The 57,671-nt window shown below is 32.8% G+C and carries 66 protein-coding genes (2 of these 66 cut by a window edge); 64 read left to right on the forward strand and 2 right to left on the reverse strand.

Annotated features, from left to right (window positions below; genetic code table 11):
- Positions 1 to 266, forward strand: partial view of a tryptophan--tRNA ligase gene (trpS, locus tag BUB32_RS03510; protein WP_072967526.1) — the end only. 718 nt of this gene lie to the left of the window's left edge; 266 of the gene's 984 nt are visible here — the last part of the coding sequence; its start codon lies beyond the left edge, outside the window; the stop codon is at positions 264 to 266.
- Here the strand turns inward: trpS and BUB32_RS03515 are convergent.
- Entirely contained in the window at positions 255 to 626 is a 372-nt protein-coding gene (locus BUB32_RS03515) for a YraN family protein (protein ID WP_004396179.1), read from the reverse strand. The two genes, trpS and BUB32_RS03515, sit on opposite strands and share 12 nt — an antisense overlap.
- Positions 627 to 632: 6 nt before the next feature.
- Positions 633 to 1,361, reverse strand: a complete 729-nt coding sequence (locus tag BUB32_RS03520; protein ID WP_072967528.1) for a ribonuclease HII — start codon at positions 1,359 to 1,361, stop codon at positions 633 to 635.
- Between the two features lie 89 nt (positions 1,362 to 1,450).
- Here BUB32_RS03520 and dprA point away from each other — a divergent pair, with 89 nt between their 5' ends.
- The 63 genes from dprA to BUB32_RS03840 all read left to right on the forward strand — a co-directional run.
- The gene (gene dprA, locus BUB32_RS03525) at positions 1,451 to 2,539 is read left to right on the forward strand and encodes a DNA-processing protein DprA (RefSeq protein ID WP_072967530.1); all 1,089 of its coding nucleotides are present in this window, start codon (positions 1,451 to 1,453) and stop codon (positions 2,537 to 2,539) included.
- Between the two features lie 50 nt (positions 2,540 to 2,589).
- Entirely contained in the window at positions 2,590 to 4,671 is a 2,082-nt protein-coding gene (topA, locus tag BUB32_RS03530) for a type I DNA topoisomerase (protein ID WP_072967532.1), read from the forward strand.
- A gap of 79 nt (positions 4,672 to 4,750) precedes the next feature.
- A complete protein-coding gene (gene hslV, locus BUB32_RS03535; RefSeq protein WP_072967533.1) occupies positions 4,751 to 5,281 on the forward strand; it encodes an ATP-dependent protease subunit HslV in 531 nt (176 codons plus the stop codon).
- 12 nt (positions 5,282 to 5,293) lie between these two features.
- Entirely contained in the window at positions 5,294 to 6,673 is a 1,380-nt protein-coding gene (gene hslU / locus BUB32_RS03540) for an ATP-dependent protease ATPase subunit HslU (RefSeq protein WP_072967535.1), read from the forward strand.
- A 34-nt stretch (positions 6,674 to 6,707) separates the two neighbouring features.
- The gene (gene codY, locus BUB32_RS03545) at positions 6,708 to 7,460 is read left to right on the forward strand and encodes a GTP-sensing pleiotropic transcriptional regulator CodY (RefSeq protein WP_072967537.1); all 753 of its coding nucleotides are present in this window, start codon (positions 6,708 to 6,710) and stop codon (positions 7,458 to 7,460) included.
- A gap of 586 nt (positions 7,461 to 8,046) precedes the next feature.
- Positions 8,047 to 8,454 carry a flagellar basal body rod protein FlgB gene (gene flgB / locus BUB32_RS03555; RefSeq protein WP_072967540.1) on the forward strand — a complete coding sequence of 136 codons (408 nt, stop codon included), beginning with the start codon at positions 8,047 to 8,049 and terminating at the stop codon, positions 8,452 to 8,454.
- 5 nt (positions 8,455 to 8,459) lie between these two features.
- Positions 8,460 to 8,903 (forward strand): flagellar basal body rod protein FlgC, encoded by a 444-nt coding sequence (flgC, locus tag BUB32_RS03560; RefSeq protein ID WP_072967542.1) that lies wholly within the window; start codon positions 8,460 to 8,462, stop codon positions 8,901 to 8,903.
- 6 nt (positions 8,904 to 8,909) lie between these two features.
- A complete protein-coding gene (gene fliE / locus BUB32_RS03565; RefSeq protein ID WP_042833097.1) occupies positions 8,910 to 9,206 on the forward strand; it encodes a flagellar hook-basal body complex protein FliE in 297 nt (98 codons plus the stop codon).
- 27 nt (positions 9,207 to 9,233) lie between these two features.
- A complete protein-coding gene (gene fliF, locus BUB32_RS03570) occupies positions 9,234 to 10,745 on the forward strand; it encodes a flagellar basal-body MS-ring/collar protein FliF (RefSeq protein WP_072967543.1) in 1,512 nt (503 codons plus the stop codon).
- Between the two features lie 11 nt (positions 10,746 to 10,756).
- On the forward strand, positions 10,757 to 11,764 hold the full coding sequence (gene fliG / locus BUB32_RS03575; RefSeq protein ID WP_072967545.1) for a flagellar motor switch protein FliG: 1,008 nt from the start codon (positions 10,757 to 10,759) through the stop codon (positions 11,762 to 11,764).
- The gene (locus BUB32_RS03580; RefSeq protein ID WP_072967547.1) at positions 11,757 to 12,527 is read left to right on the forward strand and encodes a FliH/SctL family protein; all 771 of its coding nucleotides are present in this window, start codon (positions 11,757 to 11,759) and stop codon (positions 12,525 to 12,527) included. The genes fliG and BUB32_RS03580 overlap by 8 nt, the downstream gene beginning before the upstream one ends.
- The gene (fliI, locus tag BUB32_RS03585; protein WP_072967549.1) at positions 12,520 to 13,833 is read left to right on the forward strand and encodes a flagellar protein export ATPase FliI; all 1,314 of its coding nucleotides are present in this window, start codon (positions 12,520 to 12,522) and stop codon (positions 13,831 to 13,833) included. The genes BUB32_RS03580 and fliI overlap by 8 nt, the downstream gene beginning before the upstream one ends.
- Before the next feature lie 6 nt (positions 13,834 to 13,839).
- Positions 13,840 to 14,283, forward strand: a complete 444-nt coding sequence (fliJ, locus tag BUB32_RS03590; RefSeq protein WP_072967551.1) for a flagellar export protein FliJ — start codon at positions 13,840 to 13,842, stop codon at positions 14,281 to 14,283.
- Positions 14,284 to 14,295: 12 nt separating this feature from the next.
- A complete protein-coding gene (locus BUB32_RS03595; protein ID WP_072967553.1) occupies positions 14,296 to 14,874 on the forward strand; it encodes a MotE family protein in 579 nt (192 codons plus the stop codon).
- A 16-nt stretch (positions 14,875 to 14,890) separates the two neighbouring features.
- Entirely contained in the window at positions 14,891 to 16,249 is a 1,359-nt protein-coding gene (locus BUB32_RS03600) for a flagellar hook-length control protein FliK (protein ID WP_072967555.1), read from the forward strand.
- 15 nt (positions 16,250 to 16,264) lie between these two features.
- Complete coding sequence (locus tag BUB32_RS03605; RefSeq protein ID WP_072967556.1) at positions 16,265 to 16,657, forward strand: flagellar hook capping FlgD N-terminal domain-containing protein; 393 nt, start codon at positions 16,265 to 16,267, stop codon at positions 16,655 to 16,657.
- A 9-nt stretch (positions 16,658 to 16,666) separates the two neighbouring features.
- Positions 16,667 to 17,035 carry a TIGR02530 family flagellar biosynthesis protein gene (locus BUB32_RS03610; RefSeq protein ID WP_072967558.1) on the forward strand — a complete coding sequence of 123 codons (369 nt, stop codon included), beginning with the start codon at positions 16,667 to 16,669 and terminating at the stop codon, positions 17,033 to 17,035.
- 79 nt (positions 17,036 to 17,114) lie between these two features.
- The gene (locus BUB32_RS03615; protein ID WP_072967560.1) at positions 17,115 to 18,356 is read left to right on the forward strand and encodes a flagellar hook protein FlgE; all 1,242 of its coding nucleotides are present in this window, start codon (positions 17,115 to 17,117) and stop codon (positions 18,354 to 18,356) included.
- A gap of 47 nt (positions 18,357 to 18,403) precedes the next feature.
- On the forward strand, positions 18,404 to 18,613 hold the full coding sequence (locus tag BUB32_RS03620) for a flagellar FlbD family protein (RefSeq protein WP_029689040.1): 210 nt from the start codon (positions 18,404 to 18,406) through the stop codon (positions 18,611 to 18,613).
- The gene (locus tag BUB32_RS03625) at positions 18,610 to 19,017 is read left to right on the forward strand and encodes a flagellar basal body-associated FliL family protein (protein WP_072967561.1); all 408 of its coding nucleotides are present in this window, start codon (positions 18,610 to 18,612) and stop codon (positions 19,015 to 19,017) included. Before BUB32_RS03620 ends, BUB32_RS03625 begins: the two co-directional genes overlap by 4 nt.
- A gap of 15 nt (positions 19,018 to 19,032) precedes the next feature.
- Positions 19,033 to 20,031 carry a flagellar motor switch protein FliM gene (fliM, locus tag BUB32_RS03630; protein ID WP_072967563.1) on the forward strand — a complete coding sequence of 333 codons (999 nt, stop codon included), beginning with the start codon at positions 19,033 to 19,035 and terminating at the stop codon, positions 20,029 to 20,031.
- Positions 20,024 to 21,148: a flagellar motor switch phosphatase FliY gene (gene fliY / locus BUB32_RS03635; protein WP_072967564.1), complete on the forward strand. Its 1,125-nt coding sequence runs from the start codon at positions 20,024 to 20,026 to the stop codon at positions 21,146 to 21,148. Before fliM ends, fliY begins: the two co-directional genes overlap by 8 nt.
- 22 nt (positions 21,149 to 21,170) lie before the next feature.
- Entirely contained in the window at positions 21,171 to 21,530 is a 360-nt protein-coding gene (locus BUB32_RS03640; protein WP_003866715.1) for a response regulator, read from the forward strand.
- Positions 21,531 to 21,540: 10 nt separating this feature from the next.
- Entirely contained in the window at positions 21,541 to 21,918 is a 378-nt protein-coding gene (fliO, locus tag BUB32_RS03645) for a flagellar biosynthetic protein FliO (RefSeq protein WP_072967566.1), read from the forward strand.
- Positions 21,915 to 22,580 carry a flagellar type III secretion system pore protein FliP gene (gene fliP, locus BUB32_RS03650; RefSeq protein ID WP_072967568.1) on the forward strand — a complete coding sequence of 222 codons (666 nt, stop codon included), beginning with the start codon at positions 21,915 to 21,917 and terminating at the stop codon, positions 22,578 to 22,580. Before fliO ends, fliP begins: the two co-directional genes overlap by 4 nt.
- Positions 22,581 to 22,593: 13 nt before the next feature.
- Positions 22,594 to 22,863: a flagellar biosynthesis protein FliQ gene (gene fliQ, locus BUB32_RS03655; protein ID WP_072967570.1), complete on the forward strand. Its 270-nt coding sequence runs from the start codon at positions 22,594 to 22,596 to the stop codon at positions 22,861 to 22,863.
- A 6-nt stretch (positions 22,864 to 22,869) separates the two neighbouring features.
- Complete coding sequence (gene fliR / locus BUB32_RS03660) at positions 22,870 to 23,652, forward strand: flagellar biosynthetic protein FliR (protein ID WP_072967572.1); 783 nt, start codon at positions 22,870 to 22,872, stop codon at positions 23,650 to 23,652.
- Positions 23,649 to 24,740 carry a flagellar biosynthesis protein FlhB gene (gene flhB / locus BUB32_RS03665; RefSeq protein WP_072967574.1) on the forward strand — a complete coding sequence of 364 codons (1,092 nt, stop codon included), beginning with the start codon at positions 23,649 to 23,651 and terminating at the stop codon, positions 24,738 to 24,740. Before fliR ends, flhB begins: the two co-directional genes overlap by 4 nt.
- Positions 24,741 to 24,750: 10 nt before the next feature.
- Positions 24,751 to 26,772 carry a flagellar biosynthesis protein FlhA gene (gene flhA, locus BUB32_RS03670; protein ID WP_072967576.1) on the forward strand — a complete coding sequence of 674 codons (2,022 nt, stop codon included), beginning with the start codon at positions 24,751 to 24,753 and terminating at the stop codon, positions 26,770 to 26,772.
- A complete protein-coding gene (locus tag BUB32_RS03675) occupies positions 26,762 to 27,787 on the forward strand; it encodes a flagellar biosynthesis protein FlhF (protein WP_072967577.1) in 1,026 nt (341 codons plus the stop codon). The genes flhA and BUB32_RS03675 overlap by 11 nt, the downstream gene beginning before the upstream one ends.
- A gap of 3 nt (positions 27,788 to 27,790) precedes the next feature.
- Positions 27,791 to 28,645: a MinD/ParA family ATP-binding protein gene (locus tag BUB32_RS03680; protein WP_072967579.1), complete on the forward strand. Its 855-nt coding sequence runs from the start codon at positions 27,791 to 27,793 to the stop codon at positions 28,643 to 28,645.
- Positions 28,642 to 29,268, forward strand: coding sequence for a flagellar brake protein (locus BUB32_RS03685; RefSeq protein ID WP_072967581.1), 627 nt, complete (start codon positions 28,642 to 28,644; stop codon positions 29,266 to 29,268). Before BUB32_RS03680 ends, BUB32_RS03685 begins: the two co-directional genes overlap by 4 nt.
- A gap of 3 nt (positions 29,269 to 29,271) precedes the next feature.
- Positions 29,272 to 29,856 (forward strand): CheB methylesterase domain-containing protein, encoded by a 585-nt coding sequence (locus BUB32_RS03690; RefSeq protein ID WP_072967583.1) that lies wholly within the window; start codon positions 29,272 to 29,274, stop codon positions 29,854 to 29,856.
- Positions 29,846 to 31,828: a chemotaxis protein CheA gene (locus tag BUB32_RS03695; protein WP_072967585.1), complete on the forward strand. Its 1,983-nt coding sequence runs from the start codon at positions 29,846 to 29,848 to the stop codon at positions 31,826 to 31,828. The genes BUB32_RS03690 and BUB32_RS03695 overlap by 11 nt, the downstream gene beginning before the upstream one ends.
- Before the next feature lie 15 nt (positions 31,829 to 31,843).
- Positions 31,844 to 32,269, forward strand: a complete 426-nt coding sequence (locus BUB32_RS03700) for a chemotaxis protein CheW (protein WP_072967588.1) — start codon at positions 31,844 to 31,846, stop codon at positions 32,267 to 32,269.
- 5 nt (positions 32,270 to 32,274) lie between these two features.
- Positions 32,275 to 32,892 (forward strand): chemotaxis protein CheC, encoded by a 618-nt coding sequence (locus BUB32_RS03705; protein ID WP_042805366.1) that lies wholly within the window; start codon positions 32,275 to 32,277, stop codon positions 32,890 to 32,892.
- A complete protein-coding gene (locus BUB32_RS03710) occupies positions 32,882 to 33,370 on the forward strand; it encodes a chemotaxis protein CheD (RefSeq protein ID WP_003869149.1) in 489 nt (162 codons plus the stop codon). Before BUB32_RS03705 ends, BUB32_RS03710 begins: the two co-directional genes overlap by 11 nt.
- Before the next feature lie 18 nt (positions 33,371 to 33,388).
- Positions 33,389 to 34,129, forward strand: a complete 741-nt coding sequence (locus BUB32_RS03715; RefSeq protein ID WP_042833074.1) for a FliA/WhiG family RNA polymerase sigma factor — start codon at positions 33,389 to 33,391, stop codon at positions 34,127 to 34,129.
- Positions 34,130 to 34,144: 15 nt separating this feature from the next.
- On the forward strand, positions 34,145 to 35,509 hold the full coding sequence (locus BUB32_RS03720; protein WP_072967590.1) for a DUF342 domain-containing protein: 1,365 nt from the start codon (positions 34,145 to 34,147) through the stop codon (positions 35,507 to 35,509).
- A 13-nt stretch (positions 35,510 to 35,522) separates the two neighbouring features.
- Positions 35,523 to 35,807 (forward strand): hypothetical protein, encoded by a 285-nt coding sequence (locus tag BUB32_RS03725; RefSeq protein WP_042833072.1) that lies wholly within the window; start codon positions 35,523 to 35,525, stop codon positions 35,805 to 35,807.
- A 143-nt stretch (positions 35,808 to 35,950) separates the two neighbouring features.
- Complete coding sequence (gene rpsB, locus BUB32_RS03730) at positions 35,951 to 36,658, forward strand: 30S ribosomal protein S2 (protein WP_042833071.1); 708 nt, start codon at positions 35,951 to 35,953, stop codon at positions 36,656 to 36,658.
- Between the two features lie 83 nt (positions 36,659 to 36,741).
- Positions 36,742 to 37,356, forward strand: coding sequence for a translation elongation factor Ts (tsf, locus tag BUB32_RS03735; RefSeq protein WP_042833070.1), 615 nt, complete (start codon positions 36,742 to 36,744; stop codon positions 37,354 to 37,356).
- A 117-nt stretch (positions 37,357 to 37,473) separates the two neighbouring features.
- The gene (gene pyrH, locus BUB32_RS03740; RefSeq protein WP_072967592.1) at positions 37,474 to 38,187 is read left to right on the forward strand and encodes a UMP kinase; all 714 of its coding nucleotides are present in this window, start codon (positions 37,474 to 37,476) and stop codon (positions 38,185 to 38,187) included.
- A 2-nt stretch (positions 38,188 to 38,189) separates the two neighbouring features.
- Entirely contained in the window at positions 38,190 to 38,744 is a 555-nt protein-coding gene (gene frr / locus BUB32_RS03745; RefSeq protein WP_003869144.1) for a ribosome recycling factor, read from the forward strand.
- The gene (locus BUB32_RS03750) at positions 38,741 to 38,926 is read left to right on the forward strand and encodes a hypothetical protein (protein ID WP_003866737.1); all 186 of its coding nucleotides are present in this window, start codon (positions 38,741 to 38,743) and stop codon (positions 38,924 to 38,926) included. Before frr ends, BUB32_RS03750 begins: the two co-directional genes overlap by 4 nt.
- A gap of 48 nt (positions 38,927 to 38,974) precedes the next feature.
- Positions 38,975 to 39,724: an isoprenyl transferase gene (locus BUB32_RS03755; RefSeq protein WP_072967593.1), complete on the forward strand. Its 750-nt coding sequence runs from the start codon at positions 38,975 to 38,977 to the stop codon at positions 39,722 to 39,724.
- 19 nt (positions 39,725 to 39,743) lie between these two features.
- Positions 39,744 to 40,523: a phosphatidate cytidylyltransferase gene (locus tag BUB32_RS03760; protein ID WP_072967595.1), complete on the forward strand. Its 780-nt coding sequence runs from the start codon at positions 39,744 to 39,746 to the stop codon at positions 40,521 to 40,523.
- 15 nt (positions 40,524 to 40,538) lie between these two features.
- A complete protein-coding gene (locus tag BUB32_RS03765) occupies positions 40,539 to 41,687 on the forward strand; it encodes a 1-deoxy-D-xylulose-5-phosphate reductoisomerase (protein ID WP_072967596.1) in 1,149 nt (382 codons plus the stop codon).
- Positions 41,688 to 41,693: 6 nt separating this feature from the next.
- The gene (rseP, locus tag BUB32_RS03770) at positions 41,694 to 42,692 is read left to right on the forward strand and encodes an RIP metalloprotease RseP (protein WP_072967598.1); all 999 of its coding nucleotides are present in this window, start codon (positions 41,694 to 41,696) and stop codon (positions 42,690 to 42,692) included.
- Positions 42,693 to 42,704: 12 nt separating this feature from the next.
- Positions 42,705 to 43,766, forward strand: a complete 1,062-nt coding sequence (ispG, locus tag BUB32_RS03775) for a flavodoxin-dependent (E)-4-hydroxy-3-methylbut-2-enyl-diphosphate synthase (RefSeq protein ID WP_072967600.1) — start codon at positions 42,705 to 42,707, stop codon at positions 43,764 to 43,766.
- Entirely contained in the window at positions 43,766 to 44,386 is a 621-nt protein-coding gene (locus BUB32_RS03780) for a glycosyltransferase family 2 protein (protein WP_072967602.1), read from the forward strand. Before ispG ends, BUB32_RS03780 begins: the two co-directional genes overlap by 1 nt.
- 13 nt (positions 44,387 to 44,399) lie before the next feature.
- On the forward strand, positions 44,400 to 48,623 hold the full coding sequence (locus BUB32_RS03785) for a PolC-type DNA polymerase III (RefSeq protein ID WP_072967603.1): 4,224 nt from the start codon (positions 44,400 to 44,402) through the stop codon (positions 48,621 to 48,623).
- A gap of 125 nt (positions 48,624 to 48,748) precedes the next feature.
- Positions 48,749 to 49,204, forward strand: coding sequence for a ribosome maturation factor RimP (gene rimP / locus BUB32_RS03790; protein WP_029689068.1), 456 nt, complete (start codon positions 48,749 to 48,751; stop codon positions 49,202 to 49,204).
- A gap of 23 nt (positions 49,205 to 49,227) precedes the next feature.
- Positions 49,228 to 50,268 (forward strand): transcription termination factor NusA, encoded by a 1,041-nt coding sequence (gene nusA, locus BUB32_RS03795; RefSeq protein WP_072967605.1) that lies wholly within the window; start codon positions 49,228 to 49,230, stop codon positions 50,266 to 50,268.
- Between the two features lie 13 nt (positions 50,269 to 50,281).
- A complete protein-coding gene (gene rnpM, locus BUB32_RS03800) occupies positions 50,282 to 50,554 on the forward strand; it encodes an RNase P modulator RnpM (RefSeq protein ID WP_029689070.1) in 273 nt (90 codons plus the stop codon).
- A complete protein-coding gene (locus tag BUB32_RS03805; RefSeq protein ID WP_072967607.1) occupies positions 50,544 to 50,867 on the forward strand; it encodes a L7Ae/L30e/S12e/Gadd45 family ribosomal protein in 324 nt (107 codons plus the stop codon). Before rnpM ends, BUB32_RS03805 begins: the two co-directional genes overlap by 11 nt.
- Positions 50,854 to 52,947: a translation initiation factor IF-2 gene (infB, locus tag BUB32_RS03810; RefSeq protein WP_072967609.1), complete on the forward strand. Its 2,094-nt coding sequence runs from the start codon at positions 50,854 to 50,856 to the stop codon at positions 52,945 to 52,947. The genes BUB32_RS03805 and infB overlap by 14 nt, the downstream gene beginning before the upstream one ends.
- 13 nt (positions 52,948 to 52,960) lie before the next feature.
- Positions 52,961 to 53,320: a 30S ribosome-binding factor RbfA gene (gene rbfA / locus BUB32_RS03815; RefSeq protein ID WP_072967610.1), complete on the forward strand. Its 360-nt coding sequence runs from the start codon at positions 52,961 to 52,963 to the stop codon at positions 53,318 to 53,320.
- Positions 53,317 to 54,270 carry a DHH family phosphoesterase gene (locus BUB32_RS03820; protein WP_072967612.1) on the forward strand — a complete coding sequence of 318 codons (954 nt, stop codon included), beginning with the start codon at positions 53,317 to 53,319 and terminating at the stop codon, positions 54,268 to 54,270. Before rbfA ends, BUB32_RS03820 begins: the two co-directional genes overlap by 4 nt.
- Before the next feature lie 3 nt (positions 54,271 to 54,273).
- Positions 54,274 to 55,125 carry a tRNA pseudouridine(55) synthase TruB gene (gene truB / locus BUB32_RS03825; RefSeq protein ID WP_072967613.1) on the forward strand — a complete coding sequence of 284 codons (852 nt, stop codon included), beginning with the start codon at positions 54,274 to 54,276 and terminating at the stop codon, positions 55,123 to 55,125.
- A gap of 15 nt (positions 55,126 to 55,140) precedes the next feature.
- Positions 55,141 to 56,091, forward strand: a complete 951-nt coding sequence (locus BUB32_RS03830) for a bifunctional riboflavin kinase/FAD synthetase (RefSeq protein ID WP_072967615.1) — start codon at positions 55,141 to 55,143, stop codon at positions 56,089 to 56,091.
- An 88-nt stretch (positions 56,092 to 56,179) separates the two neighbouring features.
- Positions 56,180 to 56,446 (forward strand): 30S ribosomal protein S15, encoded by a 267-nt coding sequence (gene rpsO, locus BUB32_RS03835; protein ID WP_014062884.1) that lies wholly within the window; start codon positions 56,180 to 56,182, stop codon positions 56,444 to 56,446.
- 51 nt (positions 56,447 to 56,497) lie between these two features.
- Positions 56,498 to 57,671: the 5' portion of a polyribonucleotide nucleotidyltransferase gene (locus BUB32_RS03840; RefSeq protein WP_072967617.1), read on the forward strand. 929 nt of this gene lie beyond the right edge of the window; 1,174 of the gene's 2,103 nt are visible here — the first part of the coding sequence; the start codon lies at positions 56,498 to 56,500; its stop codon lies beyond the right edge, outside the window.

Raw genomic sequence — 57,671 nt, forward strand, 5'->3', positions numbered from 1 at the left:
ATCTTTTGACTATTTATAGTTTATTTACAGGTATGGAAATAGAAGAAGTTGTAAATAAATTTAAAGGACAGGGTTATGGCACTTTAAAGAAAGAATTAGCAGAGGTTGTAATAGATAAATTGACTGTTATACAAAAAAATTATAAAGACCTCAGTAGAGATTATGTTTTGAAGGTTTTAAAGGAAGGGGCAGAAAGAGCTCAAGCTGTTGCTGAAAAAACTTTGAAAGAAGTAAAAGAAAAGATGGGATTGATATTAAAAGATTAAAAAGGCGTTTGGGAAATGACTTAGTTTTTCAAAGGCTAATGTATCAGGATTTAAATAAACCTCAATCACGTCAAAACGAGGCTGAAAATTTCGAAATTTTTCTGTTGAAGCCAAGTACAACTGGGCAATTTTCAATATTCTTTGTTGTTTATGAAAATTTACAGCTTCACTTCCAGTCCCAAAAGAGGTAGAGGTTCTTGTTTTTACCTCTACAAAAACTATTTCTTTTTTGAATAGAGCTATTATATCTATTTCCCCAATTTTGCATTTAAAATTTTTCTCTAAAATTTTATAACCTGATTTTAATAGATATTGGGCAGCTATTTTTTCTCCTAAGCTGCCTATTGTTTTTTTGTTCAATGTTTTTCATCCTTTCAGAATTTTTTCAATGAAAGTCTTTCTGTGGATAGGACAGGGACCGTATTTTTTTAAAGCTTCAATATGTTCTTTTGTACCATAACCTTTGTTTTTTTCAAAATTATACTGAGGATAGATTTTGTGATATTCTTTCATCATTTTATCTCTTTCAACCTTTGCCAATATAGAGGCGGCAGCTATAGAAATACTTTTTGAATCTCCTTTTACTATCGCTTTTTGATTTATCTCTATTTGAGGAACGGTAATAGCATCTACTAAAAGGTAATCAATTTTTTGTTGTATTTTTGAAATAGCAATCTGCATGGCTTTGTAGGTAGCATTTAATATGTTTATTTTATCAATTTCTTCGCAATCAACTATTCCAATGGCATACGAGATAGCTACTTTTTTTATTACCTCTGACAATACTTTTCTTTTTTTTTCAGATAGTTTTTTCGAGTCATTTATCTCAGGGATGAAAACTTCTTTAGGAAGTATTACACAGGCGGCAACTACTGGTCCTACTAAAGGACCTCTTCCCGCCTCGTCTACTCCAGCGATGAAGTTTAAATTTAATTGATATAATTGGTTTTCATAGTATTTTAGGTTATTTATTCTTTCTATTTCTTTTTCAAGCCACTTTTTAGCTGCTTCATTTAAGCTGAGAGATTGAAAGTCACAAGAGGGATTTTGGTATAAATAGTTTTTTAGTTGGCGTAGGTTGTATAAGTTTGACATTGTATCACCTTTCTTTTTTCTTTATTTTATCACAGGTTATGTATTATAATAAAGATAATTAGGGAAAACGATGTTAAAGGGGAGCAATTATGGAAAGAGAAAAGATTTTTAAAATATGGCTAAGTACTGTCAAAGGAATAGGGTATAAAAGTTTTGTTCAATTGATGGAATTTTTCAAAACTGCGGAAGAAGTGTATAAAGCAAAAGAATTTGATATTTTTAAAGCAATAGGAAATAGAAAATTAGTACAAAATATAATAGAAGCTCAGAAGTTGAACCCTTTTGACTATATAGAAAGATTGCAAAATTTAAAAATAAGTGTATATACATTAGAAGAGGAGAAATATCCGAAAGAATTAAAAAATATTTATGACCCACCTCCTGTTTTATATTTGAAGGGGAACATAAATTTAAAAGATAATTTGTGCATTGCCATGGTGGGCTCAAGAAATGCTACTTTTTATGGAAAACAAGTGGCACAAAAATTGGCATATGAGCTGTCAGAAAGAGGCATAACAGTTGTAAGTGGCATGGCAAGAGGAATTGATAGTTTTTCTCATATAGGAGCGTTGAAGGAAAGAGGAAAAACTATTGCTGTTTTGGGAAATGGCATAAACATAGTTTATCCAAGAGAAAATAAAAAATTGATGGAGCAAATTAGTGAAGAGGGATTGCTGGTTTCAGAGATTCCTCTTGATGCTCCTCCGCTGCCACAAAATTTTCCTCTGAGAAATAGAATCATAAGTGGGTTATCTCTTGGGGTAGTTGTGATAGAAGCAGGAATAAAAAGTGGATCTTTATTGACGGCTCAATTTGCTTTAGAACAAGGAAGAGAGGTTTTTGCAGTACCTGGGAATATAACGAGTGCTTATAGCAGAGGAACAAATGAGCTCATAAAACAAGGTGCGAAAATTGTGATTGGTGTTGAGGATATTTTAGAAGAATTTAATTTAAGAGAGGATGTACAACAAAAGATTGAGGAAAATCTTATGTCTTCTCTGACGGAGGAAGAAAAAGAAGTGTACGATTTTATTTGTGAAGCTCCAAGAGATATAGAAGAAATAGCAGGCTATGTAAAAATAAAAATCTCAAAAGTTAATGCAATTTTATCTTCTTTAATGTTAAAAGGTATGATTGAAAAACTTCCTGGCAATAAATATGAGAAAAAAATATTTTGATAATTGTCAAAAACTTTGATATAATTATAAATTGTTTTGGAGGTGTAGAAATGGCAAAATTTCTAGTTATTGTGGAATCTCCAGCTAAAGCTAAGACCATCTCTAAATTTTTAGGTAAAAATTTTAAAGTAGCAGCTTCCATGGGACATGTGAGGGATTTGCCTAAAAGTCAGTTAGGCATTGACATTGAAAATAATTTTGCTCCTAAGTACATAACTATTCGTGGAAAAGGGGCTATTATAGAAAATTTAAAAAAAGAAGCAAAGGATGCAGATAAAATTTTTTTGGCCACTGACCCTGACAGAGAAGGAGAAGCAATTTCCTGGCATATTGCCCAATTGTTAAATTTGAATATTAAGGAGCCTTGTCGCATAGAATTTCACGAGATCACAAAAAATGCAGTGCAAACTGCTCTTAAAAGCCCCCGCTCTATAGATTTAAATTTAGTAGATGCGCAACAAGCCAGGAGAATTCTCGATAGATTAGTAGGATATAAGATAAGTCCCCTTCTTTGGAAAAAAATAAAGAGGGGATTAAGTGCAGGCAGAGTTCAATCAGTAGCAGCTAGGCTTATTTGCGACAGAGAAAGAGAAATAGAAGATTTTGTGCCAGAGGAGTATTGGAGTATTACCACGATTTTCTCTGATGAGAAAAACTCTGGCAAGTTTGAGGCAAAATTCTATGGTACTAAAGAGGATAAAGTTGAGTTAAAGACAAAAGAAGATGTAGACAAAATATTAGCAGCATTGTCTGAAGAATACATTATAGATAAAGTAAAAATAGGTGTCAAAAAGAGGAACCCTTCTCCACCTTTTATCACTAGTACTTTACAACAAGAGGCTTCGAGAAAATTGGGATTTACTGCAAAAAAAACTATGTTAATTGCCCAACAATTATATGAGGGGGTAGAAATCAAAGGAGAAGGCAGTGTAGGTCTTATTACTTATATAAGAACTGATTCTACAAGAGTCGCAAATGAGGCTAAGGCTGAAGTCTATAAATACATAGTTGAAAAGTTTGGAAAAGAGTATTCTAATCCTGAAGCAAATTACGCGTCTAAAAGAGCCAATGTGCAGGATGCTCACGAGGCTATAAGACCTACTTCCATTTACAGAGATCCGGAAAGTATAAAAGATTCCCTAACACCAGACCAATATAAATTGTACAAACTAGTTTGGAGTAGATTCCTAGCAAGTCAAATGGCACCTGCAATTTACGATACTGTTTCTATGGACATAGTAAATAATGGATATGTTTTTAAAGCTTCCGGGTCTAGCATTAAATTTTTAGGTTTTATGACAGTGTATGTAGAAGGAACAGATATGCAGGAAGAGGAAGAAAAAACTGTACCTGTGCTTCAAGAAGGGACCAAATTGTTTTTAGAGGAATTAAAACCAATGCAACATTTTACCCAGCCTCCGCCTCGATATACGGAAGCTTCTTTGATTAAAGAATTGGAAGAAAAAGGGATAGGTCGTCCCAGTACTTATGCTCCTACAATCTCTACTTTGTTAGAAAGAGGATATGTTGTAAAAGATAAAAAGAATTTAAAACCTACAGAATTGGGTTTTATTGTAACAGACGTACTAAAAGAGTTCTTTTCAAAAATTGTAGATGTAAAATTTACTGCTGAGATGGAAGAGCAGCTAGATAAAATTGAAGAAGGTCAAGTGAAATGGTATGAAATTGTGGGAGAGTTTTATGAAGACTTTTATAAAACTTTAAAAATTGCTGAAGACCAAATGGAAGAGATAGACGTAAAGGAAGAAGTAGAAGTAACTGACATTAAATGTGAATTTTGCGGGAGAAATATGGTTGTAAAGAAAGGCAGGTATGGAAAATTTCTTGCTTGTTCTGGCTTTCCTGAATGCAAAAATACAAAACCCTTATACGAAAAGGTTGGTGTGAAATGCCCTAAATGTGGTGGAGAAATTGTAAAGAAAAAGAGCAAAAAAGGCCGAACTTATTACGCTTGCGAAAATGCACCTAATTGCGATTTTATATTGTGGGATAAACCTGTTGATGAAAAATGTCCTGTTTGTGGTAGCCTGTTAGTAGAAAAAAATACAAAAAATGGTCATATGCTAAAATGTTCTAATCCAGAATGTGATTATCAAAAAGAAGTTAAATGAATTTAACAAAAATTTTGAATTAATTCTTGAAGCTTTGTGAAAAATATGTTAATATTAAACTATCTAAAGGGGTGTAAACATGTTTAAGGGTACTACCATAATTGCTGTGAGAAAAGGCGATAAAGTGTCAGTGGCTGGTGATGGACAGATTACCTTTGGAGAAAATACAATTTTAAAACATGGAGCGAAAAAAATTAGAAGATTGTATAATGGAGAAGTAATAGTAGGATTTGCTGGTTCGGTAGCTGATGCATTGACTCTTTCGCAAAAATTTGAAGAAAAACTTGAGCAGTATGGAGGTAATTTAAAAAGAGCAGCAGTAGAATTGGCACAGGAATGGAGAAAAGATAAGATTTTAAGAAAGTTAGAAGCTCTTTTGATTGCGGTAGATAAAAAGGATACTTTACTTATTTCTGGCACTGGTGAAGTTATTGAGCCAGATGAGGATGTGATTGGGATAGGATCTGGAGGAAATTATGCTATGGCTGCAGCTTTGGCATTACGGTATAATACTGATTTAGATACAGAAGATATAGCAAAAAAAGCTTTAGAGATAGCTTCAAAGATTTGTGTTTACACTAATAGCAACATAACAGTTGAGACTTTATAGGGGGTGCTCTAAGTGAAGAATTATACTCCCAAGGAGATTGTAGAGGAATTAGATAAATATATTGTAGGACAAAAGGAAGCTAAAAAGTCAGTAGCAGTGGCTTTACGAAATAGATATAGGAGAAATCTTTTACCTGACGATTTTAAAGAAGAAGTGACCCCCAAAAATATAATTATGGTAGGCCCTACTGGAGTAGGAAAGACAGAGATTGCTCGAAGAATTGCGAAATTAATAGAAGCTCCTTTTGTAAAAGTGGAGGCTACTAAGTTTACTGAGGTAGGATACGTAGGACGAGATGTAGATTCCATGGTAAGAGACCTTGTAGAGGCTGCTGTAAGAATGGTAAAAGAGGAAAAATTAAAAAAAGTTACTGAAAAAGCGAAAAAAATTGCAGAAGATAGGCTAATTGATTACATAATTGGAAAAAGAAAAAAACAAACTAAAAATCCTTTTGAAGTATTGTTTAATTATCCTTCTGCCGAGAAAAGTGAAGAGACAGAAGAAGAAAGTACGCAATACAAAAGAGAAGAAATAAGGCAAAAGTTAAGAAATGGCGAGTTAGATAATTATATAGTGGAAATAGAAGTAACAGATACATCTACACCAATGCTTGAGATGTATACTAATTTAGGGTCCGAAGAAATGAATATAAATTTGCAAGATGTATTTGCTGATATTTTACCTAAAAAGAAAAAAATTAAAAAAGTCCCTGTTTATGAAGCAAAGAGAATTCTAGAGTCTGAAGAAGCTCAAAACCTTATAGATATGGATGAAGTAATCGAAGAGGCTATTAAAAGAGCAGAAGACGATGGGATAATCTTTATAGATGAAATTGACAAAATTGCCAGCAGCGGTTATACAGCAGGACCAGATGTATCAAGGGAAGGAGTTCAAAGGGATATTCTTCCTATAATTGAAGGTTGTACAGTAATGACAAAATACGGTCCTGTTAAGACAGACCATATATTGTTTATAGCAGCTGGTGCTTTTAATGTTGCAAAAGTGACTGATTTAATCCCTGAGTTACAGGGAAGATTTCCTGTAAGAGTTAATTTAAAACCTCTCACAAAAGAGGACTTTATAAGAATATTAAAGGAGCCTAAAAATGCCCTTACAAAACAGTATCAGGAGCTTTTAAGAACTGAAGGAATAGAAGTTAAATACACTGATGAAGCAATTGAGGCTATTGCAGAAGTAGCATATCTTATAAATCAACAATCGGAAGATATCGGTGCAAGAAGATTACACACTGTCATGGAGAAGTTATTTGAAGAATTATCTTTTAATGCGCCAGAATTAGGAGGGCAGCAAATAGTGATAACTGAAGAATATGTAAAAGACCAATTAAAGGATAGTTTAAATAAATATGAAGTTAATAAATACATTTTATGATAATAAAAAATAAAAACATAGGAGGATTAGAAATATGAGCACACTATTAGAAAAAACCAGAAAAGTAAACCGAATTTTACAAAAAACAGGAATTCAACCAGTTGATTTTAATGAAATGGCTAATATACTAAAAGATGTCATTGAAGCCAACGTATATATTTTGAGTAGGAAGGGTAAAGTATTGGGTTATAGTATATTAAGAGATTATGGAAATGACATTTTTACTCAAAGCAAAGTAATACCTGAAGAATATAATGACAAACTTTTGCGAGTGACAGAGACGCTGGCTAATGATAAAGGTAACCTTTTTAAAGAAGATAAAGTTTTATCAGATTTAATTTTGACTATAGTACCTGTCAATGGCGGTGGAGACAGGTTAGGAACTTTAGTTTTATCAAGAGGAGTAAAAGAATTTACTGACGATGACTTGATATTGGCAGAATACGGTGCTACAGTAGTTGGCCTTGAAATTTTAAGGTCAAAAAATGAAGAAATAGAGGATGAAGCGAGAAAAAGAGCAGTTGTTCAAATGGCACTAGGAACACTTTCTTACTCCGAATTAGAAGCCATAAAAAATATTTTTGAAGAGTTAAATGGAAAAGAAGGATTATTAGTTGCAAGTAAAATAGCAGATAAAGTAGGTATTACAAGGTCTGTAATTGTAAATGCACTTAGAAAGTTTGAAAGTGCTGGCATAATTGAGTCAAGGTCTTTAGGAATGAAAGGTACCCATATAAGGGTACTAAACGATAAATTATTAGAAGAGTTAGAGAAAATGAAAAGATAAATTTAAACCCTTATTGAAAAATATAAGTCTCCGCTTTTATGCATGGGGTTGTACTTTAGCATGAAAGTAGGAGACTTAATTTTATGTAAAAGAGTCGAGTCCTATAAAAATAGGACTTCAGTTTGTTGACAAAGTAAAAAAATATTCAAAAGGAGATATTTTGTATCGTCGCTCCGATGTTCCAAAGCGACAAAACTAAAGCTCGACCTTCGGGTTCCGGCAGGGTTCCGGGCACATTCGACATCCTTGTCTTAGTGCCCGCCTTCGCCATCCATGGCTTCGGCCCTGCCTCCACCCTCGGCCTTGCTAAGTTTTGTTGCCGCTTTGTCACAAGTCGCACCAATTACAAAATATCTCCTTTACGAAAGTTTTCTATAGTCTGGAGCCCTATAAAAATAGGACTTTTTTCTTATGGTGTAAACTATTACGGCATGATATAATATTATTCGATAAAAATTGATATTATTTTACAAAAAAGGCAGTGTTAAAACAAAGTTAAATATTTATTTTTTGGCTTATTTTAGCAGGATTTTTGATTTTTTTGTCGAATTAAGTATATTGTGGTCGAATAAGAGGAGGCGAGAAAATGCTGGATTTAGGAATTGAAAATATAGATTTGCTACAAAAAGGATTATACGCAGCTACTGTAAGAAACAATGTGATTGCCAATAACATTGCTAATGTGGATACTCCTAATTTTAAAAGGTCTGAAGTCAAATTTGAGGATATTTTAAAAGATGCCATAAATGGTACAAAGTTAAAAGGTTATGTTACAAATCTTAAGCACATTCCTATTGGCCCACCTGCTATTGATTCCATACAACCGGAAATTATTCAAGTAAATGACACTTCCATGAGGCTAGATGGAAATAATGTAGACATAGATGCTGAAATGGCAAATTTGGCTAAGAATCAGTTGTATTACTATGCCCTTGTCCAAAGAGTGAACGGAGAGCTTAATTCTATCATGACTGCTGTAAAAGATGGGAGGTAATTTAAATGAACTTATTTAGCTCGATGGACACAAGCGCTTCAGGTTTAACTGCAGAACGAGTGAGGATGGATGTAATATCCCAAAATATAGCTAATGTAAATACTACAAGGACTAGTCAAGGAGGACCATATAGGAGAAAATTAGTGATTTTGAAAGAAATACAACCTGACAGTTTCGAAAGCATTCTTGATAAAGTTAAAGGCAAATACAGTGGCAAAGGTGTAGAAGTTGTCCAAATATCAGAAGATGTCCAAACTCCTTTGAGAAGAGTATACGATCCAGGTCATCCTGATGCTGACCAAAATGGATATGTGGAGTACCCAAATGTAAACATTGTTTCTGAAATGGTAGATATGATTTCTGCTACTCGTGCTTATGAAGCTAATGTAACAGCCTTTAATGCTTCAAAAGCCATGTTTCAAAAGTCTTTAGAAATTGGCAGGGGGTAGACGTAAATGGTTAATCAAATAACACCGGTTAATCCAGTAGCTTTGGATAGCACATTAGAAGCAACACAAAATAGCAGTAAAATAGATACTTTTAGCGACTTTTTAAAAGAAGCTTTTAACAAGGTAAATGATTTACAGTTAACGGCAATGAAAAATGACCAAAAACTTGTAACTGGTGAAATTGATGATATAAATCAAGTGATGATAGATGCCGCAAAAGCTGATATTGCACTGCAGCTTACAATTCAAATAAAAAATAAAGTGCTGGAGGCCTATCAGGAAATAATGAGGATGCCATTGTAATGTCTTTAATTGAAATGAGGTGAATTAATGCCAGAGTTCATTGCCAATTTTAGAGAGCAACTGACAAACTTTTGGAATAAGTTTGATAAAAAACAAAAGATACAGTTAGGAATTATCGCTATTTTGCTTTTTATAGGCATTTCTTTATTAGTTTACATAGTTAATAGGCCTAATTATGTAGTTTTATATTCAGATTTAAGTATAAAAGATGCAGGAGCAGTAGTTGAAAAATTAAAAACTGAATTTAAGATTCCATATAAAATATCGAACGATGGGACGACAATTTTAGTACCTGCACAATATAAAGATGAAGTGAGAATGAAACTTGCGACAGAAGGAATCCCCCAAGGGGGATTTAGCTTTGAAGAGGCTATGAATAACTCTCTTGCCACAACAGACCAAGAGAGAAGACAAAAGTATCTGTATTTTCTTCAAAATGAAATACAAAATTCTCTAAAAACTATAGATGGAGTGCAGGATGCTATTGTCAACATCGTAGTACCTGATCAAAATGCCTTTGTACTTTCAAATACTACTAATCAAGCTACAGCAGCTGTGATGCTAACTTTAAAGCCAGGTGTAACTTTATCTTCTTCTCAAGTCAAAGGAATCATAGATTTTGTATCTAAAAGTGTAGAAGGTTTAAAACCTGAAAATGTTACTGTAATTGATAATAATGGTAAAATCCTTACTGCAGAAAGTGATACTACTGCTGAAAATACTAATACTCAATTTGTTCTTCAAAAAAAGGTTCAAGAAGATTTACAAAACAGTCTTCAAACTCTTTTAGAACAAATTTTTGGTCCTGGAAATGTTGTTGTTAGAGCTAACGTAACTTTAAATTTTGATAAAAAGACGGAAGACAAAATAGAGTATTTTCCTGTTCAAGGTAATGACAATAAAGGAATTGTAAGAAGCGTACAAGAACTTAAAGAAAAAGCTACGGGTACACAGGGGACAAATCCAACAGGTACTGCCTCAAATAATCCTCCTGTAACTTCAACAACTAGCAATAATACTTCTGATTACAATAAAACAGAAACCACTATAAACTACGAAATAAATCAGATTAAGACAAGTCTTGTTCAAGCGGAAGGTAAGATTGAAAGTATTTCTGTTGCTGTTGTTGTAAATCAAAATCTCAATAATTCTATGAAACAACAAATTGCTGACTTGGTTACAAAAGCTGCAGGCGGAGATTCTCTTGTAAAAGTATCGGTTCAAGGAATGCAATTTAATCAAGACCTCTTAAAGACAATGCAGCAGCAGGCAAAAGTTTCAAAGGGAGTACCAGTGTATGTATGGGCTATATTAGCAGCTTTAGTGTTAGGAGGCATGCTATTCCTTATTATGATGAAAAGGAAGAAAAAAGAAACCTCTTTAACTACAGCTGGGCAGGAAGTCTTAGCTACTGTAGAGTCTATCGAAGAAATAGATTTCTCAGAGAAGGACGAAAAGAAAAAACAGATAGAAAGACTTATAAAAGAAAAGCCAGAACTTGTGGTGCAGGTAATTAGAACATGGCTTAATGAAGAGTAGGTGGTGGTATTATGGCGAGAGGTGCACTCACAGGTAGGGAAAAAAGTGCAATGCTTTTGATTGCATTAGGGCCAGACCTTTCAGCTCAAATATATAAGCATTTAAGGGAAGATGAAATTGAACAATTAACTTTGGAAATAGCTAGTATACGAAATCTTACTCCTGAAGAGAAGCAAAAAGTTATAGATGAATTTTATAACATGTGCGTAGCGCAAGAGTACATAATAGAAGGCGGAATAGAATATGCAAAAGCAGTTTTAGAAAAAGCTTTGGGTACTCAAGAAGCTTTTGAGGTTATAAATAAATTGACTTCTACTTTGAAAGTAAGACCTTTTGATTTTATAAGAAGAGCGGATCCATCGCAAGTTTTAAATTTTATACAAAATGAGCATCCTCAGACTATTGCAATGATTTTGTCCTATTTAAAACCTCAACAAGCAGGAGCAATTCTATCCTCACTGCCTGAAAATTTACAGGCAGAAGTAGCTATGCGAATAGCGACAATGGAGAGCACTTCTCCTGAAGTAGTAAAAGAAGTTGAGAGAATTTTAGAGAGAAAATTGTCTTCGTTAGTTACACAAGATTATACTTCTTCAGGCGGTATTCAGACAATTGTAGATATACTAAATTCTGTAGATAGAAGTACAGAGAAAAATATCTTGGATACTCTTGAGACTATAAACGTTGAGCTAGTAGAAGAAATTAAGAAGAGGATGTTTGTATTCGAAGATATTGTCACATTGGATTCCAGATCTATACAGAGAGTATTGAGAGAAGTAGACAATCACGATATTGCTCTTGCTCTTAAAGGTTCCAGTGAAGAAGTGCAAAGAGTTATTTATAGTAATATGTCTAAGAGACTTGCCGATATGATAAAAGAAGACATACAATATATGGGACCTGTAAGATTAAAAGATGTAGAAGAAGCACAGCAAAGAATTGTAAATATCATAAGAAAATTAGAAGATGCAGGGGAAATTGTAATATCAAGAGGAGGAGGGGACGAAATTATTGTATAGAGTATATAAACAACAAGAAATAAACCTTTCTTCTCCCATAGTTTTAAGAATTGTGGAAAATGGCAATTACAAAGAAAAAGTGGAGAAAGTAATTGAATTGAGTGAACAAAGAGAGGATATAAAAAAAGAAAGTGAGATTTTAGCAAAGCAAATAATAGAGAGGGCGAGACAAGTCCAGCAAGAGATACTTAGAAAGACTAAGGAAGATGTAGAAAAAATTTTAATAGAAGTAGAGAAAAAAGCGAAGAAGATTGAAGAAGAGTATAAAGAAAAGGGTTATCAAGCTGGATATACTGTAGGATATCAAGAAGGATACAAAAAAGGAGAAGAAGATGCTAAAGCTATAATAGAAGAAGCAAAGGCTATCAAAGAAGAGATTATTAGAGAAAAACAACGAATGTATAAAGAAGTAGAAAATGATATTGTAAGTGTAATTTTGCTGGCAGTAGAAAAAATTGTGGGTAAATATGTAGAAGAGGACAAAGATATAATATTAAATCTCATCAAAAAAGGAATGGAGAATTACAATGCTTTTGACAAAGTCACGGTAAGAGTTAGTGAAGAGGATTATGAACACTGTATTAAAAACAAAGATAAAATTCTTAAAGATATAGAGTTTTTAGATGATGTAAATATCCTAAAAGATTTATCATTAAAAAAAGGAGAGTGTGTAATTGAAACAAATTCTGGAGTGATAAACTCTGGTGTTAGTACACAACTTAAAGCTTTAAAAAACTTATTTGTGGGTGTGCTAAATGAGTAATATTGTTTTGGATAAATATAGAAAGGCTCTTCAAGAAAAAAGGCTAATTCAATATTATGGAAAAGTTTCTCAAGTAATAGGATTGACAATCGAAAGCACAGGGCCACTTTCCAATATAGGAGAAATATGTAATATCAAGACTATTAATGGGAATACAATTTTGGCAGAAGTTGTAGGTTTTAAAGAAGAGAAAGTGTATCTTATGCCATTAGGAAATATGGAGGGAATAGGAGCAGGCAGTAAAGTTATAGCTGCAGGTCAAACCCTTAGAGTTAACGTAGGAAATGAACTTTTGGGAAGGGTATTAGACGGTTTGGGCAATCCTATAGATGGCAAAGGGCCAATAAAATTCGAAAAATCTATTCCTATTAATAATGTGCCACCTGACCCTTTGGAAAGAAAGCGAATTAGAGAAGTTATGTCTCTTGGTATAAAAGCGATAGATGGACTACTTACCTGCGGCAAAGGGCAGAGAATTGGTATTTTTGCAGGAAGTGGTGTAGGAAAAAGCACGCTGTTAGGCATGATGGCAAGAAACGCGAAAGCTGATTTAAATGTAATAGCTCTCATTGGAGAAAGGGGAAGAGAAGTAAATGAATTTCTAGAAAAAGATTTGGGGGAAGAAGGCTTAAAAAAATCTGTGGTTGTAGTAGCTACCTCTGATACCCCAGCTCTTATAAGAGTAAAAGGCGCTATGACTGCAACTGCCATAGCTGAATATTTTAGAGACCAAGGGTTAGACGTCCTTTTGATGATGGATTCAGTAACTCGTTTTGCTATGGCGCAAAGAGAAGTAGGGCTTTCTATAGGAGAAGCTCCTGTTTCACGAGGGTATACTCCTTCTGTCTTTTCAGTTTTACCTAAGCTTTTGGAACGCTCAGGATGTTCTAAAAAAGGTTCTATTACAGCTCTTTACACTGTGTTAGTAGATGGAGATGATTTAAATGAGCCAATTGCTGACGCAGTAAGGGGCATACTTGATGGGCATATAGTATTGTCAAGGAAACTTGCTAATAAAAACCATTATCCCGCTATTGATGTGCTAGCAAGTGTTAGCAGGGTGATAAATGACATAATTACAGAAGAACACAACGAATTAATAGCGAGGTTTAAAGATATTTTAGCGACTTACACAGAAGCGGAAGATTTAATAAATATAGGAGCATATAATTTTGGCAGTAATCCTAAAATTGATGAGGCCATTGAACTAATTGATAAAATGAATAGTTTCTTAAGGCAGAGAATAGACGAATCTTATGACTTTGAAACTACGAAGCAACTGTTATATGAATCTATTAAAAGGTGATAAAATATGAAAAAATTTGAATTTAATTTGCAGCCAATATTAAATTTGAAAGAACAGTCAGAGAAGATAGAAAAAGAGAGATTGTCTAAAATTATGGCAGAAATAAATTTACAAAAGGAAAAATTACATAATCTGACTAAGCATCTCAATGAGGTTTTAGAAGAGAGAAAAGATGAAATAAGTAAAGGGACTACAGCTCTTAAAATAGCCGAGTCTGATGCTTATGTAAGAAAAATACAACAGATGATTGAAGACAAGAGAAATCTTATAAAAAAATTAGAGAAAGATGCCGACATAGTAAAAGAAAATCTCTTAAAGATTTCTAAAGAAAAAAAGGTATTGGAGAATTTAAGAGAAAAGCAATTCACTGAATATCAATATCTATTGAACTTAGAGCAAAATAAGGTGATAGATGAGCAGATAAGTTTTAGAGTAGCTAAATCCTATTAGGAGGATAACCATATGCAAAATGAAGAAACACAAGTGAAAAAGCGGCCAAAAACGAGGCTAATATTTTTAATACTTTTGCTGGTGATTATAGGGGGCATGGCTGCGATAATTTACTTTAATATAGTGGGAAGTCAAACCTATCTAACAAAACAGTTATCAAAAGTTCCGATTTTCAAAGGCTTGATTTCTCAGCCATCAGTTCAGGACAAAAATGCAGAAATAGCAAAACTTACTAATAAATTAAAATCAAAGGAACAACAAATTGCTGACTATGAGGCTAAGTTAAAAGAAAAAGATGACCAGATTAATGCTTTAAAAGCAGAATTAGAGAAAATACAGAATGAAAGTAGTACTTTAAAACAACAGTTAGAAAATAAGCAAGCTAGTTTAAAAGATATAGCTACTTATTATCAAAACATGGATCCTCAAAATGCAGCTCAAATACTCAATAACATGTCAGATGAAGATGTAATAAAAATATTGAGTTACATGAACAAAGATAGCGCTTCAAAAATATTAGAATCACTAAAAGCTGATAAGGCGGCAAGAATAACAAATATTTTATTGAAAAATGCTACAATGATTCCTTAGAAAGGAGGTGAAAAGAGTGATAGAAGTGTTACCGGATACTAATTTGTTACCATTTAACATACAACAGCCAAGGACTGACAGAAGCAAAACAGTTGCATCTTTCCAAAAAGATAATAAGTTAAATAAATTTTCAAAAATGTTACAGCAACAGGTGGCAATTAATGAAAATAAAGAAAATTCAACAGGAAAAGAAGTATCTGATAGCAGTGTTGAGTTAAATAGTCTTTTTTCAACAACACAATCACTAAAGGAAGAAAAAAATTTAAAATCATTCCAAACAGATGATTTATCGTTAGCAGACGTTTTCAATGCGTTGCAGCAGTTAATAAGTGCATTAAACGTGGCAATTCAAAGTGACGATGGCAATCAGCTAATTGAAAAACAAAATTTTTATGTGGAAATGCAAAAAGAAGTACAAAGACTGATGCAGGATTTTTTAAATAATGGTGTTTTGGATGTTGATAAACTATCGCAAAAAATAAGCCAGTTATTAGAAGAAAAACTTGGTGTTAAATTACAACCAGATGCAATAGCTACAGCAATTAAAAGTAGCAACTTTAAGGAAGTTTTAAAGGACTATAAAGATGAAAATGTGGATATAAAAAACATGAATACTCAAAAAACAGACTCAAATGTATTTTCGCAACACATAATTAAAAAAGAAGTGAGAGAAAATTTAACTCCATTGACTGCCAAAAATGAAGATTCATCTGTGATAGACAATCAGCATATCCCTGAGAGAAATAAAGAAGACATACCCAAAACAAAGGATTCACAAACCGAGTTAAATAACATGATTAAAGAAGAAAGGAATACTGGGAAAAATCAGCAATTACAACAAAATGATTTTACGTTTTTGAAAAATGATGGAAAGACTTTTGGAAACCAACTGATTAATCACCAAAATTCAAAATTAAAAGAGGTTCCAGAATCGCAAATTTTTGACCAAATAGTAAAGAGTATAAATTTTTCAAAAAACGACATGTCTTCTACCATAAGTATACAATTAAAACCAGAATTTTTAGGAAAGCTTCAGATAAATCTTAAATCTATAGATGGAAATATTATCGCTACTATAATAACTGATAGCGAAAAATTGAAGCATCAAATTGAATCTAATATAGGAATTTTAAATACTCAATTAGATTTAAAGGGAATTAAAATAGACAGTTTTAATGTGACTGTGGATAAAAACATGCAGTTTACTTCTCAATACAATGGACAACAGCAAAGTTACAATGACAACTCACAAGAACAAAATTTGCACAGAGCATATGGTGGATATTTACACTATGATTTGGCAGAAGCAGAAGAGACAGAAACTTTACAAAGAATTTACAATCTCTCACAAGAACATATAGATGTGAGGGCGTAGAAAGGAGGGAATTTTGTGAACGTAAATACCAATTATAGTTTCTCAAATGTATACAATAACAGTAAAATTACTTCAAAAAATCAATTAGGTAAAGAGGATTTTTTGAAACTTTTGGTCACACAGTTAAAAAATCAAGACCCTTTAAACCCAATGGATGACAAAGAGTTTATTGCACAGCTGGCTCAATTTTCAACCTTAGAACAAATGCAAAACATGAACAACAGTTTTAATTCGATAAGAGCTATAAATTTAATAGGAAAAAGTATTACTGCTAATATCAATGAAAATGGGAATGTTCGCACTGTAATGGGGAAAGTAGATGCTATATATAAGCAAAACGGCGAATATTTTTTGGAAGTTGGTAATGTGGACGTACCTTTGGATGCTGTCACAAGTGTTTCAGAATGAGGTGATAAAATGTCTGAGATAGTGAAAATCCCTCAAAATCTAAATGTTAATTATTTAGCTCAGAGGATAGCGAGTAACAATGGGACCTCTACGGCTTTTAAAGAGGTTTTAAATGAAAAAATTGACGAAATAAAATTTTCCAAACATTCTCTCATGAGGATGGAAATGAGAAATGTTAAAATTACGCAGAAAGAATATCAAAAGCTTTTGGAGGCAGTAAACAAAGCTAACCAAAAAGGAATAAAGGATTCTCTAATCATAATAGATAACAAAGCCTTTGTAGTAAATTTAAAGTCTAAGACGGTTATAACGGCGATGGATGGAGAAATGTTAAAAGATAGTGTTTTTACAAATATAGACGGTGCTGTAATAATTTAAGCCGGACCTTGACAGGGGGCTTATCGCTTTTGACTGACGGAGAAAGCGAGCAGTACCGAAAATAAAGGGAGGAGAAAAAATGTTAAGGTCAATGTATTCTGCAGTTTCAGGTTTGAAAGCTCATCAAGCGAGGATGGATGTAATAGGAAATAACATAGCAAATGTCAACACTGTTGGATATAAAGCCAGCAGAATGACTTTTAAAGAAATATTTAATCAGACGATAAAAGGGGCTTCTGCGCCTCAAGGAAATGGTGGTGGAACTAATCCTCAACAGATTGGTCTGGGAGTAGCTATAGCTTCAATTGATACGTTGTTTACAAGAGGTGGTGCACAAAGGACAGATAATCCTACAGACCTTTCAATTGATGGAAACGGATTTTTCATAGTCTCCAATGGAGGAGCAAATTTGTATACAAGGGCAGGAAACTTTAGTTTTGATTCTCACGGGGATTTAGTAACCCCTGATGGATATAAAGTTTTAGGTTGGATGTCAACTGATGGGAAAACAATAAACACTGATACAGGAAATTTAGTACCAATAAGCCTCAAAAATTGGTCAAGTATAAATCCGGCAACGACTACGCAATTAGAAATAGGAGGAAATCTAAATGCTTCAACAGCAATCAACGGTACCATAAGTTATAACATATTAGTATATGATTCACAAGGAGGAAGCCACATAGCTACACTTACTTTTACGAGAACTAATGCTAGTACATGGAATTGGGGCGTGTCTTCTTCAGATCCTGCTATTTCGTCTATAACTGGTTCTGGTACACTTACTTTTGGTGCTGATGGAAAGATTGCACCTAATACAACTGCAACAGGTACACTTACTTTTAATATGAATACTACTGTAACAAACGCAAATATTGGCCCTGTTTCACTTGACCTCTCAAAACTTACTATGTTCTCAAGTGAGACTGATTTGAGGGAACTTAGTAAAGATGGAAATGAGGCAGGTTCTTTAGAGAGCATTAATATAGACAAATACGGAGTTGTCTCAGGTATATATTCCAATGGTCGCCGACAGATAATTGGACAGATTGCAATAGCTGATTTTCAAAACCCAATGGGTCTAGAAAAAATAGGAAATACAATGTTTATTAATACAGTAAACTCAGGAGACCCTATGATAGGAACAGCCGGAACTGCTACAAGAGGGGCAATAAATCCTGGAACTTTAGAAATGTCTAATGTAGATTTAGCCAATGAATTTGCTGATATGATTGTTACTGAAAGAGGCTTTCAAGCGAATGCTAAAATTATAACTACTTCTGACGAAATATTGCAAGACCTTGTGAATATGAAGAGATAACTACGGTCTGCTGGGCTTTCGCCCAGTAGACTTGATGGAGGAGTATTATGATTTATGTTACGCGTCTTAATAATGAAGAATTTGTGGTGAACGCAGACTTAATTGAATTTATTGAAAAAACTCCTGACACTGTTATAAGTCTTACCACCGGTAAAAAGATAGTAGTAAAAGAAACACCAGAGGAAATTATAGAAAAAGTTATTGCCTACAAAAAGAAAATTTTCACAATAGTAAAAGATAAAGAGGTGTTAGAATGAATAGCAAGACAATTTTAATAGTTATTGTTGCAGTGATTTTGTCTTTTGGTGTAGCTTTTTTGTATTTTAACAATTTTGCTTCTACTAATAAGCCTCAAGAAATCACTTATTATAATTATTCTCCTGGCGGAGAATTTATAACTAATTTAAAAGGAGATGGAAAATTTGTTAAGGCAACAATAGAATTGCAAGTTACAGATAAAAATATTTTAAAAACCTTAGAAGAGCGAAACCCGCAGATTAGAGATTTGATAATCCAAATTTTAAGAGGGAAAACAGAACAAGATGTGGAAGGACCAGAAGGACAGGAGAAGTTAAAAAACGATATAAAAAATGGAATAAATAAAATAATAGGTGAAGGAAAAATTGTAAATGTATATTTTGATGAATTCATTGTTCAATAGGGAGGAGGGGATTTTTTGGCTGAAATATTATCACAAAGCGAGATAGATGAACTATTAAAAGCTTTTAGCTCTGGCGGATTAGATATCCAAGAAATTGAAAAAGTAGAAGAGAGCAAAAGTAAAAAGATAAGAAATTACGATTTTAGAAGGCCTAATAAATTTTCAAAAGAACAACTGCGAACTCTTCAGATGATCTTTGAAAATTTGTCAAGGTCTTTGACTTCCTTTTTGTCAGGATATTTGAGAACGATAGTAGATGTTACAGTGGTCTCTGTTGACCAGCTAACTTATTATGAGTTTAGTAATTCTTTAAATAATCCAGTTTTCATTGCTATTATTGATGCAGCTCCTTTAGAAGGCCCATTTCTCTTGGAATTTAATAATAATACTACTTATGCAATACTTGACAGAATTTTGGGAGGAATAGGAAAAGGCGAGCTTTTGGATAGAGATTATACTGAGATTGAAATCAGTCTTTTGACCAAAATTGTAAAGCAAATGCTTCCACTTTTCAAAGAACCATGGAGCAATATATTAACGATTAACCCCTCTTTAATAAGAGTGGAAACTAACTCCCAGTTTGCTCAAATAATATCTCCCAATGAGACAGTAGCCTTGTGTACTTTATCTATAAAAATCAATGAAACAGAAGGAATAATGAATTTTTGTATGCCTCATTTAACGTTAGAGCCTATTGTGCCCAAATTAACGACAAAATTTTGGTTTTCTAGCATGAAAAAAGAAGAGAAAGTAAATCCTGAGCTTATAAAGAGTAAAATAAGCAAAACCTATATACCTATTACTGCTCAACTTGGTTCTACCACCATTACTGTAAAAGAATTTTTGGAGTTTGAAATAGGAGATATAATCGTGTTGGATAAACATTTCAAAGAGCCTGTAGATATAATAATCGATAAAAAAGTCAAGTTTCGAGGTATACCTGGAATCAAAAATAACAAATACAGTGTAAGAATAACAGAAGTTATTTACAAAGGAGATGAAGAAAGTGAATGACTTTTTATCACAAGAAGAAATAAATGCACTACTAAAAGGCTTAACCGAAGAATCTAAAGAAAATCAGTCCCAAAATGGAGAAAATTTAACAGAAGAAGAAAAGGATATATTAGGAGAAATTGGGAATATAAGTTTTGGCACATCGGCCACTACTTTATATACTTTATTGAGAAACAAAGTTACTATTACTACTCCAAAAGTTTCAGTATTATCTTGGGAAGAGTTAAAAAAAGAATTTAATATTCCTTACATTGGAGTTGAAGTAGAGTATACGGAAGGACTAAAAGGTCATAACCTTCTTATTTTAAAAAAAGAAGATGTACTTAAAATGACGGATTTGATGATGGGGGGAGAAGGAAAAGTAGAAGATGGAGAAATTACTGAACTGCATTTAAGTGCAATAGGAGAAGCCATGAACCAAATGATAGGTTCTGCTGCTACTTCTCTTTCTACCCTTCTCAATAAAACTATAAATATTTCGCCACCTAAAGCTTTTGTTGTTGATTTTACTGCTTCTTTACCAACAGATATTTCATTCCCGGAAGGCGATGTAGTAAAAATTGCCTTTAAAATGGAGGTAGGAGAAATAATTGATAGCGAAATAATGCAGCTTTTGCCTCTTGATTTTGCTAAAGAACTAGTGCGAAGCGTTTTGTCGAAAAATGAAGAAAAATCACCAGCGGTGACTTCCCAAGAAGAGAGTTCCAGTGCTATAATAGAAAGTGATGAAAAAAATGTCGAGACAGGTAACAATATCTCAACAGATGAGAAAGCTACCAAAAAGAAACAAAAAATTAATGCAAGTCCTGTAGTTTTTCAAAGTTTTGATGAAGAACCTCCATCTAAAAGCAAGGAAGAGAAGGAAAATTTAGAGCTGATCCTAGATGTGCCTCTTACGATTACTGTTGAACTAGGCAAGACTAAAAAACTTATAAAAGATATTTTAGAATTAGGTGAGGGTTCTATTATTGAATTGGACAAATTGGCAGGTGAGCCAGTAGATATTTTAGCAAATGGAAAGTACATAGCTAAAGGGGAAGTAGTGGTAATTGATGAGAATTTTGGGGTTAGAATTATAGATATTGTACACCAAAGCAAAAGAATTAGCAATATATAATAAAGATGAGGAGGAATCATTTGTGAGCAAAATAATGATAGTTGATGACGCTGCTTTTATGAGGATGATGATTAAAGATATTATTTCAAAAAATAATTTGGGGAGTGTGGTAGAAGCTGAGAATGGTGCTGTAGCAGTAGAAAAATATTTCCAGGAAAATCCGGATTTGGTTATTATGGATATTACTATGCCTGAAATGGATGGAATACAAGCAGTGAAAGCAATTCGCGCAAAGGATCCCAATGCAAAAATAATAATGTGCTCTGCTATGGGACAGCAGGCTATGGTTATCGAGGCGATTCAAGCAGGAGCAAAAGACTTCATCGTAAAGCCTTTCCAACCTGATAGGGTGGTAGAAGCGATTAAAAAATTGTTGAAGTGAGGCGCTTAAAGTGTCTAATGGCACAGAATATGTTTTTCAATTGATATGGTATTTAATTGTCTTTCTTTTAGTAATTGGAGTGGCTTTTTACATAACTCGATTTATAGGACAAAGTACTTTAAGATATACTCGCTCTACTAATTTACAGGTGATAGATTACATCATTTTAGGTAGAGATAAAGGTCTATATATAGTAAAGGTAGGAGATAAATTTTTACTAATTGGTGTTAGCAACAGTAGTATAACCTATCTTACAGAGATAAATAAAGAAGATATAAAAACTCTGAGTAATGATAAAGATTTTGTGACAAATTTGAATATTTCAATAGAACGATTAAAACAGCTAAAAAACAGATATTTGTCTAAAAAAGATGGTGAGCAAAAATGAATTTAGGAGATTTGGTTTCATCAGTGACAGCTCCTTCAAATATGGCTACAAGTCTGCAAATAGTTCTTCTGCTAACAGTTTTGACATTAGCTCCATCTATTTTAATAATGATGACTTCTTTTACTCGGATAGTGATTGTATTATCTTTTTTAAGAAACGCACTAGGACTACAGCAAATGCCTCCTAATCAGGTACTAATTGGTTTGGCATTGTTTCTCACTTTATTCATAATGGCACCTGTGGGGCAAGATATCAACAATAATGCTATTAAACCTTATACAGAAGGAAAAATAACTCAACAGGAAGCGTATCAAAATGCTATCAAACCATTGAAAAATTTTATGCTGAAGCAAACAAGGCAAAATGATTTAAATCTTTTTGTAAGTTTAGCTAAAATTAAAGTAAATAATCCAGAAGACCTTCCCATGAAAGTGGTCATTCCTTCTTTTATCATCAGTGAATTAAAAACTGCTTTTGAAATTGGCTTTATAATATACATCCCCTTTTTGATAATTGATATAATAGTCGCCAGTGTTTTAATGTCAATGGGTATGTTTATGTTGCCACCTGTTTTGATATCTCTTCCTTTTAAAGTGTTACTTTTTATTTTGGTAGATGGATGGAACTTGGTTGTCAAATCTTTGATTTTAGGTTTTAGATAGGAGGCAAAATAAGTTGAATACGGGAGTGGTTATAGATATAGGAAGAGAAGCTTTAACTGTTGCCTTAACAATTGCTACTCCATTATTAGCAGTAGCACTAGGGGTAGGACTTTTAATTAGCATTTTTCAAGCTACTACACAAATTCAGGAACAAACTTTATCTTTTGTTCCTAAAATTGTCGCTATACTTATAAGTCTGATTCTATTTGGGCCATGGATGCTTACTACGTTGGTCAACTACACTCAAAGATTGTTTTTAAATATTAATAATTTTATAAAGTGATGTAAAATGGATATAATTCAGTATTTACTTCAAAATGTTCAAATTTTTATATTACTTTTTGTCAGAATGCTGGGTATTTTTATACTTACACCTTTTTTTGGTACAAAAAATATTCCTACTATTTTTAAAATAGGTTTAGGTTTTTTTGCGGCAGTAATTGTTTTTGATACCATGGAACCGGTAGATTTGCAAACAAATAATGTTTTTGACTACTTTATTGTTGTCATCTCTGAGTTCATTGTAGGACTTGTGATAGGGCTGGCATCTATGATATCCTTTAGTGCTATACATTTAGCGGGTCAGCTAATTGATTATCAGTTGGGGTTTGGGCTGGTAAACATTTTAGACATTCACAGCGAAACCCAGGTTCCTTTAATGGGAAATTTCATATATATTTTGACAATCCTTATCTTCATGCTTCTGAATGGTCATTATATATTATTTACAATGTTGGCTAAAAGTGTTGATATAATTCCTGTTGGGAGAGTTGTCTTTAATTTACCTGGTATGTCTCAGGTCTTAACAAAAATGGTTGCTGATATGTTTATATTAGGTTTTAGAATAAGTGCTCCTATAATTTTAACAACTCTTTTGACAGATTTAGTTTTGGGAATAATCTCCCGTACTATACCTCAGCTTAACGTCTTTATGATAGGAATGCCAGCTAAGATTTTTGTTGGAATCTTTACATTGCTTATTATGTTGCCAATGTATTTGGCAATTATAGATTTTATGTTTAATGGAATGAATGCTGACATTTTTAGATTGATGAAATTTATGACAAGGTGATAGTTTTGAGTAAAATAAATTTACAATTGTTTGCCGAAGAAAAAACTGAACCAGCTACTCCTAAAAGGCGACAAGATGCAAGAAAAAAAGGGCAGGTCTTCCAAAGCAGAGAAATAACTTCTGCTTTAGTAATTGTAACAGGTTTTTTGGCAGTAAATATACTCGCAATACCTTTTTTAGGAAAAATGATGGCTTTAACAAAGTATTTGCTTTATACCTATTCTGGAGCTAATGACGATGTTTTTAATATAGTAGGTATACGGAATCTGTTTACATACCTCTTGCAACAAGCAGCATCAATAATTATGCCTATAATTTTAGTGATTTTTATTGTTTCTCTTGCATCAACTTATCTCCAAGTAGGCTTTGTATTTACAACTGAGCCTCTTGCCTTTAAATTGGAAAGATTAAATCCTGTGGAAGGCTTTAAAAGAATTTTTTCAAAAAGAGCATTGGTAGAATTAGCTAAATCCATTGCTAAAGTGGTAGTTATTTTCTATATAATGTACTCTTTTTTAGCTTCTCAATATAAAGGTATACCAATGCTTCTTGATATGTCAGTTCAAGATATATTAAAATATGCTTTAAACATACTTTTGGGAATTACTATTAGAATAGGAATCGTACTTATTGTTCTTGGAGTATTAGATTACTTCTTCCAGTGGAGAGAATATGAAACAAGCCTTAAAATGAGTAAAGAGGATATAAAGGAAGAGTTTAAAGAGACGGAAGGAAACCCACAGATAAAGGCAGAGATAAGAAGAAAACAACGACAAGTTTCTATGAGAAGAATGATGCAAGACTTAAAAAAAGCGGATGTCGTAATAACAAACCCAACTCATCTTGCTGTTGCTCTTATGTACGATAGTAATGTCAATGATGCACCTGTAGTGATAGCTAAAGGACAAGACATTATTGCCCTCAGAATAAAAGAAGAAGCTAAGAAGTTAAATATCCCTATAGTGGAGAATAAGCCATTAGCTCAGGCACTGTATAGGTCTACTGAAATAGGAGATATGATTCCACCAGAGCTTTATCAAGCTGTGGCTGAAGTTTTGGCTTATGTCTACAGCTTGAAGGGAGAATAGGAGGGATAATTTGAAATCCTCTGAGCTTACTGTAGCTCTTTTTGTAGTAGGAATAGTCTTGCTCATAATAATTCCTGTACCACCCGTTATCATGGACTTTTTATTAATATTTAACATAACTTTGTCTATAATAATACTTTTGACTACTATGTATGTAAAAGATGCTTTAGATTTTTCTATATTTCCTTCTATATTATTAATAACTACTCTTTTGAGACTGGCTCTTAACATTTCGAGTACGAGACTTATTTTAAGCAATGCCTATGCAGGTGGCGTAATACAGGCTTTTGGAAGTTTTGTAATAGGTGGAAATCCAGTTGTCGGATTTATTATTTTCTTGATAATTGCAATTGTACAATTTATCGTCATAACCAGAGGAGCAGAGAGAGTATCTGAAGTGTCAGCAAGATTTACTTTGGATGCAATGCCAGGAAAGCAAATGGCAATAGATGCTGATTTAAACGCAGGCCTTATAACAGAAAAAGAAGCTAGAGAGAGAAGAATGGAAATACAGCAAGAGGCAAAATTTTATGGAGCAATGGATGGTGCTAGTAAATTTGTCAAAGGCGATGCAATTGTTTCTATAATTGTCATAATTATAAATATCGTTGCAGGTCTCATTATTGGAATGTTAATGAAGGGCATGGATATAAATAGGGCTTTAAATACCTATACTGTTTTAACAGTAGGCGAGGGTTTGGTAAATCAAATACCGGCACTTTTGATATCAACTGCTACTGGAATGATTGTTACTCTTTCAGCCTCTGAGTCGAATTTAGGAGGAGATGTAATAAAGCAGCTTTTCAATCAGCCTCGAATTTTAAAAGTAGCAGCTGGATTGCTCTTTGCACTGGTATTAGTACCTCTTTTACCTAAACTTCCACTTATCTTAATGGGTTCATTGTTTGCATATCTTGGATTTGCAGGGGCCCAAAAAGTAACAGTAAAAGAAGAAGAACAAGAAGAAAACATAAAAGAGTTAGAGAACATAAGAGATCCTAAGAAAGTATATGAATTATTGCAAGTGGACCCTATTGAACTGGAATTTGGTTATGAATTAATTCCTCTTGCAAGTGGAGAATTATTAGATAGGATTGTCATGATAAGAAGACAAATTGCTCTTGATTTGGGTATTGTGGTTCCAATGATTCGTTTAAGAGATAATATTCAATTAAAACCTAATGAATATGTTATAAAAATTAGAGGAAATGAAATTGCCAGAGGCAAGGTATATATTGATAGGTATATGGCTATGACAGCAGGAGAAATAGATGAAGATATTTCTGGAATTCGAGAAAAAGAACCAGCTTTTGGATTACCTGCAATTTGGATAGATGAAAACGAAAAGTCAAAAGCAGAAGCAAGGGGATATACAGTAGTAGATGTTCCTTCTGTTATTGCTACGCACCTCACTCATATTATAAAACAGCATGCCCATGAACTTTTAGGAAGGCAAGAAGTACAGAGTTTAATTGACAATATAAAAGCCACGAATCCTGCATTAATAGAAGAATTAGTACCTAAGCTTTTAACAATAGGTGAAATAGAGAAAGTACTTTCTAACCTTTTAAGAGAGGGGTTATCTATCAGAGATTTAGTTACAATATTGGAGACTTTAGCAGATTATGCTCCTATTATCCGAGATACAGATGTTTTAACAGAGTATGTAAGACAGGCTTTAGCTCGTGCTATTTCCAGTAAATATGCTGCAGGTGGTAAGATTGAAGTTATAACGTTAGATCCAAGTGTTGAACAGTTAATATCCTCCAGTATAACTCAGACAGAGCATGGTTCTTATTTAGCATTGGAGCCTTCTTTGGCGCAAAGGGTTTTAAGAAGTATCCATGAATTAGTAAAAAAGGTAACTTTAAAAGGTGGACAACCTGTAATTCTGACAGCGCCTGTAACTCGATTTTATCTCAGAAAGTTAGTAGAACAAATTTCTCCCGATATTGTTGTTTTGTCATATAATGAGCTTTTACCAAATATTGAAGTTACATCGGTGGGGACGGTGAGATTAAATGAAAGTTAAAAAATATATCGCTAATGACTATCAAGAAGCTTTACGAATGATAAAAGCGGAAATGGGAAGTAACGCTGTAATACTTCATCAGAACAGAATTAAAGAAAGAGGGATTATAGGACTTTTTAAGAAGAGTAAAGTGGAAGTAGTAGCAGCAGTAGAAGATTACCCACCGGTAATCCCTAAGGAAAGTATTACAAAAAATGATATAAACGAACTTAAAAATCTAATTAAAACTATAACTATCAATAAAAATGGAACGGTTACAGAAGCTAGGGAGAAAAATTTAATTTCTAAATTAATAGATTATGGAATAGAAAAGGAAGTGTCTCAGCTATTGGGGGAAGGAATTGATGAACTTGATAATAAAGGAATAAAAATTTTGAAGGAACGACTAGAAACTTTTATGGGACCTCCTCAAAAATTGAATTCTCAAAAAAGCAAAAAAATTTTGTTCATTGGACCTACTGGAGTGGGGAAAACTACAACCATTGCAAAAATTGCTTCTAATTTGATATTGAATGAAGGTAAAAAAATAATGCTCGTTACAGCAGACATTTTCAGAATAGCGGCGGTAGACCAGTTGAAAACCTATGGAGAAATTTTAGGAGTGCCAGTAAGAGTAGTAAATAATATTTTTGAACTTCATAAACTTCAGCCAGAGTTTGAAAAGTACGATGTAGTTTTAATAGATACAGCTGGAAGAAGCCATAAAGATGAAAAGCGAATAAGTGAATTAAAAACTTTTATCAAATATGCAAACTGTGATGAAACTTTTTTATGTTTGAGTGCTACAACTAAATCGGAAGATTTAAAAGAAGTAATAGAAAGATATGAATTTGCAGGAAATTATAAATTAATTTTTACTAAATTAGATGAAACTGACAATTATAGTTCTATTTTAAACGCTGTTTACTATTCAGGGCGACCAATTTCTTATTTTACAAATGGACAAATTGTTCCTGATGATATAACTTTAGCAGGAAGTGAAATTATCGCCTTAAGCATAGTAAAGGGGAATTAGTGTATGATGGACCAGGCTGAAAGTTTAAGAAAATTGGTTTCCCAAAAAAATAAAATAAAACGAAGCAGGGTTATTACAATTACAGGTGGAAAAGGTGGAATTGGTAAAACATGTATCTCAGTAAATCTTTCTTTGGGACTTAAAAAATTGGGCTATAATGTTACGATTATTGATGCAGATTTGGGATTTTCAAATGTTGAAATTGAATTAGGAGTTACTTCTAAGTATACTTTATTAGATGTTTTGTACAATAACAAAATGATAACAGAAGTTATAAATGAAGGGCCTTTAGGTGTAAAATACATATCTTCTGGTGGAGACTTCAACCTTATTAAAGAAGGAGTAGATTTAAGTCTTTTTCTAAACAACATTAAAATTTTAGACTATTATTCCGATTTTATTATTATAGATACGGGTGCAGGCCTCAATAACGTAGTTAGCAATTTTTTAAAAGCAGCCGATGAAGTTTTACTGATAGTAACTCCTGAACCAACGTCTATTATGGATGCTTATACTCTCACTAAGTATTCGCTGGTAGGTGAAAGCAAAAAAATTAATGTAGTGATAAATAGAGTAAAAAATTTTGATGAATACAGAAAAATTTACGATAGGTTTGAAACAGTAGTTAAAAACTATTTAGGTGTATCTTTGATTGATTTAGGGTATTTAGAAAATGACGAAAAGATGATGGAGTGTATAATTGAGCAAAATCCCATTGTCCTTAAATATGAAAATAGTAAAACCTCAAAAAAGATATTACAAATTGCAGCTCAAATTGCTAATCAACCTCCTCCTGTAGAAAATAAGGGGTTGTGGGGTATTTTTTCTAGACTTATCAATAGAGGAGGATTTAGATGAATGAAATAAATTTACTACCGGGGCAAAAATTGAGGATAGGTTTAAACAATGGTAAAACCATGTACTCATCTCAAGTACAAGATATTTCTAAAAATGGGACTATATTAATTGATACTCCAGTATACAGTGGTCATTTAGTTCCTGTGAGAATAGGTTCAATAGTTCAAGTAATTTATTTTACAAAACAAGGTTTGTTTACCTTTTATGCTAAGGTTCTAAATAGATTTTCTGGAAAACTTGCTCTTTTAGAGATAATGCCTATAAGCAATGTGGAAAGATTACAAAGGAGACAGTATTTTAGATTAGAGAAGGTGATTCCATTTACTTATACCATTAGTGAAGAAGAAGATAAAGTTTATAAAGGCCTTATTCAAGATATAAGTGGTGGAGGATTAAAATGTAAGGTAGATAAAAAATTAGAGGTAGGGACCATCATAAATTGTGTTTTTACATTAGATCAGGAGATAACAGTAAGCGGAAAAGTAGTGAGATATGATGAATCGTTAGAAAAAGGATATGAAGTTGGTATTTGTTATGTGGACATTGATGAGAAAGTAAGAGAAAAGATTATAAGCTATATCTTTGAAGAACAGAGAAAAAGTAGACAAAAAGGGATTGGATGATTTATGAGAAATGATTGTCTTGTTATAATTGGGGCTTCTACTGGGGGGCCTAAAGCATTGCAATATATATTGACTAATTTGCCAAAGGACCTTTTTGCTTCAGTAGTTGTAGTACAACATATGCCAGAAAAGTTTACTAAAATGATGGCAGAAAGATTAGACCAAAATTGTAATCTCAAAGTAAAAGAAGCAGTAGATGGAGAGGAAATTTTGAAAAATGTAGCTTATATTGCACCTGGCGATAAAAATTTATTATTAATTGAAGAGAATGATAAAGTAAAAATTAAACTTTCTACTGATTTTGAATCTGTTTATAAACCTTCCATTGATGCTACTTTCATAAGTGCTTCCAAAATAAATGCCTGCATAATAGCTGTTATTTTAACAGGCATGGGAAGTGATGGTGCAAAAGGTCTCAAATATTTAAAAGAGAAAGGAAGCTTTATTATATGTCAGGATATTGATTCTTCTTTGGCAAAAGGAATGCCTTATAACGCTATAAAAACAGGATTTGTTGACAAGGTTCTTCCTTTGGATAAAATTCCAGTAGAAATAATCGAGAAGGTGAGGGAATTTTATGGAAAATAATCAATATATCGATATATTTATTGAAGAATCACAAGAACATATAGAAAATTTAAATAGCAATTTATTGCTTTTGGAAAATGACCCCAAAAATAAGCAAATAATCGATGAAATTTTTAGATCTGCCCATACTTTAAAGGGTATGGCTGCTACTATGGGTTTTGAAAACATGAATAAATTAGCTCATAAAATGGAGGATGTATTACAAGAGGTAAAAAATAGCGAATTAAACATTTCTCATCCTATCATGGATATTCTCTTTAAGTGTGTAGATACTTTAAGTGAGATGCTGGATTCAATATCACAAACAGGAGAAGATAATGTACCTGTTGATGAGTTGATATTTTTACTTTCGGGTGTGAGTTCTAAATCTAAAAATAAAGAGGCTGTTGTAGAAAAAGAAGATAATGTTTTAAGTACCGATACATTATTGAACGTATACGAAGAAGATATAATAAGAGAGGCAGCAAAAGATAATTATAAAGCCTATAAAATAACAGTACATATTGACAAAGGGTGTGTTATGAAATCAGCTCGTGCTTTTATAATTTTTAATAATTTAGATGAAATAGGAGACATAATAAATTCTTCTCCCTCTGTAGAAGATATTGAAGATGAAAAATTTGAGGATAGCTTCACTGTTCACATCATTACAAAGGAAGATAAAGAAAGTATTGAAGAAAGGTTATTGTCTATTGCTGAGGTTAACAAGGTGGAAGTGGAACTAATAAACATTGATTTAAATAAAGAAGGAGAAAGATTTGTCAAAGAGGTATCTTCTTCACAATCTCAAAGTTTTGAGAATATAAAGAAATCTCAAAGCAGTAATAAAACTTCAAAAAGTGTAAGAGTAGATATAGACAGATTGGATAATTTAATGAATTTAGTAAGTGAACTTATAATCATAAAAACCCGCCTTGAGGGATTAGAGGCAGATAACAGAAACTCTGAAACTGCAAGTGCTATTGAATATCTAGAAAGAATAACTACTAATTTACATGATGCTGTTATGAAGGTAAGAATGGTACCGGTTGAAAGAGTATTCAATAGGTTCCCAAGGATGGTAAGGGATTTATCTTACGAGTTAGGCAAAAAAATTATTCTCAATATGTATGGACAAGATACAGAAGTAGATAGAACTGTTATAGATGAAATTGGTGACCCTTTAGTTCACCTCATAAGAAATTCTATCGATCATGGTATCGAAATGCCACAAGAAAGGTTGCAAAAGGGGAAACCAGAACAAGGTACCATTAATTTGAGAGCTTATCATGAAGGTAATAATGTCATAATAGAAGTTAGTGATGATGGAAGAGGAATTGATATAGAAAAAGTCAAAGCAAAAGCAGTAGAGAAAGGCATTTACACTGCTGAGCAAGTAAATGAGCTTTCTAAAGATAAAATTTTAGACCTTTTATTTAGGCCAGGTTTTAGCACTGCTGACAAAGTTACAGATATTTCTGGCAGAGGCGTAGGATTAGATGTAGTAAAAAATAAAATCGAATCTTTAAACGGTTCAATTGAAATATTATCAGAAATAAATAAGGGAACAAAATTTATAATTAAACTTCCTCTTACTTTAGCAATTATACAAGCTTTATTAGTAAAAGTGGGAGATGAAAAATTTGCAATTCCTCTTAATTCAATTTCAGAAATAGTTCATAAAAAAGAGGAAGAAATACACAATGTTCAAGGGAAGGAAGTAGTTCTTTTTAGAGGAAAGGTAATTCCAATAATAAGATTAAATGAAGTATTAGAAACCAAAAAGATTTCTAATAATGGAAATTTGGTGTGTGTAATTATCAAAAAAGGCGAAAATTTAGCATGCTGTACTGTAGATGAATTAATTGGTCAGCAAGAGATAGTCATAAAACCATTAGGGAAGTATCTTTCTAATATCAAAGTTATTGCAGGAGCTACAATATTGGGAGATGGCCAAGTGGCCTTGATTGTCGATGCCAACAATTTGTTTTAATAAGGAGGGAGAACTTTGAGCCTATATGTTATCGCCAAAATTGATGAGGAAGAATATGCAATAAACATAGAAAAAGTGCAGACTATAGAAAAAGTAATGCCTATAACAAGAGTTCCTCAGACTGAAAGTCATGTAAAAGGCGTTATAAATTTAAGAGGAGAAATAATTCCTGTGATTTCTTTAAGAGTAAAATTGGGTTTAGTTGAAAAAGAGTATGATGAAGATACAAGAATTGTGGTTTTAAAGGCTTACGATATGTTAGTAGGCGTGATTGTAGATAATGCTAATGAAGTGGTTGATATTGCGGAAGAAAATATTGATAACCTGGTTTTTAATGAAGTTTCTGATGAATTTGGAAAATTCGTCAGCAAAGTAGGAAAAATTAAAGATAAGGTATTTCTCATTTTAGATTTAAAAAAATTATTAGATGTCAGGGTGTGAGAAATGTGGATATTAGCCGATTAAATGAAATGTACTTAGACATTTTAAAAGAATTAGGAAATATTGGAGCAGGAAATGCTATAACTGCTCTTTCAACAATGATTGGCAAAAAAGTGGACATGCAAGTGCCAAAGGTAAAAATTCTAGATTTTCAAGAAGTATCAGATATATTTGGCTCTGCTGATACGATCATTGTTGGTATTTATTTCGATCTAGATGGAGATGTAAATGGTAATATTCTTTTTGCACTTGATATAAAAAGCGCTGCTTCTCTTATTTGGAGCCTCATGGGATTGGAAGTAAAAGAAGAATTTGATGAGTTAGAAAAATCGGCTTTAGAGGAAATAGGAAATATTATGGCAGGTAGCTATGTAGCCTCATTATCTACTCTTACTTCTTTAAATATGAAAATTTCACCCCCTGCAATAAGTATAGACATGGCAGGAGCAATTTTGAGTGTTCCGGCTATTAAATACGGAGAAATTTCTGATAAGATTTTGTTTATTGAGACCCAGTTTATAGAGGGAGAAAAACTTATAAAAGGTGATTTCTTCTTAATACCAGATATTAACTCTTTTGATTTAATACTAAAAGCGCTTGGAGTTGAAGTGAATGGAAAATAAGATTTATAGGGTTGGAATGGCAGATGCAAAGGTCACACAAAGCCCAGGAATTCTTACAACCATTGGGCTGGGGTCTTGTGTCGGAATTGTTCTTTATGACCCAATTACAAAAATATCAGGTCTGGTACATATTATGTTACCTTATAGTAACAAAATATCTGATAATTCTAATAAACTTAAGTTTGCCGATACCGGTATCCAAGTTTTGATTGAAGAGATGGTAAAATTGGGCGCTAATCCTAAAAGGTTAATTAGTAAAATTGCTGGAGGAGCGCAAATGTTTTCTTCGAAGATAAATTCTGACATTATGAACATAGGAGAAAGAAATGCAGTTGCTACTAAAGAAGTACTAGGAAAACTTGGCATACCGATCGTTGCGGAAGATATAGGTGGAAATTATGGAAGAACTATTGAGTTTTATTCTGAGGATGGAAGACTATTAGTTAAAACTATTGGTTATGGAATAAAATATATTTAAAAATTGGGGGAATTTTGTATGGCATTAGTGGAGGAGGATATATGGAAAACTTATAATTCTAGTAAAGACCCAAATCTACGAAATGAAATAATAATCAAGTATATGCCGCTTGTCAAACATATTGTCAAAAAACTCATCATTTCTGATATTACTCAATCTGAGTATGAAGACTTGATAAATCAAGGAGTACTTGGCCTTATCGATGCAATTGAAAAATATCAGCCTAGTAAAGGTGTAAAATTTGAAACTTACGCTACTTTAAGAATAAGAGGAGAAATAATAGACTATTTGCGGAAAAAAGATTGGATGCCTCGAAGTCTCAAAAAGAAGTACAGAAAAATAGAAGAAACCGTAGAAACACTTCAACAAAAATATAATAGGGAACCTACAGTTGAAGAAATAACAGAAGCTTGTGGCTTAAATGAAATAGACGTTTTAAAAACTTTAAGTTATATCAATGTTTCTAATGTTAATTCTTTAGAGGAAGCTATTGAAAATAACTTTAAATTACATGCTATTTCAGACGTCGAATTAAAAAACCCAGAAGAGGAAGTATTATACAAAGAACTGAAAAGAAAACTAGCAAATGCTATTAAAAATTTACCAGATAAAGAAAGATTGGTAATAACATTGTATTATTATGAAGATTTAAACTACAAAGACATAAGCAAAATTTTAAATTTAACAGAATCTAGAATATCACAAATTCATACAAAAGCTATCAAAAGGATAAGGGAGATATTAAGTGGATACTTTTAAAATGGGGGCTTTAAAATGGATGAAAAAAAGTACAAAGTACTTATTGACGTATCGAGAGATAAACAACAAGCCTATTTGACTTTAATTGAAGACCCCAATGGTATTAGTATTAATAAAGAGGTTTTATTACAAGAAATCTCGAAACATAATATAGTATATGGAGTAAAATTTGATGTTATAGATAATATTTGTAAAGATTTGAAAAATGCAAAAGGTGTATTAATTGCAGAAGGTAAAAAGCCTATAAATGGAGAAGATGGAAAGATAATTTTTGAGATAGACGTAGAAAGGGCTGCAACCCCAAAAATTTTGGAGGATGGAAGTGTAGATTATAAAAATTTAGACTTGTTTAAAAACGTTAAAAAAGGCCAAATAATAGCTCGAAAAATAAATCCTACCGCAGGACAACCAGGAATTAATGTTTTTGGACAAAAAGTTGATGCTCTAGGCGGGAAAGATGTAAGACTTCCTCTTGGGAAAAATACTTATATTGATGATGATAAGCTTGTAGCTTCTGTAGATGGTCATATCGTGGTTTTAAACAACAAAATAGAAGTACATACTCTTTTGGAAGTAAAAGAAGTCGACACTTCTGTAGGAAACATAAAAACGGTAGCAAGTGTCAAAATTACTGGAAATGTTAAATCAGGTTTTATTGTTGAAAGTGAAGGTAATATAGAAATTTTTGGAGTAGTGGAAGCAGCGACTATAATAGCAAAAGGGAATATCAGTATTCATAAAGGAGTACAAGGCGCTGGAAGGGCAAAAATTATTGCAGAAGGAAATATTACAGCAAAGTATTTACAAAACTGCAGTGTAGAAGCCGGAGAAGATATATACAGTGAAGCGATAATTTATTGCGATGTAAAAGCAGGAGGAAGTGTAAAACTTTTAGGAAATAAAAGCCAAATTATTGGCAGTAAAATTGTAGCTGCAAGAGAAATTTCAGCGGCAAATATTGGTTCAAAAATGGGAACGTATACAGAATTACAAGTAGGCATACTGCCTCAAAAGAGACTGAAAATAGCAGAATTAACTTCCCAAATAGAACAAAACAATGCCCAATTAGAAAAAATAGGAAAAATTCTTAAGTACATAGAAAAAATCGAAAACTTACCTCCTGATAAAGAAGAAATTTATAATAAAGCTAAAAAATCTTTCCAAGATTTAATTTCTCTAAATCATCGTCTAAGTGAGGAATTAAATTCTTTAAAGGAGGAAATAAAAAGTTCTAGTATTGGAATTATAAAAGTTTTTGATACAATATTTCCAGGAACTAAACTCGTCATTGATGACGTTATTTTAAAGATACAAGAACCTATTAAATATGCTATGTTTATAAAAAATGAGGAAGAAATAAAATTTTTTCCTCTAAAATAAGGAGATGAATTTTATGTCTTCCAATGTCCCTATTGACTTAAAATCTATTCTACCTCGTACTGTAGAGGTAGGAAACTTGAAACAAATTGACCTTCAAAAGCCTGTCATTTATTCTCAGCAAATAACAACCCTTTCTAATAGAGAAAATGAAATAAAGAAGACAAAGCCTAATGAACTCGAGAAAACAGAAAAAACTCTTATAAAAGATCGCCAAAACTCTGAACAAAAAAATAAGCAGGAAAAAGATAAAGATAAAAAAAGCAAAAAAACTATAGGGCATATAGACATAAAAGTGTGATAATATATTGACATTTAGCAAAATATATAATATAGTATTCATTGGCAGTCAACAACACACGCCTAATGATTGCAAAAAGGGTGCCTGAAAAGGTCTTTTTGCAAGAGGATTTAGGCGGAGGAATAACCATAGGAGGTGGATGTATGTCGGTAATTTCAATGAAGCAGTTATTAGAAGCAGGGGTACATTTTGGTCATCAAACAAGAAGATGGAACCCTAAAATGGCTCCTTATATTTTTACAGAAAGAAATGGAATTTACATCATTGATTTACAACAAACAGTAGAAAAACTGGAACAAGCTTATGAATTTGTCAAAAAGTTGGCCATGGAAGGGGGCACTATTCTTTTTGTTGGGACCAAGAAACAGGCTCAGGATTCTATTAAGGAAGAAGCAGAAAGATGTGGTATGTTTTATGTAAATCAAAGGTGGTTAGGTGGAACCCTAACTAATTTTAAAACAATTAGAGGAAGAATTCAACGATTAAAAGAACTCAAAAAAATGGAGGAAGATGGAACTTTTGATGTTCTTCCCAAAAAAGAGGTAATAAAACTTAGAAAAGAAAAGGAAAGATTGCAGAAATTTTTAGGCGGAATAGAGAATATGCAGTCTCTGCCTTCCGCTTTATTCATCGTTGATCCCAAAAAAGAAGCTATCGCTGTGGCAGAAGCTCAAAGCTTGGAAATACCAATTGTAGCTATTGTAGATACTAATTGCGATCCTGAGCTAATCGATTATCCTATTCCGGGGAATGATGATGCTATAAGAGCTGTCAAGCTTATTACTTCCAAGATTGCAGATGCAGTGATTGAAGGCAATCAAGGCGAACAATTTGCTGCTTCAGAAGAGTGAAAATTTTTGTCTAGTGGTAAGGAAAAAGGCAAAGCTCCTTACCACTATTGTATATCATTTATCAATCTAAGGAGGTTTTTCTAATGATATCAGCACAAGCTGTTAAAGAATTAAGAGAACGAACTGGCGCTGGAATGATGGATTGTAAAAAAGCTTTAATGGAAGCAAATGGAGATATGGAAAAGGCCATAGATATTTTAAGAGAAAAAGGATTGGCTGCTGCTGCTAAAAAAGCAGGTAGAGTTGCCAATGAAGGCTTAGTTGATGCCTACATACACAGTGGTGGAAGAATAGGGGTTTTAGTAGAAGTAAATTGTGAAACAGATTTTGTTGCGAATACTGATGAATTTAAAAATTTTGTTAAAGAAATATGTATGCAAATTGCTGCTGCAAATCCAAAGTATATTTCTCGTGAAGATGTGCCACAAACTGTTTTGGAAAAAGAAAGAGAAATTTTAAAAGCACAGGCATTAAATGAAGGGAAACCACAAAATGTCGTAGATAGAATAGTTGAAGGACGTATTGAAAAATTTTACAAAGAGAATTGCTTGTTAGAACAAGAATACATTAGAGACCCAGAAAAAACAGTGAAAGATTTGTTAAATGAGACGATTGCAAAATTAGGAGAAAATATTGTGATAAGAAGATTTGTTAGATTTGAAAGAGGAGAAGGTATTGAAACTTCCTCAAATGAGTAATAAAATTAAATAGGCAACCACATAGGGACACGGTTGTGTCCCATTTTTATAAATTACTTAAAAGATTAAGAAGGATTTTCAAAATTTTTATAGAACTTATAAGAATGGGGTGTTATTGTGTCGTCAGTTGTTTACAAGCGAGTAGTTCTGAAAATCTCAGGAGAAGCTTTGGCAGGAAATAAGGGATTTGGAATCGATTTTGACACTGTTAATCGAATAGCAGACGAGATAAAAGAAGTGAAAGAAATGGGAGTTCAAATTGGTCTTGTAGTTGGCGGAGGAAATATATGGCGGGGAAGAGAAGGCATTGGGATGGACAGAACTACTGCAGACCACATGGGAATGCTCGCAACTGTAATTAATGCTCTTGCACTGCAAGATGCTTTAGAGCAACGGGAAGTTCCTACAAGAGTTCAGACAGCTATTGAGATGAGAGCAATTGCAGAACCCTATATACGCAGAAGAGCAATAAGACACTTAGAAAAAGGACGAGTTGTTATATTTGCTGCTGGGACAGGGAATCCCTTCTTTTCAACTGATACTGCTGCTTCATTAAGAGCAGCAGAAATAGATGCTGAGGTCATACTATTAGCTAAAAAAGTAGATGGAGTCTATGACAAAGACCCAAATAAATACAAAGACGCTGTAAAATTTAGAGAGTTGTCTTATTTAGATGTTTTAAACAAAGGTTTAGGAGTAATGGATTCAACAGCAACGTCTTTATGCATGGACAATAAAATACCAATCATAGTTTTTGACCTTACTACCTACGGAAATATAAAGAAAGTAGTAACAGGAAAAGATATTGGTACAATAGTGAAGGAGGTTTAAGTATGAGTGATTATTTAAAAGCTAGCGAAGAAAAAATGCAAAAATCTTTGAGCGTTTTAAAAAACGAATTAGCTGCTATAAGAGCAGGTAGAGCAAATCCTGCACTACTTGACCGAATTATGGTAGATTATTATGGTACTCCAACCCCTCTTAACAGATTAGCCACCATTACAGCTCCGGAGCCAAGAGTACTAGTTGTACAACCGTGGGATGTTTCAAAAATAAGCGATATTGAAAAAGCAATACAGAAATCAGATTTAGGAATTAATCCAGTTTCTGACGGTAAAGTGTTAAGATTAGTTTTTCCTGAATTGACTGAAGAAAGAAGAAAAGAATTGGTAAAGTTAGTTCATAAAAAAGCAGAAGAGGCAAAAGTAGCAGTAAGGCAAATAAGAAGAGATGCTAATGATGCTGTAAAAAAAATGGAAAAAAACGGCGAAATTTCGGAAGATGAAAGAAAAAAGAGAGAAGAAGAAATTCAAAAATTAACTGACAAATATATTAAAGAGATAGACAAAGCGGTGGAAGCTAAAGAAAAGGAGATAATGGAAATTTGACAGATTATTATAATAATTTTATAGGGATGGATTTACATAAAATAATAGAAAAATTACCTAAGGACTTAAAATTTAACGTTGTAGAGACAAAATCTATTTTTAAATATGAGGGTTCTCGTTTAAAAGTTGCCAGGATAAAAGAACAAAATAACATTCTTGAAATTACTGTTATTAGAATTTAATCCCCCCTCTGACGAGGGGGTGCCCTTATAAAATGAGGAGGAAAATAAATGGTGTTTTTTCGACAAAAAAATAGAGACTTGAGTGACAAAATTGATAAAAATAGATTGCCTATTCATATAGGTATTATCATGGATGGAAATGGAAGATGGGCTCAAAAAAGAGGGATGATGAGATTTTATGGCCATAAAGCTGGTGTTAATGCTGTAAGAGAGGTTGTAAAAGCCTCTAGAGAATTAGGGATAAAATATTTAACTTTGTACGCTTTTTCAACCGAAAACTGGAAAAGACCTAAAGAAGAAGTAAATTTTTTAATGGATTTACTCGTTGAATTTCTCTCTAAAGAAGTAGACGAATTGAATAAAAATAATGTATTGATTAACTTCATAGGTGATATTTCCGTTTTACCACATAAGTGTAAAATTGAAATAGAACGGGCGCAAAATGTAACAAAAAACAACTCTGGCCTTGTACTTAATATTGCGTTAAATTATGGCGGAAGAGATGAAATAGTAAAGGCTGTGAAAAAAATTTGCACAAAGATTTTAAATAAAGAATTGTCCACTGAGGAAATTACAGAACAAACTATAAGTGAAAATTTGTATACTAAAAACCAGCCAGATCCAGATCTTATAATAAGAACAAGTGGAGAAAAAAGATTGAGCAATTTCTTATTGTGGCAATCTGCTTATTCTGAGCTTTGGTTTACAGAGGTACTGTGGCCGGATTTTGGCAAAGAACATCTTATTGAAGCAATATTGTATTACCAAACTCGCCAAAGGAGATTTGGGGGAGTATAGTAAGGAGTGGTAAATAAATATGCTAAAAACAAGAGTTATAAGTGCGATAGTAGGCTTGCCAATTTTATTTTTCATTTTAATAAAAGGGGGAAATATGCTTAAAATTGTCTTAGTTTTAGTAAGCATATTAGGACTTAATGAATTTTATAATGCTACAAAAAATATTGGGATACGGCCTGTAAAAATTTTTGGATATTTGTCAGCAATCCTTTTATATTTTTTAGAAAGTAAAATCGCAAAAGTAGATGTATTAGTTATAATCACAATGATGCTTTTTTTGCTGTTTTTGACTAATAAAAAATATAGTCTCAAAGATTACGCTCTAACTTTAATGGGAATCATTTATATACCTCTTTTCTTTTTGTACATACAAAAACTTAGAGAAATGCCTGAAGGAATTTACATAGTATGGTTTGTTTTTATAGTCTCTTGGATGACAGATACTTTTGCCTATTTTATCGGTAGATTTTTTGGAAAGCACAAACTCGCTCCTACAATCAGTCCCAAAAAGACGATAGAAGGAGGAATTGGAGGAATCATAGGCTCTGTCATCAGTTGTGGTTTATTTGTTTGGTTATTCCCTCAATCGAATGTTACTATATATCTTTCTGTAATTATAGGCTTATTTGGAAGTATAATCGCTCAATGTGGAGATTTAATTGCTTCCTTTATAAAAAGAAACTGCTACATTAAAGACTTTGGAAATATAATTCCTGGTCATGGAGGAATTTTAGATAGATTTGATAGTATTTTATTTGTTTCTCCTTTTATATACTTTATTTTTCAGTACTTAATTTAGAAAGGGATGTACTTCATGAAAAAGATAATAATTCTCGGCTCGACTGGTTCTATCGGTACACAAACATTAGAGGTAATAAAAAATTTCAAAGAAAATTTTGAAATAGTAGGACTTACAGCTTATAACAACATAGAACTTTTATCTAAACAAATTAAAGAATTTAATCCTAAAGTCGTAGCAGTTAAAGATGAAGATAAAGCTAACCAATTAAGGGAGAATCTAAATAAAAATGTCGAAATTCTAACTGGCAGCAAAGGGCTTCAAGAAATTGTAAAGTACGACGCAGATTTAGTGGTGGTAGCTGTAGAAGGAATTGCTGGCCTTATTCCAACAGTTACAGCTATCCAGATGGGAAAAGATATTGCTTTAGCGAATAAAGAAGTGCTTGTAACAGCTGGACAAATCGTAATGGATTTGGTAAAAAAGAAAGATATAAGTCTTTTACCTGTAGATAGTGAACACTCTGCTATACTCCAATGTTTAAGAGGAAATGACACAAAACAAGTATCTCGATTGATTTTAACAGCCTCTGGAGGTCCTTTTAGGGGAAAGAAAAAAGAAGATTTGAGAAAAGTAACTGTAAATGAGGCTCTAAATCATCCTAATTGGAAAATGGGGAAAAAAATCACGATAGATTCTGCCACTTTGATGAATAAAGGGTTTGAAGTAATAGAAGCAAAATGGCTCTTTGACATTTCTGAAGATAAAATTGATGTGATTGTGCATCCCCAGAGTATAATTCACTCAATGGTAGAATATATAGATGGTAGTGTAATTGCACAATTGGCTACTGCTGATATGAGGATACCTATTCAGTATGCATTAAATTATCCTACTCGCAATTACATAAATGGAATAAATTTTTTAGATTTTTCTCTTACAACTCAGCTAACTTTTGAAAAACCCGATTTAGAAACTTTTAAATGTTTGTCGTTAGCATATGAGGCTTTAAAAATTGGAGGAACTATGACTACCGTATTAAATGCAGCTGATGAAATAGCTGTATCTTTGTTTTTAAATAAAAAAATAGAATTTTTGCAAATAGCTGAAATCATAGAGGAGAGTATGAAAGAACATAATAATATACAAAATCCCACTTTAGATGATATAATAAATGTGGATAAAGAGGTTAAAGAAAAAATAGCAAAAAAATATATGAGGTGATACATTTTGACAATATTGATAAGTATAATTGTTTTAAGCGTTTTAGTAATGTTTCACGAATTTGGACATTTTATCGTTGCAAAACTTTCTGGAGCTAGAGTAAATGAATTTTCTATTGGCTTTGGGCCACGACTTTTTAAAAAGAAATACGGAGAAACAGAGTATTCTTTTAGAGCATTGCTATTCGGTGGTTATGTTGCTTTAGAAGGTGAAGATGAAAAATCTAGTGACCCGCGGGCTATAGTAAATAAGCCTTGGCCTGTAAGGTTGGCTGTCTTTGCTGCAGGTCCTTTAATGAATATATTATTAGCTTTTTTATTGCTTTTTATTGTATTTTTTAATATAGGAAGTCCGATACCACAGGTAAAATCTGTAATGGAAGGATATCCTGCTGAAAAAGCAGGAATTTTGCCAGGGGACAAAATTGTAATGGTAAATAATACAAAAATAAATACATGGGAGGAGTTAGAGAAAGCCATAAGTTCTAATGGAGAGCGAGTATTGACAATTGAAATTCAAAGGGAAAATCAAATTTTACAAAAACAAGTAAAACCAATTTTTGATAAAAACGCTTCAAAGGTAATGATAGGAATTGTTCCAGACTATGAGCGTTCTATCTCTCTTGCCTTTAAAACTGCCATCAATCAGACAGTATATTTTTCGAAACTTATTATTTTGTCTCTTGTAATGTTAGTAACCGGAAAGGTTTCTGTCAATGATATTATGGGACCTGTGGGAATTGTTCAAGCTGTTGGAACAGTCGCTAAAACAGGTGTTATAAATTTACTAGCTTTTTCTGCTCTTATAAGTGTAAATTTAGGCCTTTTTAATCTATTGCCACTACCGGCTTTAGACGGTGGAAGGATTTTGTTTGTGTTAGCAGAAGCAGTAAGAGGTAAACCATTGCCACCTGAAAAAGAAGGCTATATTCATTATTTGGGTTTTTTACTGTTGATAGCTTTGTTGATTTTTGCAACCTATAGGGATATTCTACGCATTTTTTAAAAGGTGATAAAGATGAGAAAAATTACTCGCGAAGTCAAGATAGGCAATAAAAAAATTGGAGGAAATAATCCAATTTTGGTTCAGTCTATGACTAACACGGATACCCATGATATTGAAAAAACAATAGAGCAGATAAAAAGGCTAGAAGCTGAAGGCTGTGATATTATAAGAGTTGCTGTTCCGGATATGAAAGCAGCTGAAGCAATAAAAGAAATAAAGAAAAATATAAATATTCCTTTGGTAGCAGATATTCATTTTGATTATCGATTAGCTATAAAATCAATTGAAAATGGAGCAGACAAGATAAGAATTAATCCCGGAAACATAGGAAGAGAAGAAAATATCAAAAAAGTGGTAGAAATAGCAAAAGAAAAAGGTATTCCTATTAGAATAGGTGTAAATTCTGGTTCTTTAGAAAAAGAAATATTACATAAATACAAGGGAGTAACTGCCGAAGCAGTTGTGGAAAGCGCTTTAAAAAATGTTTTAATTTTAGAAAAGTTAGGTTTTTATGATATAGTTATTTCGCTTAAAACTACAAATGTACCACTTACTATAGAAGCTTATAAGCTCGCTTCTTCGAAAGTAGACTATCCATTGCACGTAGGCATAACAGAGGCAGGTACAATTGAAACTGGCACTATAAAATCTGCTATAGGAATAGGAACATTGCTTTATTTAGGAATAGGAGACACAATACGAGTTTCTCTAACAGGTGACCCAGTCCATGAAGTAAGAGTAGGAAGACAAATTTTACGCTCTTTAGGTCTTTTAAAAGAAGGAGTCGAAGTCATTTCCTGTCCTACCTGCGGCAGAACAAAAATTGACTTGATAAAGTTAGCAGAAGAAGTAGAAAAAAGGACGAGGCATATTAAAAAGCCTTTAAAAGTTGCTGTTATGGGATGTGTTGTAAATGGACCAGGGGAAGCAAAAGAAGCAGATATAGGAATAGCAGGAGGAGAGGGAGAAGGAATCGTTTTCAAAAAAGGAAAAGTTTATAAAAAAGTTAAGGAAGAAGAGTTAGTAGAAGAATTGATGAAAGAAATTGAAAAATTACTTGAGGAGGATTCTTAATGATTTCTGTTGTAATCCCAGCTTTTAATGAAGGAAAAAATATTGGGAGAGTTTTATCAGTCTTAGAAACAATAGACCTGATTGATGAAATCATAGTTGTAAATGATGGTTCTACAGATGATACAAAAGAACAAGCATCAAAATACAATGTGAAGCTTGTCAATTTAGAAAAAAATCAAGGAAAAGGAAAAGCATTAAAAGCAGGAATAGATAATTCTAAAGGTGATATTATTGTTATGTTAGATGCCGATTTGATTGGATTTACTAAAAAACATTTTGTAAATCTCGTATCTCCTGTATTAAAAAATGAAGCAGATATGACAATTGGAATTTTTTCTGGTGGAAGAAAATCTACAGATTTCGCACAAAAAATAGCACCCTTTTTGTCAGGACAAAGGGCAATAAAAAGGCAGTTTTTAGAAAACATTGAAGAGATGGAAATCAGTAGATTCGGAGTAGAAATTGCTTTAAATAGACATGCTGAAAAGAATAAGTTAAGGGTGGTAAATGTGCCTCTTGAGAATATGAGTCATGTCATGAAAGAAGAAAAGCTGGGATTAGTTAAAGGCTTTTATGCGCGATTAAAAATGTATTTTGATATTTTAAAAATGTGGATTTAGAAAGAGGGATTTGATGATTCCAGAATTTTTCCTGCAGGAAATTGAAATAAAAAAAGTAAAACTGTTAAAAAAAGAGAGAAAACTAATTGTAAGTGTATCCTCCAACAATCAAGCAAGTTCTCGGATAAAGAACTTCCGGGATTTTTTGCTTAATAAATTTCCTTTAATTAAAGAAGTAGAAGTTGTAATAGAACAAAAAGAAAAATTTAATAATCTTCAAGACATAGTAGATAATTTTGAAGAAATATTTTTAAAAATAAGCGAAGAATATCCCACTTCTCTTAGTTTTTTAAAAACCTGTGATGTAGTAACAGAAAATCAAAAGATAATAATTAAAGCTCCCAACGAAGTAGTCTATCAATTTATAAAAAACAATAAAATTGATTTTGTTCTTAAGAAATTTCTAAAGGATAAATATGGGTTTAAAACAGAAATAGATGTAGTCCTTTTAGAAGAGTTTGAAGATACAATGGAAAGAATAATAATGGAAGAAGATATAAAAATTATTGAAGAAATCGCTAAAAGCGGGCAGAAGCAAGAAACTGGCAAAACAACAGAAAAAATTGAGGATAAAGAAGATTCCCAAGTACTTTTAGGAAAGGAAATAAAAGCTGAAGCAATATCCATTAAAAATATCACTGCAGAAACAGAAGAAGCAATAATAGAAGGTGAAATCTTTTCTCTCGAGTTTAAGGAATTAAAGTCCAAAATTTTAATGACTTTTGATATAACTGATTATACTTCATCAATACTTGTAAAAGCCTTTTTAACTGAGGAAAAGTATAATTATTTAAAAGAGAATATCCAAGTAGGCAGTTTTGTAAGATTAGGAGGGAAAGTTTTCTACGATAAATATGAAGGAGACTTAGTAATAAGTTTAAAAGACCTTCAGCTAACATCTCCAAAAGAAAGAAAGGACTTAAGTGAAGAAAAAAGAGTGGAACTTCACTTACACACGCAAATGAGTAGTATGGATGCAGTAGCCTCTGCAACAGAAGTGATTAAAAGAGCGGCAAAATGGGGACACAAAGCCATTGCTATAACAGACCATGCAGTTGTACAGGCATTTCCAGAAGCAATGGAAGCATCTTCTAAATACGGTGTAAAAGTCATATACGGTGTAGAAGGTTATTTGGTGGATGATGGTGTACCTATTGTAACAGGAGATACAGAAGCTACTTTAGAAGATGAATTTACTGTTTTTGATATAGAGACGACGGGTCTTTCCAATATAAATGATGAAATAATTGAAATTGGTGCAGTAAAAATAAAAGAAGGCAAAATAATAGATACTTTTGAAACCTTTGTTAATCCCAAAATTCCTATTTCTTCTTTTATAAAAAAACTTACTGGAATTGACGAATCTATGGTTAAAGATGCTCCTTCTATAGAAGAAATATTACCTAAATTTTTAGAGTTTGCTTCTAACAGTGTTTTAGTAGCTCATAATGCAAATTTTGATGTATCTTTTATAAAATCTAAAGCTAAAAAATTTAATTTAAATGTAAACAATGCGGTTTTAGATACCTTAGAACTAAGTAGGCATTTATATAAAGATTTGAAAAATTACAAGCTAGATACACTGTCTGAACACTTGCAGGTAAAATTGGAACATCACCACAGAGCAGTAGACGATGCTAGAGCTACAGCTGAAATATTTATAAAAACTATTGATATATTAAAAGAATTAGGAGTAAAAAAAGTAAAAGATATAAATGCCATATTAAGAGAAAGTGAAGTTGACATACGGAAACTTCCTGTCTATCATGTCACGATTTTGGTAAAAGACCAAAAAGGATTGAGAAATTTATACGAAATAATCTCTAAATCCAATTTGGAATATTTTTATAGAACACCTCGTATTCCTAAAAGTTTACTTATTAGTATGAGAGAAGGTCTTATCATTGGTTCTGCTTGCGAACAGGGGGAAGTTTTTAGGGCAATTGTATCTAACTTAGAAGAAAAGAAACTAGAGAATATTATTTCTTTTTACGATTATTTAGAAATACAGCCTGTTGGAAATAATGAGTTTTTAGTTGAAAAAGGAGAAGTAAAAAGTGTAGAAGAATTAAGAGAAATTAATCGAAAAATTTACCTTTTAGGTAAAGAATACAATAAATTAGTAGTAGCAACAGGAGATGTGCACTTTTTAGATCCATGGGATAATATATACAGAAAAATTTTAATGGCAGGAAAAGGATATAAGGATGCAGATAGACAACCACCTTTGTATTTTAAAACAACTGATGAGATGCTAAAAGAATTTGAATATTTAGGGGAAGAAGTAGCAAAAGAGATTGTAATCGATAATCCTAATAAAATTGCTGACCTTGTAGAAGAAGTAAAACCCATACCAGATGGAACATTCCCTCCTGTGATAGAGGGAGCTGAAGAAGAATTAAGAAGGCTTACTTTAGATAAAGCCCATGAAATATACGGTGACCCTTTGCCGGAAATAGTACAAAATCGCTTAAATAGAGAATTAAATTCTATAATTAACAATGGATATGCAGTTATGTATATTATAGCTCAAAAATTAGTGTCTAAGTCTTTAAAAGATGGGTATTTGGTTGGTTCTAGAGGTTCTGTAGGCTCTTCTTTAGTAGCCACTATGAGCGGAATAACAGAAGTTAACCCGCTGCCGCCTCATTATGTTTGTCCAAATTGTAAGTATTCCGAGTTTATAACTGATGGAAGCTATGGTTGTGGTGTGGACATGCCGGATAAGACTTGTCCTCACTGTGGCACTTTGATGAGGAAAGATGGTTTTGATATACCTTTTGAAGTGTTTTTAGGTTTTGAAGGGGATAAAGAACCAGATATAGACCTTAATTTTTCTGGGGAATACCAACCTATTGCTCATAAGTATACAGAGGAACTTTTCGGAAAAGGCCATGTTTTTAGAGCAGGTACTATTGGAACTTTAGCAGATAAAACTGCTTATGGATATGTCAAAAAATATTTTGAAGAACGCAATTTAATAGTTCATAAATCAGAAATCAAAAGACTTACTATAGGTTGTACAGGAGTGAAAAGAACCACAGGGCAACATCCAGGTGGAATAATGGTAGTGCCAAAGGACAAGAGTATTTATGACTTTACTCCAATACAGCATCCTGCTGATGCAGAAGACACTGATGTTATAACAACTCATTTTGACTACCATTCAATAAGCGGAAGGCTTTTAAAACTGGATATCTTAGGGCATGATGACCCTACAGTTATAAGAATGCTGGAGGATTTAACCGGAATTAATGCAAGAGAAATACCTTTAGACGATAAAAAAACTATGAGCTTATTTACCAGTGTAGAAGCATTGGGAATAGACCCTGAAGAGCTAAATACTCCTGTGGGTACTTTAGGATTACCCGAGTTTGGAACAAAGTTTGTAAGACAGATGCTTATTGACACACGTCCTACTACTTTTTCAGAACTAGTACGCATAAGTGGACTTTCTCATGGCACTGATGTATGGCTCAACAATGCTCAGGACATAATAAGAGAAGGAATAGCTACATTAAAAGAGGTAATATCTACAAGAGATGACATAATGCTTTATTTGATAAGCAAAGGTATGGACAAAAAATTGTCTTTCAAAATAATGGAAAATGTAAGAAAAGGCAAAGGTGTGACACCAGAAGGAATAGAAGAAATGAAAAAACACGGTGTTCCAAATTGGTTTATTGAGTCTTGCCAAAAAATAAAATATATGTTTCCTAAGGCCCATGCCGTTGCATATGTAATAATGGCATTTCGAATTGCTTATTTTAAAGTTCATTATCCAGAAGCCTTTTATACTACTTACTTTACTGTTAGAGCAGATGACTTTAATTTAGATATTGTATTAAAAGGGAAAGACAGAATAAAAAATGCTATAAAGGAGATAGAAGCTAAAGGAAATAATGCTAGTCCTAAAGAAAGAAATCTTTTGACCGTATTAGAAGTAGCTTTAGAGATGTACTTAAGAGGATTTAAGTTTACAAATGTAGATTTATATAAATCTGATGCAGTCAAATTTTTGATTACTGAAAAAGGATTGCTACCACCTCTTAATTCTCTAGAAGGAGTAGGAATACAAGCAGCCAAAACAATTGCACAAGAAAGAGAAAATGGTAGATTTCTATCGATTGAAGATTTTAGAAACAGAACAAAGGTCAGTAAAACAGTTATAGAAATATTAAAACAGCATGGATGTTTAACCGATTTGCCAGAATCTAATCAATTAAGTTTATTTTAGTGTTGCGTTGGTAAAAGGTGTATGCTATAATTGTTATGTCAACATAGATTTTTTGCACAAAGAGTGGGTTTTCCCACTCTTTAGTTTATATAATGAAAAATAAAAAGTTTTAGGAGGAGAAGGATATGTCCAAAATAGAACAAATTGCAAAGGATTTAGTAATGCCTATTTTAGAAAAAAATAATTTTGAACTGGTAGATGTAGAATACAAAAAGGAAGGAAGCCACTGGTATTTGAGAGTTTATATAGATAAAGAAGGAGGTATTACTTTAGATGATTGTCAACTGGTTAGCGAGTATTTAAGCGATAGATTAGATGAAGCAGACCCAATAGAACACAGTTATATTTTAGAAGTATCTTCTCCCGGTCTCGATAGACCTCTTAAAAAACCACGCGATTTTGAAAGAAATATAGGAAAAGAAATAGAAATATCCCTATATTCTCCTATTGATAAGAGAAAAAAGTTTGAAGGCGAGCTTATAGAGTTTACAGGTGATAAAATAATTATTCTCTATAATGGAGAGAGAAAGGAATTTGATATGAAGAATGTAAGTCTTGTTAAACCAGTAATAAAGTTTTAAAATTAAGGAGGGAGGATAAAATAATGAATACAGAATTCATAGAAGCTTTAAATTCTATCTCTGAGGAAAAAGGCATTCCAAAAGATACAATGTTTGAAGCGATAGAAGCTGCTTTAGTTTCTGCCTACAAAAAAAATTATGGTTCTTCGCAAAATGCTAAAATTGTGATGGACAGAGAAACAGGTGATGTAAAAGTTTATGCACAAAAAACTGTAGTAGAAGAGGTCTACAATGACCTCTTAGAAATAAGTTTAGAAGAAGCGAGAAAAATAAATAAAAAATATCAGATAGGAGATATAGTTGATATAGAAGTAACGCCAAAAAATTTTGGCAGGATTGCAGCACAAACCGCAAAACAAGTTGTGATTCAACGGATTAGAGAAGCGGAAAGAAATGTGATTTATGAAGAATTTTTGAGTAAAGAAACAGAAGTAGTAACAGGAATTGTAACCAAGGTAGATAAAAAGAATGTACTCATTAATTTAGGTCGAGTTGAAGCTATATTAGGCCCGACAGAACAAATTCCAGGTGAAACTTTTGCCCCAGGAGACAGAGTTAAGGTGTATATTGTGGAAGTAAAAAAGACTACTAAAGGACCTCAGATTTTAATTTCCCGTTCTCATCCAGGTCTTGTAAAAAGGTTATTTGAATTGGAATCCCCAGAAATTCAACAAGGAATAGTTGAAATACGGAGTATTGCTCGAGAAGCTGGTTCACGCACAAAAATGGCAGTTTTTAGCAGGGATGAAAATGTGGATCCTGTAGGAGCTTGTGTTGGATATAAAGGTGCGAGGGTACAAGCTGTTGTCAATGAACTAAAAGGAGAAAAAATAGATATAGTCAAATGGAGTTCAAAACCTCAAGAATTTATAATGAACGCTTTAAGCCCAGCAAAAGCGTTAAGTATAGAAATTTTAGATGAGAAAGAAAAAGTAGCAAGAGTAATTGTACCTGATTATCAATTGTCTTTAGCAATTGGAAAAGAAGGACAAAATGCGAGGTTGGCGGCAAAGCTCACAGGTTGGAAAATAGACATAAAAAGCGAATCAATGGTAAAAAGTTAAGTGAGGTGAAAAGATGAAGACCAAAAAGGTTCCAATGAGAATGTGCTTAGGCTGTCAGCAGATGAAACCGAAAAGAGAATTAATACGCATTGTAAGACGAGCAAAAGATTCAGTTGTACAAGTGGATTTAACAGGTAAAGTGCCGGGGAGAGGTTGCTATATTTGCAAAGATATAAACTGCCTTGAAAAAGCTTTTAAAAATAAAAGATTAGAAAAAGCGCTAGAAGTACCAATTTCTGATGAAATTTACGAACAACTAAAGAGGGAGATAGAGGATGAAGAATGACAGATTTCATTCTATGCTCGGAATAAGCAAAAAAGCAGGTAAACTTATCTCTGGCAATTATAGTGTGGATAAATACCTTAAACTTAAGAAAGTCTTTTTAGTTGTATTGGCTACTGACGTGTCAAAAAATACTTTTAAAAAGTTTGCTACAATGTGTGAACGAAATAAAGTCCCGTACATTGTATATTCCACAAAAGAGTTATTGGCAAAAGCTATAGGAAGAGAAATGGTCGGGGTAATTGGTATTACAGACGAAGGATTAGCAAATGTATTATTGGATGCTGCAAAGGAGGAAAATTATGGAGGTGAATAATATGTCTAAAACAAGAGTTTATGAATTAGCAAAAGAATTAAATTTATCTAGTAAAGACCTTATTTCTAAATTAAATGATTTAGATATAAAAGTAAAAAATCATATGAGCACATTGGAAGATGAAGAAGTAGAATTGATAATGGATTTATTAAGTGATAAACCACAACAAACAGAAGAAGTCGATCAACAAAAGGAAGAAGATACATTTGAGGACAATTTAGAAGACATAGAAGAAGAAAGAGTTTATAAGAAGAGCTTTAAAAAAGGTAATAAAAAAAATAAGAAGAATAACAAAAAAATGGTTTTAACAGAAGAAAAAGAAGAGGACGAAATTAAAATAATCACTATTCCAGAGTTTTTAACTGTAAAAGAGTTAGCAGAAAAAATGAAAGTCAATCCTACAGAAATAATTAAAAAGTTAATTGCTAAAGGAATAATGGTTACAGTAAATCAACAAATTGACTTTGAAAATGCAGCTAAAATTGCTGAAGAATATGGATTTTTAGTAGACAAAGAGGAAGTAAAAGATGAATTAGAAATGTTATTAGAAGAAACGCCCGATGATGAAAAAGATTTGCAACCTCGTCCTCCTATTGTTACTGTAATGGGACATGTGGACCACGGTAAAACTTCTTTATTAGACGCCATCAGAAATACAAATGTCACTATGAAAGAAATGGGAGGAATTACACAGCACATAGGAGCTTCTGTAGTTGAGATAAATGATAAAAAAATTGTCTTTTTAGATACACCCGGCCACGAAGCTTTTACTGCTATGAGAGCAAGAGGAGCCAGCATCACAGATATTGTCGTGCTAGTAGTAGCCGCAGATGACGGTGTTATGCCTCAAACTGTAGAAGCAATAAACCACGTGAAAGCCGCCAACGTACCCATGATTGTAGCTATAAACAAAATAGATTTGCCAACTGCAAATCCAGATAGGGTGAAAACAGAGCTAAGTGAGTTAGGCTTAGTGCCAGAAGAATGGGGAGGAAATACAATTTGTGTACCTGTTTCTGCTAAGAAGAATATAGGTATAGATAATCTTTTAGAAATGATTTTGCTGGTTGCTGAAATGGAAGATTTAAAAGCTAATCCAAATAAGCCAGCAAGAGGTACTATAATAGAAGCAAAGCTAGAAAAGGGAAAGGGTCCTGTTGCAACTGTCATTGTGCAAAGTGGAACTTTGCAAATAGGAGATGTTATTTTAGCAGGTACTGTTTATGGAAAAGTAAGGGCAATGTTTGACGATAAAGGTAAAAGGATTAAAAAAGCAGGACCTTCTATGCCCGTAGAGGTTTTGGGTTTTTCTGAAGTACCAGAAGCCGGAGATAAACTCATAGTAGTAGAGGACGAGAAAAAAGCAAGAGAATTAGCAGAAAGACGTAGAGAACTTCAAAAAGAAATGGAACTTAAACGCAAGCAAAAAGTTTCATTAGAGGACTTATTTAGTCAAATACAGGAAGGTAGTGTAAAAGAGTTAAATATTATCATCAAAGCGGATGTTCAAGGTTCAGTAGAAGCACTAAAAAAATCTATTGAAGACTTAAGCAACGAAGAAGTTAGAATAAAGGTAATACACGGAGCAGTAGGCGCAATAACTGAAACAGATGTTATGCTTGCATCAGCTTCTAATGCCATAATAATAGGTTTTAATGTAAGACCAGAGACTAACGCTAAAAATCTCGCAGAAAAAGAAAAGGTAGATATAAAGCTTTATCGAATTATATATGAGGCTATTGAAGATATCAAAGCGGCTATGAAAGGTCTGTTGGAGCCAAAATATAAAGAAGTAGAGTTAGGAAGAGCAGAAGTTAGAGCTGTTTTTAGAGTACCTGGTATAGGAAATGTAGCTGGATGCTATGTGTTAAGTGGCAAGATATTAAGGAATGCTGATATACGTGTAGTAAGGGATGGTATTGTAGTTTATGAAGGTAAAATTGCTTCTTTAAAGAGGTTTAAAGACGACGTAAGAGAGGTGCAACAAGGATTTGAATGTGGTATAGGTATAGATAGGTTCAATGACATTAAAGAGGGGGATATAATAGAAGCTTATCAAATGGAAGAAATTCCTCGTTGAAAGGATGAGTATAATGCAGTACAGGAATAGTCGACTTTCAGAAGAAATGAAAAGAGAAATAAGTAAGATGATTTTAGAAGAAATTAAAGACCCAAGAATTAAAGCAATGGTTAGTATAACTGATATAGAACTTACTAAAGACTTGAGATATGCTAAAGTTTATGTAAGTATTTACGGGAATGAAGAAGATAAACGTGAAACTTTTGAAGGGCTAAAAAGTGCAGCCAGCTACATCAGACACGAAATTGGAAGAAGAATAAAAATGAGATATACTCCTGAAATTATCTTTGAATTGGATCGATCTATAGAATACGGAGCTTATATTTCTGAAATATTAAAAGAACTAAACAAGCAAGAGGGTGATGGTAATTGATATTAATTGATGCAATTAATCACATAAAAGATGCTAAAAGTGTAATCGTAGCTTCTCACATTGCACCCGATGGAGATGCTATAGGCACTGTTACAGGAATGTATAAAGTATTAAAAAAAATGGGAAAAGAAGTAGATGTATTCATAGATGACGAAATTCCTGAAATGTACAATTTTGTCCCTAATGCTGATAAAATATCAAGACCATTTTATAAAGAGGCGGACGTGGTTTTGATTTTTGACTGTGCTGATGAAGAAAGATTGGGCAGCACCAAAGAACTTTTAAAAACTTCTGCTGTAACTATTAATGTTGACCATCACATTTCAAATACTTTGTATGCCAAATTGAATTATGTAGATACTAACGCAGCAGCGACAGCAGAAATAGCCTATCAAATTGTTAAATTGTTAGGAGTAGAATTTGATGAAGAAATAGCTACAAGTTTCTATACAGCGATTTTGACAGATAGTGGTGGATTTATGTACGAATCAACTACTTCTATAACTCATCAAATAGCTGGGGACTTAATAAACAATGGCGCTAAATTTAAAGAAGTTGGAGATAAAGTTTTTAATACTCTCAAATTCAACAAAGCAAAACTTTTGGGAAGAGCCTTAAATAGCCTTACATTATATAAGGGTGAGAAAGTTGCTTATATGGAAATTTTAAAAAAGGACTTCCAAGAAACAAACACAAACCTTTCACATATAGAAAATATTATCACTTATGCTAGAAATATTGAAGGAGTGGAAGTAGCAGTACTATTAATAGAAAAAGAAGAAGAGATAAAAATTAGTCTAAGGTCAAAAGAAAAAATAGATGTAAATAAAATTGCGAATATTTTTGGCGGTGGAGGACATGTAAGGGCTGCTGGATGTAGCATCAAAGGAAATATCCAAGAAGCCAAAGAAAAAATTTTACAGGCAATATTCAAAGAGTTAGAGGGATAAAAATTGGAAGGAATACTCAATATTTTAAAGCCCCCTGGTATGACTTCCCATGATGTTGTAGATTTTATTAGGAAAATCTATAATATACGAAAAGTAGGCCATACAGGAACATTAGACCCAGATGCAGCAGGAGTACTGCCTGTTTGTGTAGGAAATGCCACTAAATTTGTCTCTTATCTTCTTGAGCAGGATAAAAGATATAGATTTGAAATAACCTTTGGCTTTACTACAGACACTTTAGATAAAAGTGGCAAAATTGTAAAAAGCGGACCTGTAAGGATTCTGAGGGAAGAAGAATTAATACAAGTCTTAAATGGATTTAAAGGGATAATAAAACAAATTCCTCCAATGTATTCTGCAAAGAAAATAAAAGGAAAAAAGTTATACGAATATGCGAGAGAAGGTAAAAAAATTGATATTCCACCTATTGAGGTTACCATATACGATATTGAATTAGTTGAGTATGAACCACCTTATCGAGTATTAATAGATGTGAAATGTTCTAAAGGCACCTATGTGAGAGCTTTAGTAAGAGATATATGTGAAAAATTAAATATGCCGGGATATATGTCTATGTTGATAAGAACAGAAGTTAGTGATTTTAAAATAGAAGATGCATATACTCTTGAAGAAATAAAAGAGAAGAAAGTATTGTTGCAGCCAATAGATAAGTTTATTAAATTACCATCTGTACAATTAAACAAAATGGAAGCTGAAAAAATTTTAAAAGGCCAATTTATTCAAAATAGATATCCTATTGAAACTTCACTTTTGAAGTTATATGATAATAATGGTAAATTTCTCGGCATTGGGATTTTAGAGCAAAATAAAATCCGTCCAAAAAGACTTCTTTGAGGGGGAAATGATAATTTGCAGATTGTTGATGAAAGTAATGCATCAAAATACAAAGAGGCCAAAGTAATAGCTTTAGGTAATTTTGATGGAGTTCATATAGGTCACCAGGAATTAATTAAGCAAACAATAGCTCTTTCTAAAGAGAATAACTTAGCGAGTGCTGTTTTCACTTTTAAACAGCATACTTCAAAAATTTTAACCCCTGACAAGCAACCAGAGCTTATAACCACTTATCAAAAAAAGGTAGAAATTTTAAAGCAATTTAACCTTGATTACGGAATATTTTTTGACTTTACTGAAAATTTTTCTAAATTAACTGCTGAAGAATTTATAATAAAGATTTTAGTAGAGCTATTAAACATTAAAATAGCAGTGGTGGGACATAATTATAGATTTGGTTACAAAGCTTTAGGGAATGTAAATACATTAAAAAAATATTCCAAAATATATTCATATAAAGTTTATGTTATCCCACCAGTTATAAGGGAGGGTATTGTAGTAAGCAGCAGCTATATCAGGGAATTAATAAAATCCGGTAAAATTGAGAAAGCCAATGAGTTATTAGGACGTTTTTTTTCCTTGCGAGGAAAAGTTATTCATGGACAAGAAATTGGGCGAAAATTAGGTTTCCCTACGGCTAATCTACAAATATCAGAAGATTTAGTTTTGCCAAAAGCAGGAGTATATGTGACGCGAGTAAAAATAGAAGACAAATTTTATATAGCTGTCACAAATGTTGGTTCGAAGCCTACTTTTGGTGGCAAAAACATTTCTGTCGAATCTTACATTTTAGATTACAATGAAAATTTATACGATAAATATTTAGAAGTTGAATTTATAACAAGAATAAGAGATGAAATTAAATTTCAAAATTTAGAAGCCTTAAAAGAACAAGTTTTTAAAGATATTAATTATGCTAAAAACTTCAAAAATATTTTACAACAAAAACATAATGTGATAAAATAAAATAGCGAATTTACCTTATGCTTTGAAACACGTATCTCCGGCGGTATTCTATGCATAAGGCGTATTCCAAAAGATGGAGGTGAAAAAAGTGCTGGACAAAGAAAGAAAGGCAGAAATAATCAATAAGTTCAAGCTCCACGATACTGACACAGGTTCTCCAGAAGTTCAAATTGCCCTTTTAACTGAGAGAATAAATAACTTAAATGCTCATTTGCAAGTTCACAAAAAAGACCATCATTCAAGAAGAGGTCTTCTTAAAATGGTTGGGCAAAGGAGGGCACTGTTAAATTATTTAATGAAAACGGATATGGAAAGGTATCGTGCCATTATTGAAAAATTAGATTTAAGAAAATAGAGCGAGATACCTCGCTCTATTTTCTATAAAATTTTATGAAAGGAGGATAACATGGAAGAACGAACTTTTGAAATGGAACTAGCCGGGAGAAAGTTGTTAGTCCAGATAGGAAAAGTAGCTCAACAAGCAAATGGAGCAGCTTGGGTAAAATACGGGGATACTGTCGTTCTAGTTACCGCCTGTGCTTCCAAAGAACCCCGAGAAGGAATTGACTTTTTTCCTTTAACTGTTGAGTATGAAGAAAGACTGTACTCTGTCGGTAAAATTCCTGGTGGTTTCATAAAAAGAGAAGGAAAACCTAGTGAAAAGGCAATTCTCTCTGCTCGGTTAATTGACAGACCAATTAGGCCTTTATTTCCACATGGTTATAGAAATGACGTACAAGTTATAGCTACAGTTTTATCTGTTGACCCTGATGTACAACCAGAAATAGTTGCAATGATTGGTTCGTCTGTTGCTCTTTCAATTTCTGATATTCCTTTTAATGGTCCTACAGGAGCGGTAGCAGTAGGATTAGTCGATGGGCAATTTATAATTAATCCTAACCATGAGCAAAGAGAAAAAAGCTTAATGCATTTGGTGGTTTCAGGAACAAAAGATGCTATTGTAATGGTGGAAGCAGGGGCAAAAGAGATCCCTGAAGAAACTATGCTAGATGCTATAATGTATGCTCACGAATATATCAAACAGATTGTAGAGTTTATAGAAGGAATAGTTAAAGAAGTAGGTATTCCGAAAAGCGAAGTAATTTTACATGAAATAGACAAAGAACTAGAGGAAAAAGTAAGAGCCTATGCAACAGAAAAAATATACAATGCGTTAAGAACAGCAGAAAAGAAAGAGAGAAATGATAACTTAGATAAAGTTGAACAAGAAGTTTTAGAGCACTTTAAAGAAGAATATCCTGATAATCTTGCTGATATAGATGAAGTACTTTACGATATAATGAAAGAACAAATGCGAAAAATGATAACAGAGGAAAGAATAAGAGTAGATGGCAGGGGCCTTGATGACATAAGACCAATATGGTGCGAAGTAGGAGTGCTACCCAGAACCCACGGTTCAGCGATTTTCACAAGAGGACAAACTCAAGTGCTTACAGTAGCAACATTAGGTGCATTAGGAGATATTCAGATTTTAGATGGCATAGGAGATGAAGAAGCAAAAAGATATATGCATCATTACAATTTTCCACCCTACAGTGTTGGAGAAGTAAGGCCTCTAA

The organism is Thermoanaerobacter uzonensis DSM 18761 (assembly GCF_900129115.1).
GTDB lineage: Bacteria > Bacillota > Thermoanaerobacteria > Thermoanaerobacterales > Thermoanaerobacteraceae > Thermoanaerobacter > Thermoanaerobacter uzonensis.

What these genes read in the sequence shown, in the direction of transcription:
- BUB32_RS03520 (WP_072967528.1), bottom strand. Translation starts at nt 1,361, where the DNA reads ATGTCAAACTTATACAACCTACGCCAACTAAAAAACTATTTATACCAA.
- BUB32_RS03710 (WP_003869149.1), top strand. Translation starts at nt 32,882, where the DNA reads ATGGAAAATAAGATTTATAGGGTTGGAATGGCAGATGCAAAGGTCACA.
- BUB32_RS03715 (WP_042833074.1), top strand. Translation starts at nt 33,389, where the DNA reads ATGGCATTAGTGGAGGAGGATATATGGAAAACTTATAATTCTAGTAAA.
- topA (WP_072967532.1), top strand. Translation starts at nt 2,590, where the DNA reads ATGGCAAAATTTCTAGTTATTGTGGAATCTCCAGCTAAAGCTAAGACC.
- BUB32_RS03765 (WP_072967596.1), top strand. Translation starts at nt 40,539, where the DNA reads ATGAAAAAGATAATAATTCTCGGCTCGACTGGTTCTATCGGTACACAA.
- BUB32_RS03780 (WP_072967602.1), top strand. Translation starts at nt 43,766, where the DNA reads ATGATTTCTGTTGTAATCCCAGCTTTTAATGAAGGAAAAAATATTGGG.
- flgB (WP_072967540.1), top strand. Translation starts at nt 8,047, where the DNA reads ATGCTGGATTTAGGAATTGAAAATATAGATTTGCTACAAAAAGGATTA.
- BUB32_RS03785 (WP_072967603.1), top strand. Translation starts at nt 44,400, where the DNA reads ATGATTCCAGAATTTTTCCTGCAGGAAATTGAAATAAAAAAAGTAAAA.
- tsf (WP_042833070.1), top strand. Translation starts at nt 36,742, where the DNA reads ATGATATCAGCACAAGCTGTTAAAGAATTAAGAGAACGAACTGGCGCT.
- rimP (WP_029689068.1), top strand. Translation starts at nt 48,749, where the DNA reads ATGTCCAAAATAGAACAAATTGCAAAGGATTTAGTAATGCCTATTTTA.
- fliE (WP_042833097.1), top strand. Translation starts at nt 8,910, where the DNA reads ATGGTTAATCAAATAACACCGGTTAATCCAGTAGCTTTGGATAGCACA.
- BUB32_RS03610 (WP_072967558.1), top strand. Translation starts at nt 16,667, where the DNA reads ATGTCTGAGATAGTGAAAATCCCTCAAAATCTAAATGTTAATTATTTA.
- fliJ (WP_072967551.1), top strand. Translation starts at nt 13,840, where the DNA reads ATGAAAAAATTTGAATTTAATTTGCAGCCAATATTAAATTTGAAAGAA.
- dprA (WP_072967530.1), top strand. Translation starts at nt 1,451, where the DNA reads ATGGAAAGAGAAAAGATTTTTAAAATATGGCTAAGTACTGTCAAAGGA.
- BUB32_RS03675 (WP_072967577.1), top strand. Translation starts at nt 26,762, where the DNA reads ATGAAAGTTAAAAAATATATCGCTAATGACTATCAAGAAGCTTTACGA.
- BUB32_RS03680 (WP_072967579.1), top strand. Translation starts at nt 27,791, where the DNA reads ATGATGGACCAGGCTGAAAGTTTAAGAAAATTGGTTTCCCAAAAAAAT.
- rnpM (WP_029689070.1), top strand. Translation starts at nt 50,282, where the DNA reads ATGAAGACCAAAAAGGTTCCAATGAGAATGTGCTTAGGCTGTCAGCAG.
- BUB32_RS03625 (WP_072967561.1), top strand. Translation starts at nt 18,610, where the DNA reads ATGAATAGCAAGACAATTTTAATAGTTATTGTTGCAGTGATTTTGTCT.
- infB (WP_072967609.1), top strand. Translation starts at nt 50,854, where the DNA reads ATGGAGGTGAATAATATGTCTAAAACAAGAGTTTATGAATTAGCAAAA.
- BUB32_RS03690 (WP_072967583.1), top strand. Translation starts at nt 29,272, where the DNA reads ATGAGAAATGATTGTCTTGTTATAATTGGGGCTTCTACTGGGGGGCCT.
- fliI (WP_072967549.1), top strand. Translation starts at nt 12,520, where the DNA reads ATGAGTAATATTGTTTTGGATAAATATAGAAAGGCTCTTCAAGAAAAA.
- fliF (WP_072967543.1), top strand. Translation starts at nt 9,234, where the DNA reads ATGCCAGAGTTCATTGCCAATTTTAGAGAGCAACTGACAAACTTTTGG.
- hslV (WP_072967533.1), top strand. Translation starts at nt 4,751, where the DNA reads ATGTTTAAGGGTACTACCATAATTGCTGTGAGAAAAGGCGATAAAGTG.
- ispG (WP_072967600.1), top strand. Translation starts at nt 42,705, where the DNA reads ATGAGAAAAATTACTCGCGAAGTCAAGATAGGCAATAAAAAAATTGGA.
- rpsB (WP_042833071.1), top strand. Translation starts at nt 35,951, where the DNA reads ATGTCGGTAATTTCAATGAAGCAGTTATTAGAAGCAGGGGTACATTTT.
- BUB32_RS03620 (WP_029689040.1), top strand. Translation starts at nt 18,404, where the DNA reads ATGATTTATGTTACGCGTCTTAATAATGAAGAATTTGTGGTGAACGCA.
- BUB32_RS03615 (WP_072967560.1), top strand. Translation starts at nt 17,115, where the DNA reads ATGTTAAGGTCAATGTATTCTGCAGTTTCAGGTTTGAAAGCTCATCAA.
- rbfA (WP_072967610.1), top strand. Translation starts at nt 52,961, where the DNA reads ATGCAGTACAGGAATAGTCGACTTTCAGAAGAAATGAAAAGAGAAATA.
- fliG (WP_072967545.1), top strand. Translation starts at nt 10,757, where the DNA reads ATGGCGAGAGGTGCACTCACAGGTAGGGAAAAAAGTGCAATGCTTTTG.
- BUB32_RS03685 (WP_072967581.1), top strand. Translation starts at nt 28,642, where the DNA reads ATGAATGAAATAAATTTACTACCGGGGCAAAAATTGAGGATAGGTTTA.
- flgC (WP_072967542.1), top strand. Translation starts at nt 8,460, where the DNA reads ATGAACTTATTTAGCTCGATGGACACAAGCGCTTCAGGTTTAACTGCA.
- BUB32_RS03595 (WP_072967553.1), top strand. Translation starts at nt 14,296, where the DNA reads ATGCAAAATGAAGAAACACAAGTGAAAAAGCGGCCAAAAACGAGGCTA.
- codY (WP_072967537.1), top strand. Translation starts at nt 6,708, where the DNA reads ATGAGCACACTATTAGAAAAAACCAGAAAAGTAAACCGAATTTTACAA.
- BUB32_RS03805 (WP_072967607.1), top strand. Translation starts at nt 50,544, where the DNA reads ATGAAGAATGACAGATTTCATTCTATGCTCGGAATAAGCAAAAAAGCA.
- BUB32_RS03720 (WP_072967590.1), top strand. Translation starts at nt 34,145, where the DNA reads ATGGATGAAAAAAAGTACAAAGTACTTATTGACGTATCGAGAGATAAA.
- nusA (WP_072967605.1), top strand. Translation starts at nt 49,228, where the DNA reads ATGAATACAGAATTCATAGAAGCTTTAAATTCTATCTCTGAGGAAAAA.
- BUB32_RS03725 (WP_042833072.1), top strand. Translation starts at nt 35,523, where the DNA reads ATGTCTTCCAATGTCCCTATTGACTTAAAATCTATTCTACCTCGTACT.
- fliR (WP_072967572.1), top strand. Translation starts at nt 22,870, where the DNA reads ATGGATATAATTCAGTATTTACTTCAAAATGTTCAAATTTTTATATTA.
- BUB32_RS03695 (WP_072967585.1), top strand. Translation starts at nt 29,846, where the DNA reads ATGGAAAATAATCAATATATCGATATATTTATTGAAGAATCACAAGAA.
- BUB32_RS03760 (WP_072967595.1), top strand. Translation starts at nt 39,744, where the DNA reads ATGCTAAAAACAAGAGTTATAAGTGCGATAGTAGGCTTGCCAATTTTA.
- BUB32_RS03755 (WP_072967593.1), top strand. Translation starts at nt 38,975, where the DNA reads ATGGTGTTTTTTCGACAAAAAAATAGAGACTTGAGTGACAAAATTGAT.
- frr (WP_003869144.1), top strand. Translation starts at nt 38,190, where the DNA reads ATGAGTGATTATTTAAAAGCTAGCGAAGAAAAAATGCAAAAATCTTTG.
- fliP (WP_072967568.1), top strand. Translation starts at nt 21,915, where the DNA reads ATGAATTTAGGAGATTTGGTTTCATCAGTGACAGCTCCTTCAAATATG.